This is a genomic window from Myxococcus sp. AB056 (genome assembly GCF_006547365.1).
In the GTDB taxonomy this organism is placed as follows: Bacteria; Myxococcota; Myxococcia; order Myxococcales; family Myxococcaceae; genus Myxococcus; species Myxococcus virescens.
Window position 1 is genome coordinate 1 of record NZ_VHLB01000061.1, and the last position, 54,178, is coordinate 54,178.

The 54,178-nt window shown below is 69.7% G+C and carries 52 protein-coding genes; 38 read left to right on the forward strand and 14 right to left on the reverse strand.

All coding sequences use genetic code 11. The annotated features are described in order from the left end of the window. Positions 1-174: 174 nt before the first annotated feature. The 4 genes from FMP39_RS24320 (at position 175) to FMP39_RS24335 (ending at position 3,056) form a co-directional block, all read left to right on the forward strand. On the forward strand, positions 175-585 hold the full coding sequence (locus FMP39_RS24320) for an SET domain-containing protein-lysine N-methyltransferase (RefSeq protein WP_141592612.1): 411 nt from the start codon (positions 175-177) through the stop codon (positions 583-585). Between the two features lie 299 nt (positions 586-884). Beyond that, positions 885-1,250 (forward strand): TIGR02266 family protein, encoded by a 366-nt coding sequence (locus FMP39_RS24325; protein ID WP_043611561.1) that lies wholly within the window; start codon positions 885-887, stop codon positions 1,248-1,250. 34 nt (positions 1,251-1,284) lie between these two features. Then, complete coding sequence (locus FMP39_RS24330) at positions 1,285-1,689, forward strand: cytidine deaminase (RefSeq protein ID WP_141592613.1); 405 nt, start codon at positions 1,285-1,287, stop codon at positions 1,687-1,689. Between the two features lie 20 nt (positions 1,690-1,709). Further along, on the forward strand, positions 1,710-3,056 hold the full coding sequence (locus FMP39_RS24335; RefSeq protein WP_141592614.1) for a 5'-deoxyadenosine deaminase: 1,347 nt from the start codon (positions 1,710-1,712) through the stop codon (positions 3,054-3,056). A 3-nt stretch (positions 3,057-3,059) separates the two neighbouring features. On the opposite strand, the gene FMP39_RS24340 is transcribed toward FMP39_RS24335, so the two are convergent. After that, positions 3,060-4,427, reverse strand: a complete 1,368-nt coding sequence (locus FMP39_RS24340) for a sensor histidine kinase KdpD (protein ID WP_141592615.1) — start codon at positions 4,425-4,427, stop codon at positions 3,060-3,062. A gap of 261 nt (positions 4,428-4,688) precedes the next feature. On the opposite strand from FMP39_RS24340, the gene FMP39_RS24345 reads away from it, so the two are divergent. From FMP39_RS24345 to FMP39_RS24395, 11 genes are all read left to right on the forward strand, one after another. Beyond that, positions 4,689-5,426, forward strand: coding sequence for a PspA/IM30 family protein (locus tag FMP39_RS24345; protein WP_011555655.1), 738 nt, complete (start codon positions 4,689-4,691; stop codon positions 5,424-5,426). Between the two features lie 10 nt (positions 5,427-5,436). After that, positions 5,437-6,624 carry an ABC transporter substrate-binding protein gene (locus FMP39_RS24350; RefSeq protein ID WP_141592616.1) on the forward strand — a complete coding sequence of 396 codons (1,188 nt, stop codon included), beginning with the start codon at positions 5,437-5,439 and terminating at the stop codon, positions 6,622-6,624. 15 nt (positions 6,625-6,639) lie between these two features. After that, positions 6,640-7,443: a hypothetical protein gene (locus tag FMP39_RS24355; RefSeq protein ID WP_011555653.1), complete on the forward strand. Its 804-nt coding sequence runs from the start codon at positions 6,640-6,642 to the stop codon at positions 7,441-7,443. Positions 7,444-7,563: 120 nt separating this feature from the next. Then, positions 7,564-9,219 (forward strand): hypothetical protein, encoded by a 1,656-nt coding sequence (locus FMP39_RS24360; RefSeq protein WP_141592617.1) that lies wholly within the window; start codon positions 7,564-7,566, stop codon positions 9,217-9,219. Then, a complete protein-coding gene (locus FMP39_RS24365; protein WP_141592618.1) occupies positions 9,216-9,917 on the forward strand; it encodes an ABC transporter ATP-binding protein in 702 nt (233 codons plus the stop codon). The genes FMP39_RS24360 and FMP39_RS24365 overlap by 4 nt, the downstream gene beginning before the upstream one ends. Further along, the gene (locus FMP39_RS24370; protein ID WP_141592619.1) at positions 9,914-11,197 is read left to right on the forward strand and encodes an ABC transporter permease; all 1,284 of its coding nucleotides are present in this window, start codon (positions 9,914-9,916) and stop codon (positions 11,195-11,197) included. Before FMP39_RS24365 ends, FMP39_RS24370 begins: the two co-directional genes overlap by 4 nt. Continuing rightward, positions 11,194-11,973 (forward strand): hypothetical protein, encoded by a 780-nt coding sequence (locus FMP39_RS24375; RefSeq protein WP_141592620.1) that lies wholly within the window; start codon positions 11,194-11,196, stop codon positions 11,971-11,973. The genes FMP39_RS24370 and FMP39_RS24375 overlap by 4 nt, the downstream gene beginning before the upstream one ends. Before the next feature lie 100 nt (positions 11,974-12,073). Continuing rightward, positions 12,074-14,596 (forward strand): serine/threonine-protein kinase, encoded by a 2,523-nt coding sequence (locus FMP39_RS24380; RefSeq protein ID WP_141592621.1) that lies wholly within the window; start codon positions 12,074-12,076, stop codon positions 14,594-14,596. A gap of 75 nt (positions 14,597-14,671) precedes the next feature. Continuing rightward, positions 14,672-16,429 (forward strand): ATP-binding protein, encoded by a 1,758-nt coding sequence (locus tag FMP39_RS24385; RefSeq protein ID WP_011555647.1) that lies wholly within the window; start codon positions 14,672-14,674, stop codon positions 16,427-16,429. A 60-nt stretch (positions 16,430-16,489) separates the two neighbouring features. Further along, a complete protein-coding gene (locus FMP39_RS24390) occupies positions 16,490-17,047 on the forward strand; it encodes a gamma-glutamylcyclotransferase (RefSeq protein ID WP_194858544.1) in 558 nt (185 codons plus the stop codon). Between the two features lie 69 nt (positions 17,048-17,116). Then, positions 17,117-18,568, forward strand: coding sequence for a DNA/RNA non-specific endonuclease (locus FMP39_RS24395; protein WP_141592623.1), 1,452 nt, complete (start codon positions 17,117-17,119; stop codon positions 18,566-18,568). A gap of 46 nt (positions 18,569-18,614) precedes the next feature. Here the strand turns inward: FMP39_RS24395 and FMP39_RS24400 are convergent, their stop codons facing one another. From FMP39_RS24400 to FMP39_RS24415, 4 genes are all read right to left on the reverse strand, one after another. Continuing rightward, positions 18,615-19,607, reverse strand: coding sequence for a L,D-transpeptidase family protein (locus FMP39_RS24400; protein WP_141592624.1), 993 nt, complete (start codon positions 19,605-19,607; stop codon positions 18,615-18,617). Positions 19,608-19,671: 64 nt separating this feature from the next. Continuing rightward, positions 19,672-21,720 carry a LysM peptidoglycan-binding domain-containing protein gene (locus FMP39_RS24405; protein ID WP_141592625.1) on the reverse strand — a complete coding sequence of 683 codons (2,049 nt, stop codon included), beginning with the start codon at positions 21,718-21,720 and terminating at the stop codon, positions 19,672-19,674. A 151-nt stretch (positions 21,721-21,871) separates the two neighbouring features. Further along, positions 21,872-23,425, reverse strand: a complete 1,554-nt coding sequence (locus tag FMP39_RS24410; RefSeq protein ID WP_194858545.1) for a multiheme c-type cytochrome — start codon at positions 23,423-23,425, stop codon at positions 21,872-21,874. Positions 23,426-23,430: 5 nt separating this feature from the next. After that, positions 23,431-23,814, reverse strand: a complete 384-nt coding sequence (locus FMP39_RS24415; RefSeq protein ID WP_002634498.1) for a PleD family two-component system response regulator — start codon at positions 23,812-23,814, stop codon at positions 23,431-23,433. A gap of 182 nt (positions 23,815-23,996) precedes the next feature. Between FMP39_RS24415 and FMP39_RS24420 the strand changes: the two genes are divergently transcribed. The 8 genes from FMP39_RS24420 to FMP39_RS24455 all read left to right on the forward strand — a co-directional run bounded on the left by FMP39_RS24420 (position 23,997) and on the right by FMP39_RS24455 (position 32,848). Beyond that, positions 23,997-25,646, forward strand: coding sequence for a mechanosensitive ion channel family protein (locus FMP39_RS24420; protein WP_141592627.1), 1,650 nt, complete (start codon positions 23,997-23,999; stop codon positions 25,644-25,646). Positions 25,647-25,767: 121 nt separating this feature from the next. Further along, entirely contained in the window at positions 25,768-26,334 is a 567-nt protein-coding gene (locus FMP39_RS24425; protein ID WP_090490253.1) for a hypothetical protein, read from the forward strand. A gap of 15 nt (positions 26,335-26,349) precedes the next feature. Next, on the forward strand, positions 26,350-27,177 hold the full coding sequence (locus FMP39_RS24430; RefSeq protein ID WP_141592628.1) for a hypothetical protein: 828 nt from the start codon (positions 26,350-26,352) through the stop codon (positions 27,175-27,177). 14 nt (positions 27,178-27,191) lie between these two features. Then, entirely contained in the window at positions 27,192-27,800 is a 609-nt protein-coding gene (lpoB, locus tag FMP39_RS24435) for a penicillin-binding protein activator LpoB (protein WP_141592629.1), read from the forward strand. A 15-nt stretch (positions 27,801-27,815) separates the two neighbouring features. Continuing rightward, positions 27,816-29,072: a COG3014 family protein gene (locus FMP39_RS24440; RefSeq protein WP_141592630.1), complete on the forward strand. Its 1,257-nt coding sequence runs from the start codon at positions 27,816-27,818 to the stop codon at positions 29,070-29,072. Positions 29,073-29,102: 30 nt separating this feature from the next. Continuing rightward, on the forward strand, positions 29,103-29,891 hold the full coding sequence (locus tag FMP39_RS24445) for a ZIP family metal transporter (protein WP_090490250.1): 789 nt from the start codon (positions 29,103-29,105) through the stop codon (positions 29,889-29,891). A 9-nt stretch (positions 29,892-29,900) separates the two neighbouring features. Then, the gene (locus tag FMP39_RS24450) at positions 29,901-30,785 is read left to right on the forward strand and encodes a bifunctional 2-polyprenyl-6-hydroxyphenol methylase/3-demethylubiquinol 3-O-methyltransferase UbiG (protein ID WP_141592631.1); all 885 of its coding nucleotides are present in this window, start codon (positions 29,901-29,903) and stop codon (positions 30,783-30,785) included. 338 nt (positions 30,786-31,123) lie between these two features. Beyond that, the gene (locus tag FMP39_RS24455; RefSeq protein ID WP_194858546.1) at positions 31,124-32,848 is read left to right on the forward strand and encodes a sigma-54 dependent transcriptional regulator; all 1,725 of its coding nucleotides are present in this window, start codon (positions 31,124-31,126) and stop codon (positions 32,846-32,848) included. An 18-nt stretch (positions 32,849-32,866) separates the two neighbouring features. Here the strand turns inward: FMP39_RS24455 and FMP39_RS24460 are convergent, their stop codons facing one another. From FMP39_RS24460 to FMP39_RS24480, 5 genes are all read right to left on the reverse strand, one after another. Continuing rightward, positions 32,867-33,670 (reverse strand): heme oxygenase (biliverdin-producing), encoded by an 804-nt coding sequence (locus FMP39_RS24460; protein WP_141592633.1) that lies wholly within the window; start codon positions 33,668-33,670, stop codon positions 32,867-32,869. Next, a complete protein-coding gene (locus FMP39_RS24465) occupies positions 33,667-33,921 on the reverse strand; it encodes a hypothetical protein (protein WP_194858547.1) in 255 nt (84 codons plus the stop codon). The genes FMP39_RS24460 and FMP39_RS24465 overlap by 4 nt, the downstream gene beginning before the upstream one ends. A 138-nt stretch (positions 33,922-34,059) precedes the next feature. Next, positions 34,060-34,548 (reverse strand): GDYXXLXY domain-containing protein, encoded by a 489-nt coding sequence (locus FMP39_RS24470; RefSeq protein ID WP_171452316.1) that lies wholly within the window; start codon positions 34,546-34,548, stop codon positions 34,060-34,062. Further along, positions 34,548-35,645, reverse strand: a complete 1,098-nt coding sequence (locus tag FMP39_RS24475; RefSeq protein ID WP_141592634.1) for a DUF4401 domain-containing protein — start codon at positions 35,643-35,645, stop codon at positions 34,548-34,550. Before FMP39_RS24475 ends, FMP39_RS24470 begins: the two co-directional genes overlap by 1 nt. A 1-nt stretch (position 35,646) precedes the next feature. Next, positions 35,647-36,660: a DUF2157 domain-containing protein gene (locus tag FMP39_RS24480; protein WP_141592635.1), complete on the reverse strand. Its 1,014-nt coding sequence runs from the start codon at positions 36,658-36,660 to the stop codon at positions 35,647-35,649. 136 nt (positions 36,661-36,796) lie between these two features. Here FMP39_RS24480 and FMP39_RS24485 point away from each other — a divergent pair, with 136 nt between their 5' ends. The 3 genes from FMP39_RS24485 to FMP39_RS24495 all read left to right on the forward strand — a co-directional run bounded on the left by FMP39_RS24485 (position 36,797) and on the right by FMP39_RS24495 (position 39,754). Beyond that, positions 36,797-37,489, forward strand: coding sequence for a fimbrial protein (locus FMP39_RS24485; protein ID WP_141592636.1), 693 nt, complete (start codon positions 36,797-36,799; stop codon positions 37,487-37,489). Between the two features lie 214 nt (positions 37,490-37,703). Beyond that, positions 37,704-38,813 (forward strand): hypothetical protein, encoded by a 1,110-nt coding sequence (locus FMP39_RS24490; RefSeq protein ID WP_141592648.1) that lies wholly within the window; start codon positions 37,704-37,706, stop codon positions 38,811-38,813. A 356-nt stretch (positions 38,814-39,169) separates the two neighbouring features. Beyond that, the gene (locus tag FMP39_RS24495) at positions 39,170-39,754 is read left to right on the forward strand and encodes a hypothetical protein (protein ID WP_228558296.1); all 585 of its coding nucleotides are present in this window, start codon (positions 39,170-39,172) and stop codon (positions 39,752-39,754) included. A gap of 57 nt (positions 39,755-39,811) precedes the next feature. Here the strand turns inward: FMP39_RS24495 and FMP39_RS24500 are convergent, their stop codons facing one another. Continuing rightward, on the reverse strand, positions 39,812-41,161 hold the full coding sequence (locus tag FMP39_RS24500) for a sigma 54-interacting transcriptional regulator (protein ID WP_141592650.1): 1,350 nt from the start codon (positions 41,159-41,161) through the stop codon (positions 39,812-39,814). A 66-nt stretch (positions 41,162-41,227) separates the two neighbouring features. On the opposite strand from FMP39_RS24500, the gene FMP39_RS24505 reads away from it, so the two are divergent. The 3 genes from FMP39_RS24505 (at position 41,228) to trxA (ending at position 43,118) form a co-directional block, all read left to right on the forward strand. Beyond that, positions 41,228-41,413, forward strand: coding sequence for a hypothetical protein (locus FMP39_RS24505; RefSeq protein WP_141592637.1), 186 nt, complete (start codon positions 41,228-41,230; stop codon positions 41,411-41,413). A 211-nt stretch (positions 41,414-41,624) separates the two neighbouring features. After that, positions 41,625-42,590 carry a hypothetical protein gene (locus tag FMP39_RS24510; protein ID WP_141592638.1) on the forward strand — a complete coding sequence of 322 codons (966 nt, stop codon included), beginning with the start codon at positions 41,625-41,627 and terminating at the stop codon, positions 42,588-42,590. A 141-nt stretch (positions 42,591-42,731) separates the two neighbouring features. Further along, positions 42,732-43,118: a thioredoxin gene (trxA, locus tag FMP39_RS24515; RefSeq protein WP_090490239.1), complete on the forward strand. Its 387-nt coding sequence runs from the start codon at positions 42,732-42,734 to the stop codon at positions 43,116-43,118. Between the two features lie 73 nt (positions 43,119-43,191). Here trxA and FMP39_RS24520 read toward each other — a convergent pair whose 3' ends face one another. Both FMP39_RS24520 and FMP39_RS24525 read right to left on the reverse strand, forming a co-directional pair. Then, on the reverse strand, positions 43,192-43,539 hold the full coding sequence (locus FMP39_RS24520; protein ID WP_194858548.1) for a hypothetical protein: 348 nt from the start codon (positions 43,537-43,539) through the stop codon (positions 43,192-43,194). Positions 43,540-43,690: 151 nt separating this feature from the next. After that, positions 43,691-44,581 carry an alpha/beta fold hydrolase gene (locus tag FMP39_RS24525; protein WP_141592640.1) on the reverse strand — a complete coding sequence of 297 codons (891 nt, stop codon included), beginning with the start codon at positions 44,579-44,581 and terminating at the stop codon, positions 43,691-43,693. Between the two features lie 195 nt (positions 44,582-44,776). On the opposite strand from FMP39_RS24525, the gene FMP39_RS24530 reads away from it, so the two are divergent. The 9 genes from FMP39_RS24530 (at position 44,777) to FMP39_RS24570 (ending at position 53,789) form a co-directional block, all read left to right on the forward strand. Further along, entirely contained in the window at positions 44,777-45,766 is a 990-nt protein-coding gene (locus FMP39_RS24530; RefSeq protein WP_090490237.1) for a MoxR family ATPase, read from the forward strand. A gap of 30 nt (positions 45,767-45,796) precedes the next feature. Further along, positions 45,797-46,678, forward strand: a complete 882-nt coding sequence (locus tag FMP39_RS24535; protein WP_090490236.1) for a DUF58 domain-containing protein — start codon at positions 45,797-45,799, stop codon at positions 46,676-46,678. Continuing rightward, complete coding sequence (locus tag FMP39_RS24540) at positions 46,675-47,685, forward strand: hypothetical protein (RefSeq protein ID WP_141592641.1); 1,011 nt, start codon at positions 46,675-46,677, stop codon at positions 47,683-47,685. Before FMP39_RS24535 ends, FMP39_RS24540 begins: the two co-directional genes overlap by 4 nt. Beyond that, positions 47,660-48,670 carry a VWA domain-containing protein gene (locus FMP39_RS24545; RefSeq protein ID WP_011555616.1) on the forward strand — a complete coding sequence of 337 codons (1,011 nt, stop codon included), beginning with the start codon at positions 47,660-47,662 and terminating at the stop codon, positions 48,668-48,670. The genes FMP39_RS24540 and FMP39_RS24545 overlap by 26 nt, the downstream gene beginning before the upstream one ends. After that, positions 48,667-49,728 carry a VWA domain-containing protein gene (locus FMP39_RS24550; protein ID WP_141592642.1) on the forward strand — a complete coding sequence of 354 codons (1,062 nt, stop codon included), beginning with the start codon at positions 48,667-48,669 and terminating at the stop codon, positions 49,726-49,728. Before FMP39_RS24545 ends, FMP39_RS24550 begins: the two co-directional genes overlap by 4 nt. Further along, complete coding sequence (locus FMP39_RS24555; protein WP_141592643.1) at positions 49,725-50,735, forward strand: tetratricopeptide repeat protein; 1,011 nt, start codon at positions 49,725-49,727, stop codon at positions 50,733-50,735. The genes FMP39_RS24550 and FMP39_RS24555 overlap by 4 nt, the downstream gene beginning before the upstream one ends. After that, positions 50,719-52,608: a BatD family protein gene (locus FMP39_RS24560; protein ID WP_141592644.1), complete on the forward strand. Its 1,890-nt coding sequence runs from the start codon at positions 50,719-50,721 to the stop codon at positions 52,606-52,608. The genes FMP39_RS24555 and FMP39_RS24560 overlap by 17 nt, the downstream gene beginning before the upstream one ends. Further along, the gene (locus FMP39_RS24565) at positions 52,605-53,315 is read left to right on the forward strand and encodes an SH3 domain-containing protein (RefSeq protein WP_141592645.1); all 711 of its coding nucleotides are present in this window, start codon (positions 52,605-52,607) and stop codon (positions 53,313-53,315) included. The genes FMP39_RS24560 and FMP39_RS24565 overlap by 4 nt, the downstream gene beginning before the upstream one ends. A 105-nt stretch (positions 53,316-53,420) precedes the next feature. Then, positions 53,421-53,789, forward strand: a complete 369-nt coding sequence (locus tag FMP39_RS24570) for a hypothetical protein (RefSeq protein ID WP_225909466.1) — start codon at positions 53,421-53,423, stop codon at positions 53,787-53,789. Between the two features lie 18 nt (positions 53,790-53,807). Here FMP39_RS24570 and FMP39_RS24575 read toward each other — a convergent pair. Continuing rightward, positions 53,808-54,178: tetratricopeptide repeat protein (locus tag FMP39_RS24575; protein ID WP_141592646.1), on the reverse strand; the 371-nt coding region annotated here is incomplete at its 5' end.

A 54,178-nucleotide genomic window follows, 5' to 3' on the forward strand; every position in this document is an offset into this window, starting at 1 on the left:
GGTGGGGGGCGGGCGGGGAGGAACTTCGGACGCGCACTCTAGTGGCCTGACGCACCGCCGCACAGAGGTGGTCCGGACCCGCCCTGGCATTGGGGGCATGGCGGCAACTTGTGGCTTCACCCCGCACCGGGAAGGCGCCATCCTTCAGCCCTGAGCCATGCGGGGCAGGGGGCCATGAACCAGGGCGCGGCGCTGTACATCCATCCGGGCGTGAAGGTCCGTCCGTGCGAGTGGGGCTACGGCGTCTTCACGGACGCCTTCATCAAGGCGGGCGACCTCATCGAGGAATGCCACTACCTCAAACTGCCGCGCGCCCTCTCGCAGAACCCCCAGCTCCAGGACTACGTCTTCCTGCTCCAGTGGGCCGCGCACGAGGTGCCCCGGGAGGGGGAATGGGTGGCGCTCGTGCTGGGGTATGGGATGATCTACAACCACGCCCGAGAGCCCAATACGTCCTATCACCGCGAGGCGACCCGGGACGTCTTCTGCTACCACGCGCTGCGGGACATCCACCCCGGCGAGCAGCTCTGTATCAGCTACGGCGAGGACTGGTGGGCGTCCCGGGACCAGGGCGTCCCAGCCTGAGCGCCACCCCCAGGGCTCACGGGGCCTGCACTGGGCGGGGGGCGCCGGCAATCCGCCAGATGGCCCCGCCTGGAACGGTGGGGGCCCCAATTTTTCCCAGCCTCGCGGGCCGGTGTTCCCCCGTATGATGGCCGGGTGACGGGGCGTCGTGACAAGGCAGGGTGGGTTGTCGGAGGGGGGAACGTCGCCTCGGACGAGACGGCGGCACGCGTCTACGGTATGGGCTCGCGGGCCAGGACCCACGTGGGTTTCCAATGACTGGCGGTGGCGCGAGCATGAGCGGCAGGGAGGTAACGGCGATGGCCGAGAGGAACGACTCGATGAGCGACAAGGCCGAGGACCGACGGGATTCGCCCCGGGTCCCCATGCGCCTGAAGGTGCGCCGGGAAGGCAGCTCGGAGGACTTCGAGCAGCATGAGGGAGACCTGTCCCTGGGCGGCTGCGCCTGGCAGGGCTCCGGTTGGGCTCAGGGGACGCGCGTGGAAGTGCGCTTCCGCCTGCCCATCCTTCCCGATGAGGTGGAAGCGAAGGGCGAGGTGCTCCAGGCCGCGCCGGGCGCCAACGGTCCGGCGGCGCGGGTCCGCTTCGTGGACCTGCCGGTGGAGTCCGAGCTGGCCATCGCGCGCCACCTGGATGATGTGCAGAGCGGCACGGCCCGCTCGTAACGGGCCTCAATCCGGCTTCGTGTAGGAGGGCGTCATGGCGGACGAGATTCCCTGGGAGCGCCTGTTCGAGGAAGCCGCGCGCGTGCGAGCGCGCGCCCACGTGCCCTATTCGCGGTTCCCCGTAGGGGCCGCCGTCCTCTTTGCGGACGGCGCCGTGGTGGCCGGCTGCAACGTGGAGAACGCCACCTACGGGCTCACCGTCTGCGCGGAGCGCAATGCCTTCGCGGCGGCCGTGGCCCAGGGGCACACCCAGCCGGTGGCCGTGGCCATCGTCGTGGACACCCCCGAGCCCTGTCCTCCGTGTGGCATGTGCCGCCAGGTCATGGCCGAGTTTGGCGGGCAGGAACTGCCCGTGCGCAGCCGGACGCCCCAGGGCTGCGAGGCGCGCTACACCCTGGGAGGCCTGCTGCCGCATGCCTTCACCAAAGACTTCTTCTAGCGAGAGAGCCTGAGCACGCCGTGGATTTGCTCCTGACTGGTGGCACGGTTGTAACGATGAACCGCGAGCGCGAGGTGCTCGTGGATGCGGATGTCCTCGTACAGGATGGCCGCATCGCCAAGGTGGGCCGGGGCCTCAAGCCTCGCGGCACCCGGCGGGTGGTGGACGTAACGGGAAAGGTGGTGCTGCCGGGCCTCATCCACGGCCACCTCCACGCTTGTCAGACGCTCTTCCGTGGCCGCGCGGACGGGCTGGAGTTGCTGGACTGGCTCCGCGAGCGCATCTGGCCCTTCGAGGCCTCGCATGACGCCGCGTCCATGCGGGCCTCGGCGGACCTGACCTTCGCGGAGCTCATCCGCTCGGGCGCCACGGCGGCGCTCGATATGGGCAGCGTGTACCACTACGACGCCGTCTTCGAGTCGGCGCGGGACGCCGGCTTCCGGCTGGTGGGTGGCAAGGCGATGATGGACGCGGGCGCGGGCGTCCCCGCGGGCCTGCGCGAAAGCACCGAGGAGTCGTTGCGGGAGAGCCTGGCGTTGAAGGAGCGCTGGCACGGCACGCACGGCGGCCGGCTGCGCTACGCCTTCGCCCCGCGCTTCGTGCTGTCCTGCACCCCGGAGCTGCTGCGCGAGGTGGCGCGGCTGGCCAAGGAGCACGGGCTGCGCATCCACACCCACGCCAGTGAGAACGCGAAGGAGACGGACGCGGTCCGCCAGTACACCGGCGGCGAGGACAACGTGGCCTTCTTCCACACGGTGGGGATGTCCGGCCCGCACGTGACGATGGCCCACTGCGTGTGGCTGTCCCAGGAGGAGCAGGACATCCTGCGCGACACCCGCACGGTGGTGTGCCACTGCCCTGGCTCCAACCTCAAGCTGGCGTCGGGCATCGCCAAGGTGCCGGAGCTGCTGGAGGCCGGCGTGGCGGTGGCGCTGGGCGCGGACGGCGCGCCCTGCAACAACACGCTCGACATCTTCTACGAGATGAAGCTCGCCGCGGTGATGCACAACCCGCGCGTGGGGCCGTGCGCGATGACGCCCATGCGCGTGCTGGAGATGGCCACGCTGCACGGCGCCCGGGCGCTGGGCCTGGAGGACGAGGTGGGCTCGCTGGAGCCCGGCAAGCGCGCCGACATCACCGTGGTGGACGTCAGCGGCCTGCACGCGGGCCCCACGCCCGAGGACGTGCTGGTGCCGCTGGTGCACTCCGCGCGGGGCAGCGACGTGGCGCACGTCTTCATCGACGGCCAGCCGGTGCTGCGTGATGGGGTGCTCACCACGTTGGACGCGCCCTCCGTCCTGGCGAACGCGAACGCGCAGGTGGCGCGCATCCTCAAGCGCCGCCAGAAGAAGGCGCGCAGCGGCTGAGGCTCAGGCCGGCAGCCGCAGCACGAAGGACGTGGACCAGCCGGGCACGTCCTCCACCGCCAACCGCCCGCCGTGGGCCTCCGCGGCGAGCCGGCAGAAGTAGAGCCCCAGGCCGTAGCCCCGGCGGCTGTTCCGCTCCGCGTCGGCCTGCTCGTACTTGTCGAAGATGCGCCCGCGCGCCTCTTCGGAGATGGGCGGGCCGTCGTTGCGCACCGCGAGCCAGCGGCCGTTCACATCCGCGCCGGCTTCCAGGCGCACCCTCCCGCCCGACGGGGCGTAGCGCAGGGCATTGGTGGTGAGGTTCTCCAGGACGCGGACCAGCAGGTCGGCGTCGCCCTCCAGCTCCAGTTGGACGGGGACCTCCGCGTCCAGGGTGAGCTTGCGCGCGCGGGCCACGCTCTCCAGGGAGCGGCGCACGTCTTCCACGATGCGCGTGGCGGGGAAGGTGGTCCGCTGCGGCTCCAGCCGGCCTTCCTCCAGGCGGGGCACGTCCAGGAGGTCGGAAATCATCCGGTCCAGCCGCGCGGTGACGGCCAGCCCCGTGCGGACGGACTCGCCGAGGATGCCCTGCTGGGGCACCTCCTGCTCCATCCACGACAAGGACAGCGTCAGCGCCGACAGGGGCGAGCGCAGGTCGTGGACCAGGAACTCGGTCAGCTGTTCCTTGTCCCGTTGCAGCCGCTGCAGTTCGGCGTTCTGTGCCTGGGCGTCCGCGAGCATGCGCTCAATCGTGCGGCGCGCCTCCTCCACTTCCTGGAAGCGGCGGGCCTCCAGCGCCCGGTCCACTTCCAGGCGGGAGAGCGTCACCGCCAGGTTGCGCAGCCGCCCGGTGCCGTAGTGGCTCACCACGGCCACCAGCACCAGCGCCACCACGGCGATGGCCACCGCGCCCCAGCCCACGTCCGCCTGCCGCATGAGCGCCGCCTGGGCCACGGCGGACAGCAGCGCGGTGCCGTAGACGACGGTGCCTCGCATGCCCAGCCCGCTCAGGGCGACGACGAGCGCGAACAGGCCCAGGCTGAAGCCCGCCACACCCGCGGGAAAGGGCGAGACGGGCAGGGCCGTGGACTGAAGCCAGTACACGAGCCCCACGTCCACCAGGGACTGCACCGCGCCCAGGCCCCGGGCCACGCGCCGCTGGCGGAGCATGAACAGTACGCCGGCGACCGAGGCGTAGAGGCCCAACGCCGGTGGGTACATCCCCCAGTCCCGGCCTCCGGCCAGCCACAGGGTGGTGCTGATGGCCAGGAACAGGGCCGCGCCGACGAGCCGCACCGCCGCGCCCGCGCCGACGACGCTCCTCCGCTGGGCGTCCATGGCCCGGGACATCGTCTCTTCGAGCGGGCCGGGCACGGGAGGTGGAGACGTCACGAGGCGTGGTTTTTCCCTGCTTCCTTCGTGGCTTGCAAGCCCTGCCGCCTATCGTGCGGAAGCGGACGGACGGGCGGGCGTAGGGCGGGCGGGCTCCATTTTCCGACGTGGAACCGTCACGTCACGCTTTTGGAAACGCCGCAATCGCCTTAGGTAGAAGCGCGTAAGCACTGAGAAGACATTGGGACTGTGTCTGCTTGCTCGCCCCGGGGATCGTGTAAGGTGGCTGCAAGTAGGTCTGGACGGAGGTAGACCGCCGATATGTGGCAACGATTCAAGAGAGCAATGCGTAGCTTCGCCGGGTTCTTCGTCTCCTCCATCGAGGACCCGGAGTTGATTCTCGAGCAGAACGTCCGTGACCTGAACGACCAGGTCCCGAAGATGAACGAGTCCATCGCCATGGTCCGGGCGAACGTGACGCTGCTGGAGAAGGAGAACGCCAAGTACCAGGACGACGTGCGCTCGCTGACGGCCAAGGTGAAGGCCGCCATCCAGGCGGGCCGTGACGACCTGGCCGCGCAGTACGCCTCCAAGCTCCAGATTGAGAAGGACGCGCTGGCCCGCAACGAGCAGCAGCTGGCCACGGCCCGCCAGGCGTACGAGAAGGCCCTGTCGGTGAAGAAGGCGTTCATGCGCGAGAAGGAGCGCAAGACGCAGGAGGCCATGAACGCCATCCGCGAGGCGCGCCGCGCCAAGTGGCAGGCCAAGGTGGCCGACACGATGGAGTCCTTCACCGTGGCGGGCATCGACTCGACCCACGATGAGATGCTGCGCAAGGTGCAGGAGAAGTCCGCCATCAACGAGGCCCGCATGCAGATGGCCCTCGAGTCGGTGGACCACACCGCGGCGTCCATCGAGGAAGAGGCCGAGAAGATCCAGGCCAACGAGCTGGTGAAGCAGTTCAAGATGGAGATGGGGCTCGTCAGCAGCCCGGCGCCGGTGTCCGAGGTGGGCAGCGGTCCGGAGAAGACCATCGGCAAGAAGGTCGGCGTCGAGTAGTCCGTCTTGAATGAGGCTCCACCGCGGTCCAGGTCTCTTCCTCTTCCTGTTCCTCTGTGTGCTCGGCGCGAGCTATGCGCTTGCGTCGCGCATGGGGTACCTGGACCGCTTGCAGGAGCGGTACTTCCCGTCCACGCGTGAGGCGGTCCGCCTGTCGCCGGGAGACTTCCCGGCCGGCGTGGCGGCCCCGGTGGCGGACGTGGCCTCCGTGCCCCTGCGGCCGGTGCTCATCGGCTTCAGCCCGCGCGGTGCCTCCGCGGGCCTGCTGGTGGCGACAGGTGGGGCCACCACCCTGGACAACCCGGTGCCTCCGCCCGGCGTGGCGCAGGGGCTGCTGAAGACGGCCTATGCGCTGGACGCGCGGGCGGTGCTCTTCGCCAAGGAAGAGGACCTGCGCCACGCGCTGTCGATTGGCGCGGAGAACGGCGGCGTGGACATGGCCACCCTGTCCGTCGACCGGCTGGCCGCGTGGGCGCCGTTGCTGCGGGACGCCGCGCCTCGCACGCTGCTGCTGGTGGGGCGCAGCCGGGGGCAGGAGGCCCTGGCCGCGGTGGGCGTGCCGGACCTCGCCTCCCTGCGTGGCAGGCGATTGGGCGTGTACCCGTATGGCTCGTCGCACTACTTCGCGCTGTGGTTGCTGTCGCGCGTGGGGCTGCGCATCACGGACGTGCGCTGGGTGGAGCTCCCCACCACCTTGGATGCGGGACGGGCGTTGCGCGAGGGCCGGGCGGACGCCGTGGTGGGGCTGTGGGGTGACGTGGAGCTGGCGGCTCGGGACCGGGGCGGCGCGGTGCTGGCGACGACGGCGGATGCGCCGCACCTGGTGGCCACGGTGCTGGTCGCCAGGGGGGACTTCGCCGCCCGCTACCCGGATGCCGTGCGGCGGGTGCTGCGGGGGCTCCTGGACGCGGGGCAGAACGTGTTGAAGGACCCGACGGCGGGGGCCCGGATGCTGGGGGAGGTGGCGCCGTACCTGGGCGACCCCATTGAAGCCATCCGCAGCGCGCCGCCGGCCACGCTGGCGGACAATCGGGCCTTCTTCGGGCTTTCCGGCGAGGCGCCTGTCACCTATGACGAGCTCTTCCAGAGCGCCGCGGCGCTCTTCCAGAAGTTGAAGCAAGGGCCTCCGGTGCCTCCCGCGGAGGACACGAAGGATTTGGGGGCTTTGAAGTACGTGTCGGAGGCTCGCGGCCCCTGACGCTGGAGGACGGACGTGGCGAAGTCGCCGAACTACATCAAGGCCGCCTTCATGATGCCCGCCAACCTGGTGGGGCTGGGCACGGCGGCTGCCTCGGCGGCCATGACGGGTGAGCCGCTGCCCATGCTGGTGGCCCTGGGCCTGGAAGGCCTCTATCTGGGCGTCATGTCGTCCATGAAGCGCTTCCAGCGGGCGGTGCGGGCGAACACGCTCGACGACCCGGAAGCGGCGCGCAAGGCGCTGGACGCGCTCCAGGCGGACCTGGCGCCCTCTCAGCGCGAGCACTACCAGCAGCTCGTCGGGCTGAAGGAGAAGATCCTCGCCAACTACCGGAAGCTGCCGGGCGGCAAGGTGCTGGAGGCGGACAGCGAGCCCCGGTTGGATGCGCTGCTGACGTCCTTCCTGCGGCTCATCTCCACGCTGAACCAGTACCGCACGTACCTGAACAGCTCCGACCGCGAGCACCTGCAGCGCGAGGTGGCGGAGCTGGAGGTGGACGTGGCGGGGGAGACGAACCCGCGGCTGAAGGACGTGAAGCAGAACCGCGTGGACATCCTCCGCAAGCGGCTGGCGCGCTTCGAACAGGCCGGTGAGAGCCGCGAGGTGGTGAGCCACCAGCTGGCGGGCATCGAGGACCTGATGCGGCTGACGCACGAGCAATCCGTGGCCATCCGCGACCCGGAGGTCGTCAACCGCCAGCTCACCATGCTGAGCGCGGAGGCGGAGGCCACTGAGGAATCCGTGCGGCAGATGGAGCAGTTCCTCGAGTTCTCCGAGGAGACGCGGGGCCCGCTGCCCCACGGCAGCCGGGTGCGTTGAAGCTCCACGGCCGGGGGCCGTCTCCTGGCCGTCGCCTGCCCATCATCCGGGCTCCTGGACTGGCTCTGGAGCCTCCACGAATCGGTTGACTCTCCGCCCCAGGCAGCCTGAGGTGCCCGCATGCTCCGCCGAGTCTGGCTTCCGTCCCTCCTCCTCGTGCTCGCCGTCGCGGGCTGCTCCCGTTGTGGCAAGGACGTGGACCCCGCCGCCCCGGCCGCGACTGTGGGGGTGGCTCGCTACCTGCCGCGCGACGCGCAGGCCGCCGTGGTCATCAATGACCTGGGAGCGCTGGGAGAGAAGCTCGCCCGCTTCCAGAAGCTGAAGGCCGCCTCGTTCGCCGCGCAGCTCCAGAACTTCTCCACCGCGGAAGGCTACGTCTCCGCGGTGATGCGCCAGATTGGCGTGGACCTGCGCAGCCGGCAGGCGCTCGAAACGGCCGGCATCGCGCCAGAGCTCGGCGCGGGCGCGGCGTTCCTCGGGGGCAACCGAGCCATCTCCGTGGTGGGCGTCAAGGACGCGGGCAAGCTCGAGGAGACGTTCGGCAACTTCGCGCGCAGCCGCCTGGGCGCGTCCGACAAGAAGCAGTCCTCCGTGGACGGTGGGGACCTGGTCACCTTCAGCCGGCCCGGCAGCGCCACGCCCGCGCTGGGCATCTTCTTCGTGAAGGGGACGCGCTTCGCGCTGCTGGGCGCGGGGGCCACCGCCGCCACGTTGGGGACGCTGGCCACGCAGCCGGAAGAGCGCTCGCTTGCGAAGGAGCCGGTGATGGCGGCGTCGCTGCAACGGCTCCCGGCCCAGCGTGACTTCCACGTCTGGCTCCCGGGCGGCGCCGGGCTCGTGCCGCCGGGCACCGTCCAAGGCGTCACGCTCACGGGCCGCATCGAGGACCGCGCGGTGACGCTGAACGCGGACGCGCCCTGGCCGGATACCCAGGCGTCCCTGGCGGCGCTGGACGCGGTGGCGCCCGCCGCGAGCACGCTCCTCACCGCGCTGCCCGCCGACAGCTTCCTGGTGGCCCAGTTCCGCGGGGACGCGTCGCACCTCGACGGCGTGTGGCCCTATCTGGCCGGCGGCTACCTGACCCGGGCGGTGCAGAACAGCGGCCTCAACGTGAAAACGGAGCTGCTCGACAACCTCAAGCCGGGCACGGTGCTGGGCCTGTCACTGTCGCCCACCGTGAATCTGGGCGCGGGCATGCCGGTGCTGGATTTGCGCCGCACCAACCCCTTCCGCTTCGCCCACCTGGTGGCGCTCGCGGACGCCGAGGACGCTCCGAAGATGCAGGCCACGCTGGAGCAGCTGCCGCGCATCGCGGAGAATTTCGGCGCGAAGGTGGAGGCGTCGGAGCTGAGCGGCCAGCGCGTGTACCTCACGTCCTACCGCGCGGGCGAAGGCGCGCACTTCGCGCTCGCGCCCAACGGCCGGCTGGTGGTGGCCTCGCCGAAGGCGCGGCTGGAGTCCACGCTGGCCTCGCTCGCGAAGCCCTCGGGCGACGGGCCGGTGGCCGCGGACCTGAAGGACGCTGGCAAGGACGCGGCCTTCAGCGCCGTGCTGGATTTGCGGCGCCTGTCGGACGCGGTGAAGAACCTGCCGTCGGAGGCCTGGGGCATTGGCGGCTTCGCCATCAAGGCCACCACCGTGCGCTGGCTGGAGGCCGTGGATGACCTGCGCGCCGTGACGCTGGCCGTGTCCCGCAAGGACAAGGCGCTCCAGGCGGAGCTGTCCCTGCGCCTGGCGCCCTCCGCCGCCACCTCCAGCCCGTCGGCTGCGCCGTGATTCAAGCCCGGGACGTCGTGAAGACGTACGTGGACGGCGACGGCACCCAGGTGCGCGTGCTCGACGGCATGTCACTGGACGTGACGCAAGGGGAGTTCGTCGCGGTGGTGGGCTCGTCCGGCAGCGGGAAGTCCACGTTGCTCCACCTGCTGGGCGGCCTGGACGTCGACTACCGCGGCGACATCCGCGTGGGCGGTGTGACGCTGCGGGGCCTGGGCGACAAGGCCCTGGCGCACTTCCGCAACACGCACGTGGGCTTCGTCTTCCAGTCCTTCCACCTCATCCCCAACCTCTCCGCGGTGGAGAACGTGCTGTTGCCGTCCCACTTCGGCGTGGCGCCCCCGGATGCCCGCAAGCGCGCGGAGGCGCTGCTGGAGCGCGTGGGGCTGGGCGCGAAGAAGGACCGCGCGCCGGTGCGCCTGTCCGGCGGCGAGCGGCAGCGCGTGGCCATTGCCCGCGCCCTGTTCGGCAAGCCCCGCCTGCTGCTGTGCGACGAGCCCACGGGCAACCTGGACGCGGCCACGGGCACGGGCGTCATCGCCTTGTTCCAGGAGCTGCACCGCGAAGGGCTCACCGTGTTGTGCGTCACCCATGAAGAACGGATGAGCGCGGCGGCCGGGCGCGTGCTGCGGCTCAAGGACGGGCAGCTCGTGGAGGAGCGCGCGGGGCTTCAGGTGGCCACGGGAGGTGCGCCATGAGGCTGGACGCACTGTCCCGGCTGGTCAGGCTGAGCCTCGCTCGCGAGCGCAAGGGGGCGTTCTTCTCCGCCTTCGGCGTGGCCATAGGCGTGGGCGCGCTGGTGTTCTTCGTGGGCCTGGGCCTGGGCGTTGGCCGCGTCATCAAGGAGAAGGTCTTCCCCACGGACGCGCGGCTGGTGGACGTGGTGCCTCCGGCGGTGTCGCTGGGCTCGCTGCTGGGCGGTGGCAAGCTGGACGCGCCCACGGTGGAGCGCCTGCGCGAGCTGCCCGGCGTGGAGGCCGCCTACCGGAAGATGAATGTGCGCGTGCCCGCGGTGACGCGCTACGACGGCGTCTTCTTCGGCACCCGGCTCCGCATGGGCATGGAGGTGCTGGCCCTGGGCGTGGAGCCGGCGCTCGTGCAGGGCGACGTGCAACTGGGCGAGTTCAAGGACGCGGGGGAGGGGCAGCCGATTCCGGCGCTCGTGTCCACGCGGCTCCTGGAGCTGTACAACAAGACGTTCGCTCCGGCGCGCAAGCTGCCACAGCTCTCCGCCAACATGCTGGTGGGCTTCGGCTTCCCGGTGGAGTTCAACCGCTCCTACGTGGCCGCGGCGTCCGCGTCGGGGCCCACGCAGTCCGGGCAGGCGCAGGTGGTGGGGGCGTCGGACCGGGCGCTGCTGGCCGGCATCACCATTCCGCTGGACGCGGCCATCCGCCTCAACCGCGCGTTCGGCGTGGACGCGGAGAACTACTCCGGTGTCACGTTGGTGGCCACGGACCCGTCGCAGGTGCCCGTCATCGTGGACGCGGTGAAGGGCATGGGGCTGGAAATCGACGACCAGGAGCGCCGGATGGCGGAGAACTCGGGCGCGGCGGTGGCGCTCACCACGTCCGCGCTGGCGCTGCTGTCCCTGCTCATCTGCATCCTCGCGGCGGTGAACATCGCCCACGCGCTGTCCGCCTCCGTCCGGGCGCGCGCCAAGGAGATTGGCGTCATGCAGGCGGTGGGCGCCTCTCGCGCGGACATCCGCGCCATCGTCCTGGCCGAGGCCGCCGTGGTGGGGCTCGCGGGCGGCGCCGCGGGGACCATCGCCGCGCTGCTGCTGGCCCTGGGCGTCAACCGCCTGGCGGCGGGTTACCTGCCCAACTTCCCCTTCAAGCCCGACAGTTTCTTCTCCTTCCCCTGGCCGGTGGTGGCCGGAGGTGTCGCCCTGGGGCTCGTCGCCGCGCTCGCGGGCGCGTACTTCCCCAGTCGCCGCGCCGCCGCCACCGACCCCGCCCGGACGCTCGCCGGATGACACTTCCTTCTCGCAAGACGCTGCTTGGCAATGCGCTGAGCTTGATGGCCATCGCCTGGATTTACGGAGGCGACCTCTCCGACGCCGTGCGCGCCCGCACCGCGGACGTGTCCGCCTTCATGACGGTGCCCTCCCTGGAGCGGCCCGCCGTGGTGCTGGCCGTGGCCGCGGTGGCCGCGCTCGCGTTCGTCGTAGGCCTGCTCCAGCGCAAGGAGGAGGGCTTCAAGGGCTACCGGCTGCTGCCCATCGTCCTGGTGGGTGCGCTTTTCGTGGACCTGGTGCTGTCGGAGAGCCGCACGCCGCTGACGTCCACGGACATCGCGTCCATGGCGCTCCAGCGCTTCCACCAATCGGCGCAGGAACGTACCTCCGCGCTGGAGGTACCGGATGACCCGCGCCTCCTCCAATCCCTGCTGGAGGAGCTGGGCCGGCCGCCGTACCTCGTGCGAGGGGAGTCACTCCCGGCGTACACCCTCCAGGTCAGAAAGGACTGCGAGGGCCCCGTGCGAGATGCGCCCGGCGTGCGTGCCGGGACGATTCTCTACTGCGTGGCGCCAGAGCGGCAGGGCGCCTGGGTGACGATGGTGGGCCTCCCCGCGGAGGAGCGCTTCGGCCCGCCGGCCGTCGTGTCCGTCGCGGGCGAGGCGCGCTTCCTGCTGGTTCGCCCCATTCCAACCGATGAAGCGGAGCCAGGAACCGCATTCCGCGACAGCCTTGCTGCCCCACCGTCACCCGCTGGTGACACGGACGCGGGTTCTCCTCGGGCCGGGCCCTGATCCGCCGCTTGCCTGCCTGGTCAGTTTGGGCGGGGCTTTCACGAGGTTGACCCCTTGGAGCCCCGATCGATAGGCTCGCCGAGAACGGACCCTCCCCCACGTGACGACCACTCAACCGAAGCGGCAGCCCATCCCGTTTGGGAAGTACCTCCTTCTGGACCGCATCAACATTGGCGGCATGGCGGAGGTGTGGCGCGGGAAGCAGTTCGGCGCGAGCGGCTTTGAGCGGCTCGTCGCCATCAAGCGCATCCTCCCCAACATCGCGGAGGACGACGAGTTCATCTCGATGTTCATCGACGAGGCGAAGATCAGCGTCCAGCTGACCCACGCCAACGTCGCGTCCATCTACGAGCTGGGCAACATCCTCGGCAGCTACTTCATCTCGATGGAGTACATCCCCGGCAAGGACATGCGGGCCATCTTCGACCGGTGCCGGAAGAAGGGGGAGCCCGCTCCGGTGCCGCTGGTGGCCTTCTGCGTGTCCAAGATGTGCGAGGGCCTGGACTACGCCCACCGGAAGAAGGACGGGATGGGGCGGGAGATGAACATCGTCCACCGCGACATCTCGCCGCAGAACGTCCTCATCTCCTATGAGGGCGAGGTCAAGGTCATCGACTTCGGCATCGCGAAGGCGGCCGGCAAGGCGACCAAGACGCAGGCTGGCATCCTCAAGGGCAAGTTCGGCTACATGAGCCCGGAGCAGATCCGCGGCCTGCCGTTGGACCGGCGCTCGGACGTGTTCGCCATTGGCGTGTGCCTCTACGAGATGCTGACCGGTGAGCGCCTCTTCGTGGGCGACAGCGACTTCAGCGTGCTGGAGAAGGTGCGCAAGGCGGAGGTGCCGTCGCCCAGCACGTACAACCGGCGCATCCCGGAGACGCTGGAGCGAATCGTCCTCAAGGCGTTGGCCAAGGACGTGGACGAGCGCTACCAGTACGCCAGCGAGCTGGGCGACGACCTGCAGCGTTTCCTCATCACCAGCGACACCATCTTCAGCCGCAAGGACCTGGCGCAGTACATGAAGTCCACGTTCGCGGAGGACGTGGAGCGAGAGAAGCAGCGCCTGCTGGACTACGCGGACATCAAGCCGCCCGAAGGCATGCAGGCCGCGCTGGAAGCCGCGTCCTTCAACAGCCCCATCATGCCCTCCGCGCCGCCGCCGGCGCCCGTGCCAGTGGTGCAGCCGGTGGCGCCGCAGCCCCGGATGACGGGCTCCATGCCGACGGTGCCTCCAGGTGGCGTGCGCCGCTCGCCCACGCTGGCCGCGTTGCCGAAGCTGACGGCCGCCACCGCCGCGCCCCCTCCCGACGAGGACGAGGGCGGGGCGACGCAGCTCGTCTCCAGCGACCACGAGTTCGCGGACACGCCAGAGCCCACCACCCAGCCGGGGGCCGCCGTCGGGCGTGCCATCACCCCGCTGGAGGTGCCGTCGACGCCGGGTCACGACGCGGACGACGAGCCCGTCAGCGGCAGGACGGCGGTCATTTCGCCGCCCGCGCCCCTGTCGCCTCCCGTCGGCCCGCCGCGGCTGTCGCACGCGAACATCCCCGTGGTGCGGCCGTCCATGTCCGTGCCCACGCTGTCGCCCTCGGACGCGCCGTCGCCCGCCTCGGGTGCCACGTCCCGGACGAGTCGGGGTGGGGGCTTGCCGCGGATGACGCGGGATGTGCAGGTGCTCGACGCCTCGCAGGCCGCGGCCCGCCCGTTGCCGCCAGTGGCCCCCGTGGCTCCGCCCGCGCCGGTGGCCCCCGCGTATGACGATGAAGACGACGGGGATGCCCCGGAGCGGACCACCGGCGCGACGCCGTCCGTGGGCGGCCGAGCGCCCATTCCCAGGAAGGTGCTCTTCGGCGGCATCGGCGCGGTCGCCGTGCTCCTGCTGGCGCTGATCGGCTGGGCGGTGTCGGGGCCCGGTGTGGGCTACGTGCTGGTGGACCTGCAGGGCGTGCCCGCGGAGGTCCGCAACCGCGTGCAGGTGCGCCTGGACACGCAGCTGGTGCCCCTGGAGGGTGGCAGCGCGACGCTCCTGCGCGAGGTGCCCGCCGGCAAGGTCATGGTGGTGGTGAGCGCGGAGGGCTACAACACCTTCACGAAGACGGTGGAGGTCGCCGAGGGGAAGGACGTCACGCCCGTGCAGGCGGTGCTGGAGAGCCTGGTGCGCACCGCGGCGTTGGTGCTCACGACGGAACCCGCCACGGCCGAGGTGAAGGTGGATGGCCGGGTGGTGCGCGAGCAGGGCAAGTCGGCGGCCTACATCAAGGACGTGCCCCTCAGCGGGCCGGAGTGGGTGGTGGAGGTGAGTGCCCCGGGCCACAAGCCCGTGTCCAAGCGGGTGCCGGTGTCCGGCGGTGGGCCGGTGGAGGTGTCGCTCAAGCTGGAGCCAGTGGTGACGCGGGTGTCGGTGAAGGTGGAGTCCAAGCCGGCCGGTGCCACCATCTTCGTGGACGGCAAGGACATGGGCGCCACCACGCCCGCCGTCGTGCAGGTGCCACCCAGCGCGCGGCAGCTCACCCTGAAGCTGAAGTGCCACAACGAGGCCGAGGTGGACGTCCCGGACGCGGCGCCAGGCAATGAGCCGGTCACCGCGAGCGTTTCCCTCAAGCGGCAGCCGCGCTGCCGTTAGCCGAAGGCCCGCTTCCCGCGAAGGGGGCGGGCGCGCCAGCTCCCCTGTGGGTGGAGCGAGAGGAGGCGGGAGTTCGTGAGCAAGGTGCGCAAGGTGAACAAGGCGGATCCCCTGGCGGATCTTCCTCGCTGGGCCCAGCAGCTGGCCCGGAAGTACTACACGAAGACGGTCAGCGCCTTCCTGCTGTACGGGGCCGTGCGGGACTTGCAGCCCCTGCAGCTCGAGGAGGGCGGCCGCGGCTTCGGCACGCTGAAGACGTTCCTCTCCGAGGAGCTCTTCGGCGGCCGGGACCACGTCATCTTCTATGACCGGTCGTCCGGCATCCGCTCCGCGACGCCGGAGACGCAGAAGGACCTGCAGCGGGCCATGGCGGGCTACGACGCCATGTACGGCACCGACTACGCCAAGGTCATGCCGAGAGACCCGGGTCGCGCGCTCCAGATTCTGGAGAACTTCATGCGCATGCGCCTGAGCGAGGGCCGCTCGCTGGCGCTCATCGTCGACTTCGCGGAGACGCTCGTTCCCGGCGGAGAGATGAGCCACCTCTCCAGCGAGGACCGCTTCGTGGTGGCCACGTTGGACAAGTGGGCGCACGACCCGCAGTTCCTCGCGTCTGATGTGTCCGTGGTGCTGCTGGCGGAGAACCTGGCGGACGTGTCGCCGCGCATCAGCCGCAACCCGTACGTGGCGCCCATCGAGCTGCCCCTTCCCACCGAGGAGGAGCGGCTGGAGTACGTGCGCTACAAGCTGGAGGGCAAGCGGCTCCAGTCCGTGTCGGACGTGCCGCTGGCGGGCCTGGCGAAGATGACGGCGGGTTTGTCCCGCATCAACCTGGACCGCGTGCTCACCGAGGCGCTCGAGCGCGAGGTGCGCATCACCTCCGAGCTGCTCAAGGAGAAGAAGCGCGAAATCATCCAGGCGGAGTGCCACGGCCTGCTGGAGTTCATCGAGCCGGTGCACACGCTGGACGCCGTGGCGGGACACGCCAAGGCCAAGCAGATGCTGCGGCAGGCCGCCGGGGCCCTGAAGAAGGGGCGCCTGGAGGTCATGCCCATGGGCTACCTGCTGTCGGGCCCCGTGGGCACGGGCAAGACGTTCATGGTGAGCTGCTTCGCCGGGGAGATTGGAATCCCCGTGGTGAAGTTCCTCAACTTCCGCAGCCAGTGGCAGGGCGTCACCGAGGCGAACCTCGAGAAGATTTTCAACCTGCTCAAGGCGCTGTGGCCGGTGGCGGTGATGATTGACGAGGCGGATACGTTCCTCGGCAACCGTGACTCCGGCGGAGACTCCGGGACGAGCAGCCGCGTGTTCGGGTCCATCGCCTCGTTCATGGGCAACACGTTCTACCGCGGGAAGATTGTCTGGTTCCTGATGACGGCGCGGCCGGACCTGCTGCCCATCGACCTCAAGCGGCAGGGGCGCGCGGAGGAGCACCTGGCGCTCTTCTATCCGCAGACGGACGCGGAGCGGGACGAGCTGTTCCAGGTCATGTCCAAGAAGACGGGCGTGTCCGTGGAAGGCATCGAATCCTTCTCCACGCTGATTCCGGAGGGCGTGCGCGCCTTCAGCGGCGCGGACATCGAAGCCGTCATGGTGCGCTCGAAGTTCCGCGCGCTGGCGGAGGGCCGCGAGGCGGTGACGAAGGACGACCTGGCCGCGGTGCTCGCGGACTTCGTGCCCCCCAGCTACCCGCTGGAAATCGAGCTGCAGAACCTGGTGGCGGTGCAGGAATGCACCAGCCGCGAGCTGCTGCCCGAGGGCTTCCGCCAACTGGACCGGGACTACATCACCCGGCGCGTGCGCGAGCTGAAGGCGCTGCTGGAGTCGCAGTAGCCAGTGCCGCCTCACGCCCAGGGGCTTGTCCTGGGCGCACGGCCCGCTGAGACTTGGGACATGGCTGCTGGCCCCACTGCTCCGCGTTCCTGGTTCGCGTACTCCCTCGACCTGGCCCCGGTGATTGCGCACGAGCGCCTCCCGGGGCTCCCGCCCATTCCCGACGTGCTGGAGGGCGAGCTGGCCGAGGCGCTCGACGTGGACGTCGTCTACGACGTGGCGTCGGCGGCCTGGGGCGGGAAGGTGGCCCGGCTGGTGGATGCGCCGGGCCACAAGCTCCCCGGCATGCTCCGCCGCGTTCCCGCGGACGCCTGGGACGCGCTGGCCCGCCTGGAGTCCGCGATGGCGGGGGCCACCGAGGTCCGGCAGGTGAAGGTGCGCACCTTCACCGGGGCCGTGCTCAGCGCCCAGGTCTTCACGCCCGCGGCTCCCGCGACGCCCGCTCAGGGGCTCGTGAGTGAGGCTTTCCTCGTCACCCTGGCGCTGTCGGCCGAGGAGGCCGGGCTGTCCCCGGACCACGTGGAGCGGCTCCAGGCCGAGGCCCGTATCGTCCAGGCCCTCCAGAAGGCGGGGCCCGAGGCCCTGAACCCTTCGAAAGGCCCTGGAAAGAAGGGTTAGGCGGGTATCCAGGTGCGAAACGACCCCCGGATTCTTTTTCTTCGTAAGAAAACGGAGCCGTGACGCAACTTGGTACGCCGAACGGCCGACGATTGGGGACGGGGCTCCACCTCGTGCTTCACCTCGTCGGCCCCGAGGACATTCAGGATGACGCTGCGACCCACCACGACGCGAGCCGTTCCCCCGCGCCCGGCATCGGCCGCTTCGCCCCTCAATTCCGTCACCACGCCGGGAGGAAGCTGGAGACGCTCGACGGCCCGCGAGGTGCCCATCAACGAGCTCCAGGAGAAGTTCGGCTGGAAGGATGACAGCTGGCAGGTGGGGTTGATGCAGGCCGCTGACGCGGCGGGCAGCAAGACGCGCGGTGGCAACGGGCAGGTGTCCGCGGCGGAGCTGGAGAGCTACCTGGCCGCGCCCGAGGACGGGCAGTACCTGACGTCCACCGCGCTTCAGCAGAAGCGCTCCTCGCTGGACGCGAAGCTCGCGCAGGGAAATGGCTCCGCGGTGGGCGTGGACGCCTTCGAGCGTGGCTGGCAGGCCACGGTGGCCCGGCGCGCGGACCTGCTGGGGGGCAACGGAGACGGCCAGCTCAGCGCGGAGGAGCTGGACGCGTTCATCCAGGCGTCGAAGGCGGGCAAGCACGCGGACACCCGCTGGGTGCCGGACCAGCAGATGGCCGCGTTCCAGAGCCGCGTGGCCGAAGCGGCTGGAGAGCTGGACCCGCTGCGCCCAGCCGGAGCGCAGGGCTCGGAGGGGCTCAGCCTGGTGAAGGAGTACTCGCGCCTGGCGCTGGACCAGGGGGCGAACGTCCCCACCTTCGTGAGCTACATGCTGTCCGCGTCGGACATCCAGGAGACGCCCGCGACGGTGTCCCGGCTGGAGAGCACCTTCGTTCGCGACCCCGAGCTGGGCCGCAACGGCGTCACCGACTCCGACTACACGCGGACGGGCTTCGACCGGGGCCACATGAAGCCGGCAGAGGACTCGCCCACGCAGGAGGCGATGAACGAGAGCCACCTGATGACCAACATCGCCCCCCAGCACGGCAACCACAACCAGCAGGTGTGGCGCACGCTGGAGCAGGGCGTCTCCGGTCTCGTGAACTCGCTGGGTGGCAAGGCGTACATCCTCACCGGCAACCTGTACCTGGATGACAAGGGGCAGCCGCTGCCTCCAGAGAAGCGGGAGACGACGGGGGCAGGGGAGCGCCGCCTCGCCGTGCCCACGCACAACTTCAAGACGGTCCTCCACGAGCTGCCGAACGGCAGCCTCACGATGTACGCGTACCTCGTGCCCAACATGAAGGACGGGCCGTCGAAGAAGGAGGACATCCTCCCGCTGCTCGATTCGCACCGCGTGCCCGTGGACCGCATCGAGGAGCTGCTGGGACAGGACCTCTACGCAAACCTGCCCAAGCGGGTGCAGGACAAGCTGGAGAAGGGCACGTCGGCTGAAGGCGTCTTCCAGCGCAACAGCCTGTACTTCGCCGCCAGCCTGTTCCGTTTCGCGCCCGGCAACTGACGCGGGGCTTCGCGGCCTGGGGCTCGCTTCCGGGGGAAGCGAGGGCTCACGCCACGGGACGCGGTACGCCCAGGTGTGGGTCGTCCACGTGCTCGACGACGGCCACGCGGTCTCCCACGGAGAGCGCGTCGTGCAGCACGCGCACGGCCTCGTTCGAGTGGCGGATGCAGCCGTGCGAGACATCCGTGCCCAGGAGGGCGGGGGCGTTCGTTCCGTGCAGCTCTTCACCGGAGTGCCGGCCATCCGCCCAGGAGAGGTCGAGCATGCGCACGCCGAAGACATGGCGGTCGTTCCACAGCCGTGCGCCGGCCGCTTCGGTGGCCAGTTGATCCAGCTTCGTGCGGACCACCTTGAGCCCGGTGCGGGTAGGAGAGGCCGCGGCGCCGGTGGCGTTGGGGAAGATGTCCACGAGTTGCCCACGGGTGTCGAAGAGGAAGGTCCGGTGCTCGCGGAGGGCCACCACCACGCGGACCTGTTGTCCGTCGAAGAAGGCGGAAGGCAGTCCCCGTGTCTGCCCACGCGTCCCTGGCGCTGGCGCCAGTGTATCCAGCGCGCGCAGCGTGGCGGCATCCAGCGCGCCCGTGGGGAGGACGGCGGGGAAGGTGCGCGAGGCATGGACCTGGAAGTTCCGCAGCGCTCGGCCGGTGTGCGGGCCGTGGCGTCCGTCCGCGCCGCCGTGCAGGGCGAAGCCCATGTCGAGCAGGGTGGCCTGTACGGCGCGGAGGCCCTCTCCCTGGCTGCCGGGGCCGAGGACCTGGGCCCCAGACGCGACATCCGCCAGTTGGGGCAGTCCGATGAAGCGCGCGTTGTCAGGGGGCGCTGGAGTGCGTGCGGGCCGGTCCACGCCTTCCGGAGGCAAGGGCGTCCCGGACCGTGGACGTGCATCCAGCGAGGGCTGAGGACCTTGGTCGACGGTGACTCGGGAGGCGGGCTTGGGACTGCGTGCCATCTTCCCGAGGGCGGGTGTTGATGCCGCGTCCGGGACGTCAGGCGGAAGGAACGAGATACGTGGCTCGGGTGGCGAGATGGATGAGGTCATCCCCGGCTTCAGTGCAAATCGCTCGCCCGACGCAACCACGCGAAGCTTGCCTTCGCGCCGGAGACTACGGAGCGCTGAGGAGCAGCACCTTCCCCGTGGGAATGGTGCGGTTGTCCTTGATCTTGTTCCACCGCATGATGTCGTCCACGCTGACGCCGTAGCGCTGCGCGACGGACCAGAGCGTCTCGCCCTCCGCCAGCGTGTGGACCTTGCCGGCCTTGCCCGCGGGCTTGGCGACGCTCACCGAGTGCTTCGCCAGCACCGTGCCGCCGCGCTCCTGCACGCTGGCGGTGGCCGTGTTGCCATCGGGCCAGATGAACAGCGTGGAGCCCACCTGGAGCGTCGGGTTGCGCCGCTTGAGGTTGTTCCACTGCTTCAGCGAGTCCACCGACACGTTGAACTTGTTCGCAATCACCCAGAGGCTGTCGCCGGACATCACGCCATAGGTCACGCGTGTGCGCCCGTTGATGGTCTCCTTCTTCACGGGGCCCGCGGCCACCGGGCCTTTGGGCGTGCCCGCCGGTACCTCGTCCTCGGGCCGCACCACCACGCCGCTGCGGCGGGCCTGCGCCACCTTCGTCGCCAGCGCGCCGCCCGAGCTCTTGCCGGCGGGCATCGGAATCACCAGCTCTCCGCCCACGCGCAACGTCCGGGCCGACTTCAGCTGGTTCATCTGGAGGATGGCCTCGGACGCCGTGCCGTACGTCTCCGCAATCTGGGACAGGGTGTCGCCGCGCTTCACCTTGTGGATGCGGAAGGTGAGCCGCTCCGCGGGGCTGATGCGCTTGTAGTTGTCCGCGAACTGCGTCCCAGCCCCCTTGGGAAGCCGGAGCGTATAGGGCTTCTTGGCCGTCGCCGGCGGGGTGCACCAGCGCTTCAGCTCGGGGTTGAGGTCCTGCACCACCTTGACGGGCACGCCGGCCGCGCGGGCGACGACGTCCAGGTCCGCCGCGTCGGTGAGCTGCACCTCGTCGAAGTCGAGCACGGGCTCGGGGTCGAACTCGTTCTCGTTGAAGCCGAACGCCGCCGGGTGCTTGGCCACCAGCGCCGCGGCAATCAGCTTGGGCACGTAGTGCTTCGTCTCCTTCGCCAGGCCGCGCTCTTCGGACAGGAGCCAGAAGTTCGTCGTCCCGTGCCGCTCCACCATCCGCCGGACGCGTCCGGAGCCGGTGTTGTAGCCGGCCCACGCCAGGTACCAGTGCCCCAGCTCGCGCTTGAGGTCCTTCAGGTATGACGCTGCGGCATGGGTGGCCTTGATGGGGTCCCGCCGCTCGTCCACCCAGAAGTCCTGCTTCAGCCCGTACTGCTTGCCAGTGCTGGAGATGAACTGCCACGGCCCCGCCGCGTGCGCCCACGAATAGGCATGCGCCGAGAAGCCGCTCTCAATCATCGCCAGGTACACCGTGTCCTTCGGCAGGCCGTACTGCTCCAGGATGGGGTGCATCACCGGCACGTACCGGGCCGCGCGCGACATCCACTTGCGGAACCAGCGTCGCCCGGGCCCCTGGAAGAACTGGACGTACTGGGCCACCAGCGGCTGCATCTCCACCGGGATGTCGTAACGGTCCTGAATCTGCGCCACGTCGAAGGTCGCCAGGTCCGTGATGAGCGGAATCTCCGGCAGCTCTTCGTCCTCGCGGAAGGTGTGCTCGTCGAGCGCGTCCAGCATGCGCATCCGCAGCGGGTTGGCGAGCCCGAGCCGCCGCAGCGACTGCATCACCTCCGCGGTGGAGCGCGACGCCGGGTCCAGCGCGGCGCCTTCCAGTGCGCGCAGTTCCTCCAACTCGGCGGACTCGGACTCAACCGCGTCGCGCGTGGCCTCGCCTTGCTCGGAGGCGTCCTCGGCCACCATCGGCGTGCCGGGCTCCAGCGGCTCCAAAGCGGGCTCATCGACATCATCGGTCGCGGTATCCGCGGCGCCAGGTTCCGTTGCGGCCGTGGGTGCCTTCTCGGCCGTGGGTGCCTTCTCGGCCGGTGCCTGCGCTGCGGGTGCCTGCGCACCCTCGGATGCCACCACCTGAGCCTTGGCAGGAACGGGCCCCACGGGCGGTGGGGTGAGCCCCGAGGCAGGGGCTGAGGCCAGGGCGAGCAGGAGCAGAGGTAGAGGCGGCATACAGTCGCGGGAACGGGCGCCCGGAGGCGGGCGAAAGCGGGAAGTAATCGCCCTTTTCCTTGACAGTCAAACAAGGAGTCGCGGCATGCGCGTCTTGTTTGGACGCCGGGTAGGAGCAACCGTCCAGGCGAGGCCCTGGATTCCTGGATGACTAGGGCTTCCCGTGTCCCGGCCCCACGATGCGCGGCAGGTACGTCGCGAAATCGAAGTGAGGCGAGTTCTCCGAGTTGTGACAGGTGACGCACACGCTCTCGCCCGGCGAGGCGATGATGTTGTGGGTGCCAGGCGCATCCGCGTGCTCCGAGCCCGGACCGTGGCAGCTCTCACAGCCCACGTCCTCGCGGCCCGCCACCTTGTCCAGTCGGCAAACGCCGCCGGGCTGTTCCCAGCCGGTGACGTGGCACCCCACGCAGTTGAGGTGGAACTGCTTGCCCACCTGTTCCAGCGTCTCCCAGGCGAGGTGGTGCTTGGACTTCTCCCAGACGGGGAAGGCGTCCTCGTGGCAGGTGCGGCAGGGCTCGTTGCCCACGAAGCCCGCGCGGCCCGGCGCCGGAGGGGGACAGTCCTGTCCATGCGCCTTCGCCCAGGCGAGGTTCATCTTCCCCACGTCCGCGTCGTAGGCGGACACCAGCGCGACCGCCTCCGCGTCGGAGGGAAGGCTGGACTCCAGGGGCACGAAGCGCAGCGTGAAGGCGTTGACGCCGTCGGGGGTGACGGGCGGAGCGTCCAGCAGGGCCTGCCGGCGCGCCACCAGTTCGTCGCGCTTGCCCTGCTTGAGCGCCTTGAGCTTGGGGTCCGTGCCGGGGAGGTTGATGTCCTTGTCCAGCAGCGCCGTGCGCTGCTCCAGGGCCGCGGCCTCACGCTCCAGGTCATCCTGGCCCTTCTGCAACGCAAAGGGGCCCGCCTGGGGCGCATAGGCCAGGTCCACGCGCAGCAGCGAGCGTCCCTTGCTCTGCAGCGCCACCACCGGCACCGCGGAACGCACGAGCCGGTTCTCCTCGCCGCTGAACTCGGTGGCGGTGCGGGTGGCCACCACCACGTCGGCCTTCAAGTTCGGCTGCTCCACCGCCTGCTGGGCGACGTCCAGCGTGACGTCCAGCAGGCCCACCACGAAGTCCGCTCCCTGCGCGCGGGCCTGGGCGCTGGCCTCCGCGAGCTGCGCGGCCGTGGTCGCCGCCACCACGCCCACCTTCCGTTCGCCCGCGGGCAGCAGCTTCACCGCGCCCGGCGCCAGCTCCGGCAGCCCCAGTCCCTTGCGGAAGTCCACGCCCTGCGTGTCGTCCAGCGGGCCGGTGGCGCGCACCGCCAGGCCCATGTGCCGCATGGCGTCCGCGAGTGCCTTGGCCTTGCGCTCCTCCTGGGGCACTTGTCCCGGCTTGAGCCGCTGCTCGCCGAAGAGGCTGTTGCCGCCATCCACATAGAGGACGGGCAGCGAGCCCTTGCGCGCCGACTGCACCTGCGCGGCGGCGCGGGCAATGCCGCCCCGCATGTTCTCGCTACAGCCGCACGGGCCCAGGTAGCCACGCGTGTCGGCGGAGAAGAAGAGGATGGCGCCCGACCCCTGGCTTGCTGCCACGGCGGGCTTCGCGGCGGCGGTGGCCGACGAAGCCGAAGCGTCTGCTTCCGCGGGCTTGGGGGGCGGGTCCTTGCGTGCACAGCCAGCGAGCGACGCGGCCAGCAGGGCCGCGGCGAGGAAGGCACGCATGGGATTCACCAGAGGATGCTCTGCACCAGTTCGTCGATCTTCTCACCCATGGCTTCCAGTCCGTTCACCTTGGACAGGGAGCCGTCTGCCCCCACCTGTTCGGCCAGCTTGGACAGCTCGTCGTCCGGGAGGCTGGAGAAGAGGACGATGGGGATGTCCTGCGTGCCGTACTCATTCTTGAGCGTGCGACAGATATCCGTGCCCTTGGCTTCGGGCATGTGGATGTCGGTGAGGATGAGGTCCGGGCGCCAGGTCTGCAGCGTCTTCTCGAACTCCATGAGCGTGGAGGTGGCGATGACCTCGTAGCCGCGCGCTTCGAGCACGGCCTTCTCCATCGCGAGCGTAATCTCGCTGTCATCAATCAGGAGGATTCTTCGCTTCTCGGACACGGCGACCTTCCTTCACTCCTTTATCTATCCTACCCCCACGCGCCGCACCAACGCTTTCCCGTGCGCTCCCGGGGCCGGTGTTTCCCTGATTTCGGATGTCCACCGCCGCACGCTCGCCCGCCGGGTCTCCGGGGACGACTTCTTTCCAGTGAGACATCCGAAAAGGGATATGGAAGTCAGCCATGATGCACCGTGACAGATGGACCCTGAGAGCACTCGTCCTGGGACTGGGGCTGCTGTGGAGCCTTCCTGCCGCCGCGCTCAACGCGGGCCTCAACCCGCCGCCTCCCTCGGTGGACCGGAAGACGCCGCAGGCCACCGTGCAGGGCTTTCTGGCCGCCGCGCACCGGGGGGACTACGCCCTGGCGGCGCACTACCTGGACCTGGATTACATCCCCCGCGCCCAGCAGGCGGAGCGGGGCTTCCAGTTGGCCCGCGCGCTCAAGTTCGTGCTGGACCGCAAGCTGCCCGTGGACGTGAGCTCGCTGAGCAAGGAGCAGGAGGGCGACCCGGCCGACGCGCGCTACGACCAGTTGGGCACCATTCCGTTGCAGGGGAACAACGTCCCCGTCCGCGTCCAGCGGGTCTCCTCGACTGAGGGGGAGCTGGTCTGGGTCTTCAGCGAGTCCACGGTGCGGCAGGTGGACCCGCTCTTCGCGGAGTATGGCCCCCGGCTGGTGGGCCTCCTGCCGGCCTTCTTCTTCAGTGACACGGTGCTGGGACTGGAGCCCTGGCAGTGGCTGGGGCTGCTGGTGACGGTGTTGGGCAGCCTGGGGCTGGCGGTGCTGCTGGAGCGCCTGGTCCTGGCCTTCGCCCGCCGTGTGGCGCGGTGGACCCGGTTCACCTGGGAAGAGAATGTGGTCTCCTCGGGGAAGGGGCCGCTGAAGCTGCTCACCTTCTCCGCGCTGCTGGTGGTGGGCACGCTGCTCTTGCGGCTGCCGCGTCCGGCGCAGGGCGTGTTCATCCGGATCGGCTATTCGTTGAGCGTCGTGGCGCTGGCCTGGGCCGTGCTGCGCATCCTCCACGTCTCCGTCGCCTTCGTGCAGAGTCGCGTGTCGTCGGAGATGAAGGATGCGGCCCGGGCGCGCAGCGTGAGCACGCAGTTGGTGGTGCTCCGTGCCATCTTCGAGGTGGCCACCTACGTCATCGCCGCGGCGCTGCTGCTCATCCAGTTCGAGGTGGTGCGCAACGTCGGAGTGTCACTGCTGGCCTCCGCCGGTATCGCCGGCCTGGTGCTCGGTCTCGCGGCGCAGAAGTCCATTGGTACGCTGCTGGCCGGCATCCAGCTCTCCATCACCCAGCCCATCAGCATTGGCGACACCCTCATCACCGAGGGCGAGTGGGGCACGGTGGAGAAAATCACGCTCACCTACGTGGTGCTGCGGACGTGGGACCAGCGCCGGCTGGTCATCCCCATCGTCCAGTTCCTGGACAAGCCCTTCCAGAACTGGAGCAAGGGGAACCCGGAGATGCTGGGGCCCGTCATCCTCCAGGTGGACTTCCAGACAGACATCGACGCGCTGCGCGCGGAGCTGCGCCGCATCCTGGAGAACGAGGGCAAGGCCCTGTGGGACGGCCGCGTGGCGACGGTGGTCGTCCTGGACGTGCTGGACCGGACCCTCACGGTGCGCGCGCTGGTCAGCGTGTCGGACTTCAGCAAGCTCTTCGACCTGCGGGCCCTGGTGCGCGAGAAGTTGGTCGCCTTCCTTCGCGCCCACCCGCTGTGGCTGCCCGTCACCCGTACGGAGGCGCGTCCCTTCCCGCCGCCCGAGCTGGATCCGACGCGGCTGTCCGCTTCCCCTGAGTTGCCGCCCGCGCCGCCTCGGGCGTGAAGGCGGGCTGCCCCCCAGGCGCAGTGAGCTCTTGCTTGGGGGCATGGGGTTTTGAATAGTCGGCGCGCCGCGCCGTCATAGCGCTGGAAATTCGCACCTACCGCCCGGGGGAGTCTTCGAGATGATGCGTCATGTCAGGTTGTGTGGGGCCCTTGCGATGGTGGCCGCCACCGTGCCGCTGACCGCCAGTGCCCAATCCGGAGGCCGCACGGACGGTCCAGAGGAGTCCGAGTACGGCAAGGGTGGCTACAGCGGCCCCGGAGGCCGGAGCGTGTCGCTCCAGCTCGACTGGGGCGCGGCCATCAACTCCCGCAAGCCGCCTCGGGGCGCGCCGGAAGGCCCGCCGCTGTTCGTGGGCGCCACGCTGTCGCTGTGGGGCGCGGACTGGTACCAGCTGGACGTGAGTGGTGCCTACGTGTTCGACGGGGGCCGCTTCGTTGGCATGGTGGGCCCGCGCTTCCGGACCTGGGGCTGGCCGCTGGTGTTCACCGCGGGCCTGAAGGCCGGCGCCATCGTCATCCCGGAGGGAGAGGGCCTGCGCTTCGGCATCTCCCCGCAGCTGGGGGCCGAAATCCTCCTGGGCGACCGCGAGAACATCCTCATGGCCCTCAACTACACCCCGGACATCCCCATTGGCGGTGGCGGCGTCACGCACCGGCTGGGCATGTCCGTGGGCTACAAGTTCTAGCAAGGAGGTTTCGACATGATTGCCCAGCTGCTTGCCGCCACGCTGGCGTTGACCTCCAGCCAGGCGCCCGTCTCTGTTTCCGGCCGGGGAAGCCCGCAGGTGAACCTGCCGTTTCCGTCCGGAGACGTGCAGACCTACAACATCATCCAGTGGGACCCCAACCAGCTCCCACGCATCTACGAGCGCTCCGACCAGCTCCCCCTCACCGACGAGGAGCTGACGAAGCTGTCCCAGGCTGGCTTCGAGCCCGCCCAGCTCGTGAAGATGATTGAAGAGCGCCGCTGCGCCTGCGACGCCAGCGCGGACGGCCTCATCCGGCTCAAGAAGGCCGGCGTGGACAAGGATGTGCTGGCCGCGGTGTCCCGGCACGGCCTGGCGCCCAACCGCGGGTTGAACCTGCTGGTGACGTTGGACTTCACTGGTGAGAGCCGCACCGCGCGCGAGGCGTTCCTCTACTTCTTCGTGGACGATGGCGACATCACCCGCGTCTTCACCGCCAACATCCCGGAGCTGCTGCGCCGCCGCAACAGCCACGAGACGACGGTGGACCGCAGTGACATCCTCGTCGCGCGCACCGTGCGCCGCGTCCAGTTGGCGGGCCAGGTGCCGCTGCGCACCTACGGCAAGCACAACGTGCTGGTGGTTGCCAGCGCCAGCCCCACGCTCACGCATCCGTCCCAGCTCACCGCGCAGGAGCTGTCGCGGTCGCAGCGCTACACCTTCGACTACCCTCGTGCGTCGCTGCAGAACGTCTGCCGCCTGACGGCCGGGTACCGCCGCGACGCGGTGCTCGCCTACAAGTGGAACTTCGAAGGCAGCCGCTTCGAATGCGAATGGAACTAGGAGTGACCCGCACCATGAACACCCGCCGCCTGCTTCTGTCCGCCTGTCTCGCCGCTTCGCTGTCCGCCTGCACGGGCCCGCGCGCCTTTACGCGTGGCACGTACGAGGACCCGAACACCATCGAGATGCTGTCGGACCGCTTCAACGAGAACGACCTGCAGCTCATCGCGAAGAAGATGGCGGAGTCGCTCGCCACCTCGCCGCGCTTCGCCCAGCCCCGGCCGGATGGCTCGCTGCCCATCGTCCTGGTGGGCAAGCTGAAGAACAGCACCTCCGAGCACATCGACATGCGCTCGCTGGGTGACAAGATTCAGACGGCGCTGGCGCAGACGGGCCGCTTCGCCCTGGTGGACCAGCAGGCGCGCCAGGACATCGCGGAGGAGTACGAGTACCAGCAGTCCGGCTACGTCGACCCGAACACCGCCAAGGGCCCGGGTCAGCAGACGTCGGTGGACTTCCTGATGACGGGCGACCTCGCCTCCATCATCCAGGAGGTCGGCCGGGACAAGCTCGTCTATTACAAGATGACCGCGAAGCTCAGCAACGTGCGGACCGGCCTCATCGAGTGGACGGACGAGAAGCAGATCCGCAAGAAGTTCGAGAAGCGCGGCGTGAGCTGGTAACGGGCGCATCCTTCCATGTCCATCCACTCCCGCAGCCCGGTCCGCCTGAGCGGGTGGAGCGCGCTCGCGCTCGCGAGCGTGCTCCTCCTGTCGTCGGGCTGCGCGGGTGATTATGTGGCACGCACCCGGGGCGTGCGGTCCGCATACCAGTCCGGGGACTATTCGCGCGCGCTGTCCACGCTGGAGGCCGCGGCGAAGGAAGGGCCCGAGCAGGACCGCCTGCTGGTGTTGATGGACAAGGGCATGGTGTTGCACGCCGCCGGGCAGTGGGCGGAGAGCAACGCCGTGCTCGAGGAGGCGGAGCGGCTCAGCGAGCAGATCGACAGTGTCTCCGTCAGCGAGGAGGCGAAGACGCTCGTCACCAACGAGCGTCAGCGCACCTACCGAGGGGAGGACTTCGAGAAGCTGATGATTTCCGTCCTCCAGGCGCTCAACTACGCGGAGCTGGGCGACGACGAAGCCGCCATGGTGGAGGTCCGCCAGGTCAACGAGCGCCTGGAGAAGATGATCGCCGAGGAGAAGAAGCCCTACGAGCAGCTCGCGATTGCCCGCTACCTGGGCGGCGTCATCCGGGAGGACCAGCGGGACTGGGACTCGGCCTACATCGACTACGCGAAGGCCTATGAAATCGCGCCCCGCAAGGACGCGCTGGCCGAGCCCCTGCTGCGGCTGGCGCAGAAGGTGGGCCGCGACGACATGTACGCGGAGCTGCTGGCGAAGTACCCGGACGTCCCGCACGCGCCGCTGGCGCCGGACGAAGGGCAGCTCGTCGTCGTGGTGGAGGCGGGACTGTCTCCCGAGAAGCAGCGCGGCTCCAGGGACCCGGGCGGCGGTGGCGACCTGATTGAAGTTCCCACCTACCGGAACCGGGGGCTCGCGCCGCCCGTGAGTGTCGCCCTGGAGAACCAGTCCCAGCAGGCGGTGACGGTGACGTCCCTGGCGGACGTGGCCGTGGTCCACCTGAATGACCGGATTGGCCGCATGTTGGCGAAGCAGCTCGCGGGCGTGGCCGTGAAGGCGGGCGTGGCGGCGGGCGTGGGGGCGCTGACGAAGAGCGATGAGCTGGGCGTGCTGACCTTCCTCGTCCTCAACGCGATGAATGCGCCAGACCTGCGTTCCTGGCTCTCCCTGCCCGCGGAGTTCCAGGTGGCGCGCTTCCGCGTGCCCGCGGGGAATCACACCGTGCGTGTGACGAGCTGGGGGCAGGTGACGGAGCATCCGGTGGAGGTGGAACCGGGCCGAGTGGAGTTGTTGGTGCTCCGGCGCTACTGATTTGGTTTTTTGATGTAGGGTGCGCGCCCCATGTCGCCGGTCCTGGCCACGGTGGCCCTGTATTCCCTCATCATCGTCCTCGGCGCGCTGGCTGGCGCTGTGGTCGTCGTCTTGAACGACCGACCCACCCATCTGGTGCGCTTCCTGGCTTTCGCCGCGGGCGTGATGCTGGGCGCCGCCTTCTTCCACATGCTGCCGGAGGCGTATCTGGGGGGCGGATGGTGGGCCTTCGCCCTGGTGCCCGCGGGCTTCGCCTTCCTGTTGGTGCTGGAGCGCTACCTCGTCGCGCACGCGGGCGAGGACATCTCCCACGGAGACACCATGGCGGGCACCGGGCACTCAGTGCATCCGGGCCACGTGCTGGGGCTCACCGCCTTCCTGGGGCTGTCCACGCACACGTTGTTTGACGGGATTGCCCTGGGGTCGGCGGTGGAGGAGGGCGTGGGGGGCATGGCGCTGCTGGCCATCGTCGCGCACAAGGTGCCCTCCGCGCTGTCGCTGGCCTCCATCCTCAAGACGGAGGGGCGCTCGAAGGCCTCCATCCTGTCGCTGTCCACGCTGTACGGGATGATGGTGCCGGCCGGCGCGCTGCTCTACTTCCTCTTCGATGCGATGCTGCAGTTCGAAAGCCTCGCGGCCAAGGCCCTGGCTTTCTCCGCGGGCACGTTCCTCTACATCGCCGTGTCGGACCTGCTGCCGCACGTGCACCGGCACGGCAAGGACCAGCCGGGCCGCAACGTGCTGGCGCTCTTCGCGGGCCTGCTGCTGATGTTCCTGCTCGCGCGGCTGATGGGGCACCCCGAGCACCCCGGCCACTGAGCGCCCTTCATGGAAAAACGCACCGACTGGTACGAACACCCGCAGTACTACGAAGCCATCTTCGGCACGGACACCGTGCGCGAGGTGGACTTCCTCCAGACGCTCAGCGAGCGCTTCGGCACGGGCGGCAAGCTGTGGCTCGAGCCGGCCTGCGGCGCGGGGCGGCTCGTGGAGGAGGCATCGAGCCGGGGCCTGCGGGTGGTGGGCTATGACATCTCCGAGGCGATGCTGGCCCATGCGCGAAAGCGCCTGACGCCGGCGCAGCGGCGGCGCGTGAAGCTGGGGCCGTCACGCATGGAGTCCTTCGCCGACCCGTCGCTGGAGGGGCAGGTGGACTTGGCGCACTGCCTGGTGTCGACCTTCCGCTACCTGGACAGTGAGGCCGCGGCGCGCCAGCACCTTCTGGGGACGCGGCGGCTCTTGAAGCCGGGCGGCATCTACGTGCTCGGCTTCCACCTGACGGACTACGCGCGCGCCCGGCCCGAACACGAGCGCTGGGTGGGGCAGGTGGGGGAGGACCGCGTCGTCTGCAACACGAACGAGGGCCTTCCGGAGCAGCGGGCGCGGCGCTCGCCCATGCGCAACCGCCTGCGCGTCACCGGGCCGGACAAGGACTGGCTCATCGAGACCCAGTGGTACTTCCGCACGTACAGCAATGCCCAGGCGGCGAAGCTGTTCCGCGACGCGGGCATGCGGGTGCTGGCCGGGTACACCTTCGACTACGACATCAACGCACCTGTGGAGCGCGGCAGCCTCCGGTTGGACCGCGTCTTCGTCCTCCAGCCGGACCCCGAGTCTCCGTCCGTGGACCCTGCCGAGCCTGGGCGTGCGTCCGCGCGGAAAGCGCCCAAGAGGGCCTCGACGCCCCAGAAATCGCGCAAGATTTCACGATGAGGGCGTTTTAGGAGGGTTGAAGAGGTACTCCTGGTGAATTCTGGGCGGCCTGCGTTCTGATGGGACGCGGGCGCGTCCTGCTGGAACGCAAAACAGGCCCCTCGTGGTGGCCGCGTTCACCCATCCCCCTGGAATCACACGAATGTCGCGTCTGGCACGGGACGCGCATGTCGTTTTGCCGTGGCGCTTCGGGAAACCGGGCTGCCCCGCAGTATCGGAGTTTCGGGAACGCGGAAGGAGGGGCCGCTCCTTCCGCGTTCTTCATCTCCGCTACACTCCGTCCCCCTGATGTGGTTCCTGACAGAGCCTGTCGGAGGGCATTGGACGGAGGCGAGTGGATGCAAGACGAGATGGCGCAACTCCTCACGGATTTGCGGGGAGCCAAGGACTTCGAGGCCGCGGCTGCCGCAACGCTCCGGCGGCTGCAGGCCGTCGCCCAGGAGGCCGTTGCGTCCAGTCGGTACGCAGCCCGGGGCCGGGTGTTGCGAGGCATCGTCCACCTCCGCCCCGGCGAGGCCTACCGCAGTCTGGCCGCACTGGAGGTAGGGGCTGCGGAGATTACGGATGCCAGTGTAGGCACGCCCTTCTTCACCTCCGCCACGGCCTGGCGCGCGGTGGTGGAGCACCGGTGCGCGGTCTCCATCGACGTGAATGTCGGGACGGTGCAGCCCCATGCGCCCAACGCTCCCGTGACGGGAGACCCGAGCCTGGCGGGCTTCAACAGCCATGAGAGCCGGCAGCGCTTCCTGGGCCGTCATGCGACACACGTCTGCGTGCTTCCGCTGCGCACGCCGGGTGGGGACATCGAGGGCATGATTTCGCTGGAGGCGGACTGCCTGGCCGCGATGGGGCAGGACTTCGTCTGGCTGGAGGCGGGGGACCGGCTCCAACTGCTGGCGGACGTGGCGGCGCCGTACCTGGCCCGGCTGCCGCAGCGGCCCGTGGCCCGGCCGGAGGTGGATGAGTTCCTCCCGGTGGTGGGGCGCTCCATGGCGGAGCTGCTGCCCATCCTCCGCGTCTTCGCGCTGCAGGATGAGACCATCCTCATCAGCGGCGCCACGGGCGCGGGCAAGTCACGGCTGGCGCGCTGGTGCCACGAGCGCTCCAACCGCCGCGGCAAGCCCTTCGAGACGCTGGACCTGGTGACGGTGCCGGAAGACCTCCAGATGGCGGAGCTCTTCGGCTGGAAGAAGGGCGCCTTCACCGGCGCGGTGCGAGATGCCCCCGGCAGCGTGGCCCGCGCGGAGGGCGGCACGCTGTTCATCGACGAAATCGACAAGCTGTCGCTCAAGGCCCAGGCGGGGCTGCTGCACCTGCTGGAGTCGCGCAGCTACCGGCCGCTGGGCGAGGGCACCGGTGAGCGGCAGGCGGACGTGCGCTTCATCATCGGCACCAACGCGGACCTGCACGCGGAGGTCCGCGCCGGCCGCTTCCGCGAGGACCTCTACTACCGCGTCAACGTGCTGCCGGTGCGCATGCCGGCCCTGCAGGAGCGCCAGGACGAAATCCCCCTGTGGGCGCAGTACATGGTGAACCGCCGGCACCGCGAGCGCTCGCCGGACGGCCACGCCCGGCTGATGAAGGAGGCGGAGCGGCTGCTGGTGGGGAGCCCCTGGCCGGGCAACCTGCGGCAGCTCGACAACATCGTTCGCCGCGCCTACACGCTGGCCATGGTGGAGCACGCGGACGCCTCGGGCGAGCTGGTGCTGCACGAGAAGCATGTCGCTCGGGCGCTCGACTATGAGCAGGCCCCGGGAGCCCGGCCGCTGCCGGAGGCGCTGCGCGCGGCCGCGCAGGCCTTCGTCGCCGAGGCGCGCCGCCGCAATGCCCCGTTGGATTTGGACCTGGCCGATGCCTTCCGCGGCATGGTGTTGGGGTTCGCCATCCGCCAGGTGGGGCGGGACGAGGGCTTCAAGCTGCTGGGCCGCGAGAGCCTGGTGAAGAACCGCAACCACCACAAGGCGCTCAAGCGCGAGCTGGAGAAGGTGGACTCGCTCTACAAGGCGCTGGGCGAGGAGGGCTCGCCCTTCTCCGACTTGCTGTCGGAGGTCGAAGCCGTCTGAGTCGCGGCGCCCGGGACGCTACCGGGCGTCGGCGTGGGGGCCCGCGGCGATGCCCGTGGCGCCCCGGGCCAGCTCGTCACACACGAGCGCGTGGAGCCGGAAGGCCATGCGCGCTTCCTGCACCACCTCTCGCGCCTCGTCCTCGTCCAGCTCCAGCCCGTCGAGGCGCGAGTGGATGCGGACGCGGAAGGCCGCCAACCCGGCCTCGGGCACCGTGCCGTAGAAGGTGGTGCCCTGGCCTTCCGCCAACTCGAAGGCGTTCGTGATTCGCCGCGCCCGGCGGTGCCCGCTGAAGACGTCCAGCACGCAGCGCGCGTAGGCGTGCGCCACCAGGAGGTGAGGGGCGTCTTCGGCCACCTCCCGGATGCGCTCGGCATGCAGCCGCGTCTCCACGCAGGCGAAGGTGTCCGCCCGGGACTCGCCGCAGAAGTACGTCAGGTCCGCTTCCAGCGCGGAGGCCAGCCGCAGCTCGGGCAGCAGCAGCGCGGTGGTGAGCGTGGTGCCCATGACGTGGGGCAGCGCCGCTTCGAACGCCGCGTAGAGCGTGTGGAGCTGCCGCAGGTGGCTTACGTAGTGCTGCGCCCGGACGTACTGGCCGTAGATGCCGCCCTCCCACGCGTCGAGGAAGAGGGACTGGATGAACAGCGAGCGCTCCGCCTGCTCGGCCAGCTTCGCCGTGCCTTCCGCCAGCAGTACGGACAGGGGCGCCGGGGTGGTGGCCTGGGGCTGCTGCGGGGACGCAGGGAGCTGGGGCTCCACCAGTCGCTTCACACGCGCGGACACATCCGTCCGCGGCAGCCGCAACGTGCCGGTGGCGCTCACTGCTTCCACCCGCTACCGGCCAGCGTGCTCATCGCCAGGGGCCCGGTGTCCTCGTTCGCCAGGGACTCCAGCGGTGTGCCCAGTTGCTGGAGCGCCTCCGCCAGCGTCATCCCGATGGCGCGGAGGACCTCCTCCTCCACGCGAATCGTCACCGGCCCCATGGCCAGGTGGATGTGCCCGCACGAGCACTGCGTCACTTCCGCGCATGGACCTCGCGCCAGTACCGTCTTGCCGCATCCCTGACCGGGCATCGTTGTTGTCCTTGATTTTGATTTTGAGTATCGAAATCAAAATAGATGATGCACCAAAGGCCGGCGGAGAGCAAGCCCCGGCCTTTTCTCGACTTGCTCCGAGTGTGGGGAATGAGAACGGCGTGGGACAGCGGGGCGTCAGCGGCCCAGAGGCTGGCGCTGCGCGTCCCTCAGGCCCACCAGCACGCTGGAGCCGCTGTCCGCCACGCGCAGCTCGCCGTAGCGGGCGCCCTCGTAGCGGTCGGCGTGACCTTCCTGGAAGAAGAAGGCCTCCGCGCCCAGGCGGAAGCGCTCCTTGCGCAGGCGGTACCGGAGCTTGAGCTCGCCGGGCGCCAGCGGGGTGTCGGGTGTGTCGAAGCGCACGAAGGAGCCCACGCCATTCGCGTCCAGCCGCAGCACCATGTTTCCGTCCTTGGCGGTGGTGACGGGATTCGCGTCCCGCTCGCGGCTGATGGCGTAGTCCAGCACCATGTAGTCGCCCTGAATCAGCGAGCGCGGGTCGACGGGGGCCAGCTCCAGCAGCACCGGCGTGCCCGAGCGCAGCACGTGCTCCTTCTGGACGACGAGCCCCGCGGGGACGAGCAGCGCGAAGGCCAGCCCGCCGAAGATGACCGCCGTGCGCACCATCACCGCACCTCCGACGCCGGGGCGGGGAAGCGCCGCAGCAGGAACGAACGCAGGCCCAGGAACACCAGGCCGCTGCCCATCAACGCCAGCGACTTGGCCAGCAGCGTGAGGCCCAGGTCGTAGTAGTACCAACTGCCGGACGCGAGCAGGTACGCCACCGCCAGCCCCAGCAGCACGCTGCTGCGCCGGTGGAAGCCGAGCACCAGCATGCCCACGGCGGTGATGACCGCCGGTGTATGGGGCGTGAGCACGGCCACCAGCGTCAGCGCAGCGAACACCGCCGCGCCCGCCACGCCGGTGGGCTCCATCGCCAGCTCACGCAGCACCCGCCACGCCGTGTACAGCGTCAGGGCTGTCAGCCCCAGCGTCAGCACGGCATCTGGGAGTGCGGAGACAGTGTCGAAGAGGTGCCGGGCCACGTCCCGCATGCCGCGCGCCAGCAGTACGCCGGGGATGGCGCACGCGAGCGCGAAGGCCACCGGCCCCACCAGCTCGCCCGTGGTTCCCCGTCGCAGCCGGGCCTGCTCCAGGAAGAGGAAGTACATCAGCGCAGCGCAGCCCAGAATCAGCAGGTCCAGCGCGAAGCCACCCACCACGTGCCAGGCGAGGAATCCGGCCGCGCCCACCACCCCCAACGTGCTCAGGAAGCGGAGGATGGCGTCTGGGTAGACAAAGAGCAGCACGCCACTGATGACCAGCACCAGCGTCGCGGCGACGTTTTCGTTCTCCGTTTCGATGCCGAAGCTGGCGGAGGCCATGGCGGCGCCGGCCAGACACAGCGCCAGCGCGAGCTGCTCGATGAAGACGCCGCGCAGCGTGCGACGCAGCATCGTCGCGCCCGCGCACAGGCCCAGGCCCACCACGCCCATCACGACCTGCTCCTCCCAGAGGCCCGCGCAGGCGAAGAAGCTCAGCACGAAGATGGCGGACAGCCAGGCGCCGACGCCAGCGAAGGCCTTCACGAACCAGGGCACGGCCACGGACTGGCGCTGGTGGGCCTCCAGGGCCACGCGGGCCCGGTCCGCGGCGTCGGGCTCGAGCTGGCCTTCGGCCTGGAGCGCGTTCAACACGTCCTGCAACGAGGGACGCAGGGCCATGTCAGGACTCCTCCGTGGCGCCGGTGACGCGGGCTTCGTGCCGCAGCCACCACACCGCGAGCGCCACCTGGGCGATGACGAAGAGCGGCAGCACGAAGAGGCCCAGGACTTCCACGTCCCGGTAGGAGTCGAAGACGATGCTGACGGCGCCGGAGGTCAGGAGCGTCATCACGCTCACCGCGCCGAGCGTGAGCATGAACAGCTCGCCCTTCAGGTGCCGGTGCAGGGCGTACTCTGCCGCGAGCGAGGCCAGCACCAGGAGGAGCGCCACCACGGCGCCGGTGGGGGCTCGCGCCGGGTGCATGATGAATGGCACCGAGGCGATGAGCACCGGCGCCACCGCCATCACCGCCAGCACCCGGGGCACCCAGCGCGCCTGGAGCCAGGACACGCGCAGGTTGGCGAAGTGCTCGTAGGTGGCCCAAGTGAAGCCGTTGAGCCCGCCCAGCACCACCGCCAGCCAGTAGGTCTGGTCCAGCTCCGTATCCAGCACCTGCTCCCAGAAGAGGAGGATGCCGGTGTTGACCAGCACCAGCGCCAGCAACCCCAGAGGCGCGAAGCGGGACACCGCCACCCAGGGAAGGATGAGCACGGCCCAGCCGATGAACAGCTCATACGGGTCCGCGCCTGTCTGATACGCCTGCCCGTAGACGGCCAGCAGCGCGCCCACGAGCACCGAGGCCGCGAACAGGGACAGTTGCCCGCCCAGCGTCGCGCCTTGCTTCCAGGCGCCCACGGCCGTGCCGGTGATGGCCGCCGCGATGAGGCCCAGCTTCGCGAAGCGGTGCATGTCCGCCCAGTTGTACGCGAAGAAGTAGATGACTCCTGCGAGCACCAGCAGCGCGCCCAGGCCCATCAGCGTGGTGGAGAGGAAGCGCCGCCAGTCCTGCCGCGGCGGGGTGGCCACGGACAGGTGCAGCGCGCGCTCCAGGGTGGTCGGCGTCAGGATGCCAGCGTCCGCGAGTGCCCGGAGTCGCTCCGGCGTCGCGTCAAGGTCGAGCAAGGGTTTCAACACGGGCGCAGTCTAGCTGTCCGGCCGGGGAGCGCGTCCATCGGCATGCCTGCCGCGCCTGTCCGAAGGTCGGCCCGTGGGCCATGCTAGGCTGCCCGCCCTCGTGTGAGGCTCGCACGTGTGCCAAGGGGCCCTGTCCATGGCGGCGAACCTGGAGTGCCCGAAGTGCGGCAGCGAACTCGACGTGACGGGGCGGGCCCCGGGCGCCATCATTCGCTGTGCCTGCGGGAACCTGTCAGCCGTCCCGAAGCGCTCCTATTGGGCGAGCCCGCGCGGCGTGGCGCTGGCCCTGGGGATGTTCTTGCTCTGCCCCTGTGTGGGCATCCTGGCCGCCATCGCCATCCCCAACTACAACAAGCTTCCGGTGCGCTCCAAGCAGCAGGAGTGCAAGGCGAACCTCCGTGGCCTCTACGCCGCCCAACGCAACCACAACGCCGAGCACGGCACCTTCGAGCCGCGCATCGTGAAGGCGGGCTTCATCCCGGAGCGAGGCAACCGCTACGCGTACTTCACGGGCACGGGGCCGCTGGTGACGCGCGACGCGGAAGAGGACGCGGTTCCGGCGGACGCGGAGGGTGTTGGCGTGGACCGCTCGCGGGACACGAGCCGCCGGGCCATCACCCTGGCGGACCTTCCCGCGTGGGTGTCCCGGCAGGTGGGTGTCTTTGGGACGTGCCCGGATTGCTACGTCACCATGGCCTGCGCGGGGAACATCGACATCGATGACACGGTGGATGTCTGGCTCATCTCCACGAAGCCGCTCAAGGATGAGTTCGGCGAGGCCGTTCCTCCCGGCACCCCGACGAATGTCGTGAACGACGTCGACGGTTGACGGGCCCGGTCCGCTGGGAGTCGTCGCTTCGCCCGGCGAAATCGTCGTGGGCGGACGACCCGGAAATCCCGCGCTTTACGTATCTGACTTTGAGAGCGACGGACGGATGGACGGGCCTGAGTCCCATTCCGCCTCGCTCGCCAATCACAGAAAGGTTTCAACCGTGCGCTCGATGATGAAGCGTCTCTCCCTGGGTGTATGCATTTCTACGTCGATGGCGTTGCTGGGGTGCGGCGGCGAGATGATGGACGCCGACGCCATGGCGGACATGGCGCTGCCCGAGGAGGCCGTGGGCACCACCTCGTCCGCGGTGGAGACGGTCAGTGACTTCCGCTTTCGCACCGCCAACCGCTACGCGGGCATTCATGGCTACGCGGCGGGCTACGGCAACTTTCATGAGGCCAACTACGGCGCGGGCGTGGTGCGTGGCACCATCCTGCTCAAGCCGGGCACCGTGGCGCACTACCTCGCGGTGCCCCGCTCCTCCCTGGGCAACACGGCGCTGAGCAACATCCCTGAGCTGTTCCGCCGCGCGCAGGACTACGGCAACGCGCACGGGTTGGGTATCGCGCTGCCCGCGTTCGAGCAGGGCCTCAACGGCTCTATCGTGGAGTACGGCATCCACTTCCTCCACCCCAGCGTCGTCGAGTTCCGCGACGTCCCGGGCTGGGCCATTGGCTACCCGGATGTGACGGACGCCGGGGCCATGATGCGCGCCGCCAGCGACTACGCCTCCTCGAACGGCTTCGCCGCGGGCCTGCCCACCTTCCACTCCGCCATCTACAGCGGCACGAGGGTGTACGGCATGCACCTCATCCGTCCGGGCTACGCCGATGCGCGGGACGTACTCGCGGACGTGCTCGCGATGCAGGACCGCTTCAGTTCAGACCCTGCCACCGTCACGGGCGACAACTGGGCCCGGACGCTGCGGCGCCACGAGGCAGCGCAGGACTCCATCCAGACCTGCACCCACCTGACCACCCTGGAGAAGGCCGCGCTGCGCAGTGCCTACCGCAAGGCCATCCGCCACTCGGGCACGAACGAGGCCGGCATCAACGCGCGGGCGGAATTGGGGGGAGACGATGTCTGGATCAACTTCGGCGTGCTCTTCCCTCAGGGGGACACGGAGATTGCCCAGACGCTCATCCACGAGATGATGCACATCGCCGGTTACTCGCACCCGGACCGCCGCAACGGCATCGACACTCCGTATGACGGTGGCCCGTACTACAACTCCGCGCCGCTGCGCGCCGAGCTGTGCATCGCGGGCTTCCAGAGCATCCACTCGACGCGTGAGTCCAGCCGCGAGTCGCAGACGCGCTGAGCGGAGAACGGCTCGGCCGTGGGGGAGCCGAATTAGGGGGAGAACAGGGGGCTCCGCGCGGTCCAGGCGGAGCCATCCTCCCAGTCAAGCGGCCGCAGGTCCGCGGAGGAATCGCGCGACGTGAGGGGGCTGAAGGGATACCGCGCTGCCAATGATGAGGCAGTTGCGAGGGATGGCTCATTGGCGAGATCGGGGTGATAGGGTGCCGCGCTGTCCGTTCATTGGGGCGCGGACATTCACCGGGGGATTCTTCGTCAATGGCAGATATCAAGTGTCCGGCGTGCGGCACGAAGCTCGACGTAACCGGACTCAAGCCGGGTTCAAGCATCCAGTGCTCATGTGGAAACAAGGCTTCCGTGCCGCGCTCCAGCCGGAAGAAGGTCTTCCTCATCGTGGCGGGTGTCTTTGCCGTGCTGCTCATTCCGTGCTTCTTCTTCATCGTCGGCGGCATCAGCGGCTTCCAGGGCTCCAAGAACCGCGCGATGCAGGCCATGTGCAATTTGCAGTTGAGGCAGTGGTACATCGCCCAGATGGCTCACTACGCCGAGCACGACGCCTATGAGCCTGTCTTCGCGAAGTTGAACTATGAAATTCCGCGGGGCAATCACTTCGCCTTCCTGGCGGGGAGCGCGCCAGCAGATGCTCGTGACACGGCTGGGGCCACCTCAGTGGAGGACGCCGTCGCCGTGGGGGTGGACGTGGCGACGAACCCGGCCTTGAAGGCCATCCAGTTCGGCGAATTGCCGGTGCTCGTGGCCAAGCAGGTCGGCCTTTCGGGGGAGTGCCCTGACTGTGCCATCACGGCCGCGTGTGTCGCCAATCTCGACCGGGATGGCGACCTGGACGTGTGGCTCATCTCCTCGAAGGAGCTCACCGGGCTGGATGGGCAGTCTGTGAATCCTGGTGAGCCCCTCCACTTCATGAACGACCTGAAGGACTGACGCGCGCGCTTTCGTGAGCGGTTGTGCGCGGACGGGCGCTCGCGTGCGCCGTCTCCCTCAATCCCGTGAGTCGTCGTCGTCCACGAGCATCATCCCGTGCTTCGTGAGCAGCTTGCGCAGGTACACCCGGGCGATACCTGCCTCGCGAGCCGCGCGGGAGATGTTCCGGTCGCAGCGCGCGATGAGGCCCTGGAGGTAGTCCCGCTCGAAGACCTCGATGAGTCGCTCCTTGGCCTCCTTGAAGGGCAGCTCCGCGTCGAGCGCGCCTTGTGGCGGCCGGAGCGAGCCGGAGGGGACGCCCATGGGCGGCAGGGTGTCCTCGCCCAGATGGATGGCCTGCTCCAACACGTTGCGCAGCTCGCGCACGTTGCCGGGCCAGGGGTACTGGGCCAACAGGGCGCGTGTCTGTTCGGACAGGGCGCTGGGCGGACGGCCCAGTCGCTCCAGCATGGCGTCGATGAGCAGCGGCAGGTCCTCCACCCGCTCCCGCAGTGGGGGCGGGACGACCTTGAGCACCGCGAGCCGGTGATAGAGGTCCTTGCGGAACTGGCCCTGTTGCACGGCCTGCTCCAGGTCGACGTGCGTGGCCGCGACGACGCGCATGTCCACCGTGCGGTAGTCGTTGGCGCCCACGCGCTTCACCTGCCGGCGCTCCAGTACGCGCAGGAGCCGGGGTTGCAGCTCCAGCGGCAGCTCCCCGACCTCATCCAGGAAGACGGTGCCTCCCTGGGCACGCTCGAAGGCCCCGGCGCGCTCCGCCTGGGCGCCCGTGAAGGCACCCTTCACGTGCCCGAAGAGCTCCGACTCCATCAAGGAGGGCGGAATCCCGGCGATGTCCACGATGATGAAGGGCCCACCGGCCCGGGCGCTCTCCTGGTGAATCGCCTCCGCGCACAGCTCCTTGCCCGTCCCCGTCTCGCCCTGGACGAGCACGTCCCCGCCGCCCGCGGCCACCCGCTCCAGGACGGTGAACAGCTCGCGCATCCTCACGCTGGCGCCCACGAGCGCGCCGAAGCTCCGCCGCGAGGACAGCGGTAGAGGCCGCTCCCGCGAATCCTCCGGCACCACCTTGAGGACGACGGTGCCCAGCGTCAGCGACGCCCCGGGCCGCACCTCCAACTCGGTGAAGCGCACGCCTTCATGGAAGGAGCCGTTGCGCGAGCCCAGGTCGGTGGCCACCACCCGTTCGTCCGTCACCTCCAACTGGAGGTGCTGCCGGGACACGACGCGGTCCGTCAAGACGATGTCGCACGTCGAGGACGTGCCGAGCCGAACCACCCCCGGGCGCAGGACGTGGCTGTGTCCCGCCTGTTCCCCGGAGAGCATCAGCAGCTTCAACCGCAAGGGGCCGCGCCGCGCCACCGGGATGGGCGCCGTCTGGACCAGCGCGTCCACCTCCGTGTCCATGTCACCTGGGTCCGCCACGGCGGGCAGGCTACCACCCCACCCAGGCGGGGGAGGGGGTGACAACTGTTGTTGCCACCTGACAACCGCGGTTACCAGGCCCGCCGGAGCGCCTTGCCGGGCGTCCTCCTCTGGAGCGCGCGCCTCGACTCGGCTCCGGAGGCGCTGGAGGGCCCTGGCACACCCACTGCAGTGGCCTGGGTCCGCATCGAGAACGACACCACCGAGCCGCCCACCCGCGATGTCTTGCCTTGAATGGCAAGGCAATCTGCGGGTGGGATTGTTTGTCTTTAATTTGTGCTCGCTCCCCTCGAAGGCGCGCGAAAAATAAATGAAAACACCGCACGAAACACCGCGCGTATCCGACAGAGAATGTTCATGTAGTCAGCGCGCGGGGCTTTCGGCTGAAACAGCCACCTGCCCCCAATCCAAACCATCGTAGCAATCGCTATCAGGAGTCACGACCATGAGCCTGTCCATCGCGAAGTCCATTCTGTGCAACGGCTTCTCCGGCAACACCCGTGGCTGCGGCCCCTCGGACCGCTACCAGGCGGCTTATCAGTCGATGGACCCGTCCAAGGCGGCGCAGACGGTGCTCAAGCACTTCGACGCCATCGAGGGTGTGGGCATGAACGCCAGCGGCAAGGGCGCCGGGGACAACAACATCGGGACGTCGGAGCTCAAGCGCGTGGCGGACCCGAACAGCGGCTTCCCGCCCGACGTCCGCGCCGCCGCGAAGTGGATGCTCGACCACCCCATCGCCCTGCGCTCGCTGGACCAGGGCGCCAGCAAGGCCCATGGCGGCAACAATGAGGTGCACCTGAGCAAGGCGGACCTCCAGGCGCGCGCGGGCAATGCGTCGGACTCCGGGGCTCCGCAGCGGCCTGGCTTCCCGCATCGTCCGCCGCTGTTCGGCTCCGGGTTCGGCGGCGGCTGCGGCGGAGGACTCGGTGGCACGGGCGGCCTGCCCAACCCCCACCGTCCCAACCTGCCGCCGCGGCTGGACCTGTGCGGCCCTTCGTTCGGCCCGCAGTCCCGCCCGCCCTTCGGCGCTGGCCGCCACGAGCCCATGGACGTCTACAAGGCGGCCCAGACGCTCAAGGACCACTTCAACTTCGCCGAGGGCGTGGGCATGAACGCCAGCGGCAAGGGTGCCGGGGACAACAACATCGGCATGTCGGAGCTCAAGCGCGTGGCGGACCCGAGCAGCGGCGCGCCGAAGGAGCTCCGTGAGGCGGCGCAGTTCCTGATCAACCACCCCACGGCGTTGCGCTCGGTGGACCAGGGCGCCAGCAAGTCCAAGTCCAGCAAGGAGGTCCACATCAGCCTCCAGGATTTGGAGTCCTTCACGGCGAAGGCGCCCCGTCGCGAGACGCAGTCCAACCGCCTGGACCTGGCGCAGTTCATGGGCCGGGCGAGCGTCTGGGGCTGAGCCCGCCCGCTGTCCCGGCGGCCCACCCGTCATGGGCCGCCGCGCTGTGCTGGAGGTGACTGGGAGCCGGGCCCTGGGGGGAGCCTGGCTGGCCATGTCCTGACACTGGCGCCTCCGGGGGGGAGGGCCCAGTGTCAGGGCATGGCAACCATCGACATCACCAAAGCCAACTTCAAGGAAATCGTCTCGAAGGAGGGAATCGTCCTCCTCGACTGGTGGGCCGAGTGGTGCGCACCGTGCCGCACCTTCTCACCTGTGTTCGAACAGGCGAGCGCGAAGAATCCGGACCTCGTCTTCGGCAAGCTCGACACCGACGCAGAGGTGGAACTCGCGGGGGCTTTCGCCATCCGCTCCATCCCCACGCTGATGGTCTTCCGTGACGGCATCATGTTGTTCGAGCAGGCGGGAGCGCTGCCGGCCAACGCGCTGGATGACCTCATCCGCCAGGTGCGCGCGCTCGACATGAACGAGGTGCGCAAACAACTGGTGGATCGCCAGGCACAGCAGGGCGCGCCGTCCCAGGCCTGAGACGGCACGCCTCTGTGCAGCGTGAAGACGGGCGGGCCTCTCGGGGGGAGAGGTCTTCCGCCACGTCTTCGTTTCAGCTCAGGACCTGCACCTTGCCGTGGTCATCGCAGTGGCCGTCGTGCGGGTGATGCAGGTGGCCGTCCACGAGATAGTCCATGTGGTCCCCGTGCGGCGCGGCCGCGTGGCCACACGAGGGGCCGTGGCGGTGCGTGGCTTCATGGGCACCACAGGCATGCTGCGGCGTGCATTGCGCGGGGTTGCGCGCGTCTTCGGCGAGCATGCACTCGTCCGTGTGGTCCGAGTGCGGGCGGTGCAGGTGCCCGTCGTGCAGATAGTCCACGTGGTCCTGGTGCTGGATGGCGGGGTGGCCACAGCCCTTGGCATGGACGTGGTCATGGCGCTCGTGCGTCTTGTGATTCATGGCAGCCTCCCTGGCGGCGGTGTCCCTGGATGACACAGCGGGACGGTCGCCATCCAGGAAGGCCAGGACAAGCGCCGCCAGGACGAGCTCCGACCGCCGGACGAGGCCGTGTCACCCGAACGCCGTCGGGCGTCTGCCTGCCGTGCGGCCGCTAGTGCTCCCGGGGCGCGGCGAGGAACGCCTTCAGCTCGGGGAGCACGCGCTCCGGGCGTTCCTGGTGGGGGCTGTGGCCCGCGTCCAGGCGCAGGAGCCGGGCCCGGGGAAGGCGCCGTGCCGCCTGCTCGGCGATGGAGACGGGCAGGGTGTCCTCGTGCTCGCCCCAGACGAGCAGCACCGGCGCCGTGATGGCGTCGAGCTTTTCCGCGCGATGAAAGACAGGCCCGGCCACGGGCACGAGCCGGTTGAAGGCCCGCGTGGCGTCAGGGCTGGCGTCCGGGCGGGTGAGCAGCTCGTACTCCAGGGCGCCCAGCCGCTCGCCCAGCGGCGTCGGGGGCGGCGGCGTCATCTGGGCCCAGGCCCATGGCCCCAGCGAGCGCGCCAGCCGTTCGGGACCGGCGCGGAAGAAGAGGCGGGCTTTTCGTGTCATCTCCGGGCCCAGGCCCATGGCATCCACCAGGGCCAGCCGCTCCACCGGTACCCGGCCGCGCAGCGCGAGCTCCAGCGCCACGAGCCCGCCCAGCGAGTGGCCCACCACGGCCACCGGGCCCGGGGCGAGCTGGGACAGGAGCGCCTCGATGGGGGCGGTGAAGAAGGCCGCCGCGTCCTCGCCGGTGGCCAGCGGGCCTTCGGGGGTGGACGACATGCCGAAGCCCGGCAGGTCCACCGCCAGCACGCGGTGGCTCCGGGCGAGGACCGTCAGGTAGGTGAACCACTGGGAGGCCGCGCCGCCTCGCCCGTGGAGCAGCACCACCGTGGGGCCGGCGCCCGCCTCCAGGACCCGGAGGGCCCCGCCGCCCGGCAACCAGTGAACCGTTACGACCACCGCGGGGGCCAACTGGGCCAGCAGCGCGGCTTCCACCGGCCCCACCGAGGGGGCCTTCATGCCGCCTTCCGCGACACCGGCGTCCGCCGGGAGTGGAACAGGGGTTGGCGTGGCGGCTGTGAGTGGTACATGGGGAGGACACTCCAGGAGGGGCGGACGGGCGGGCAACATACTGGAATGCGCGGCCCTCAGCGGTGTTGAGCCGGATACCCTGTAAACCCTAGGCTGCCCGCCGCCAGTCCGACACGAGGCGACATGAACACCGACATTCGCGCGCTCACCGAACGCGTGCAGCAGGAAAGCAGCTTCGTCGAGGTCCTCAACCAGGAAACCAGCAAGGTCATCGTCGGGCAGCGCTACATGTTGGAGCGCATCCTCATCGGCCTGCTGTGCAACGGGCACGTGCTGCTGGAGGGCGTGCCCGGCCTCGCCAAGACGCTGACGGTGCGCACCGTGGCGGATTCGCTCAGCGCCACCTTCATGCGCATCCAGTTCACCCCGGACCTGCTGCCCGCGGACGTGGTGGGCACCATGATCTACAACCAGCAGGCGGCGAACTTCACCGTCCGCAAGGGGCCCATCTTCGCCAACATCGTGCTCGCGGACGAAATCAACCGCGCCCCGGCGAAGGTACAGTCCGCGCTCCTGGAGGCCATGGCCGAGCGTCAGGTCACCATCGGCGACCAGTCCTTCCCGTTGCCCTCGCCCTTCCTGGTGCTGGCGACGCAGAACCCCATCGAGCAGGAAGGCACCTACCCGCTGCCCGAGGCGCAGGTGGACCGCTTCATGCTCAAGGTGAAGGTGGGCTACCCGACGCGCGATGAAGAGAAGGTCATCATGGACCGGATGTCCGGTGGCTCGTCGCCGCGCGCCCAGCGGGTCATCGACCTTCAGCACCTGGTCCGTGCGCGCGAGCTCGTCCACCACATCTACATGGACGAGAAGGTGAAGGAGTACATCCTCAACGTGGTGTTCGCCACGCGCGAGCCCAGCAAGTACGGCCTCAAGGACCTGGCGGACTACATCCAGTTTGGCGCCTCGCCGCGCGCCACCATCGCGCTGGCCCAGGCGGCGCGCGCGCATGCCTTCCTGCGCCACCGTGGCTTCGTCACCCCCGAAGACGTGAAGGCCATTGCCTTCGACGTGCTCCGCCATCGCGTCGCCATGACGTACGAGGCGGAGGCGGAAGACCTCACGCCGGAGAAAATCATCCAGCGCGTGTTCGACCGCGTCGAAGTCCCCTGACCCTTCCTCCTCGAGCCCGCCAGGCGCCCCGTGCTTCCCAAGGACCTCATCCGCCGCATTCGCAAGCTGGAGATTCGCACCCGCAAGGTGGTCTCCGACATGCTCGCCGGCCAGTACCATTCGGTCTTCAAGGGCCGGGGCATGGCCTTCTCCGAGGTGCGCCAGTACCAGCCCGGTGACGAGATTCGCATCATCGACTGGAACGTCACCGCGCGCATGGATGAGGCCTACGTCAAGGTCTTCACCGAGGAGCGCGAGCTGACGGTGATGCTGGTGGTGGACGTCTCCGCGTCGAAGGAGTTCGGCTCGCGCGAGCGCACCAAGTCGGAGATCGCCGCGGAGGTGGCGGCGCAGATCGCGTTCAGCGCCATCGCCAACAATGACCGGGTGGGGCTCGTCCTCTTCTCGGACCGCGTGGAGAAGGTGGTGCCGCCGCGCAAGGGCCGCACGCACGTGCTGCGGCTGGTGAGCGACATCCTCACGTTCCAGCCGCAGGGGCGTGGGACGGACCTGGCCGCGGGGCTCAACTACCTGACGCGGGTGGCGAAGCGGAAGGCGGTGACGTTCCTCATCTCCGACTTCCAGGCGCACGACTACGAGAAGCCGCTGCGGCTGGTGGGGCGCAAGCACGACCTGGTGCCGGTGGTGGTGGCGGACCCGTTGGAGGAGGCCTTCCCCCGGCTGGGCCTGGTGGACATGGAGGACCCGGAGACGGGCGAGCGCTTCGTCGTCGACACCAGCGACCCGCGCGTGCGGGGCCGCTTCGCCCGGGCCATGCAGGCCGCGCGCGACGAGCGGCGCAAGCTGTTCAAGAAGCTGGAGCTGGACCACGTGGAGCTGCGCGCGGGTGATGACCACGGCAAGGCGCTGGCGAACTTCTTCCGCGCGCGGGCCCGGAGGATGGCGGCATGAACCGGCTCATCCCCCTGCTGGCGGTGTGGCTCGTGGTGGCGGCGCTGGTGGTGGCGGCCCCGGCGTGGGCCCAGGCTCCGGCCCCTGCACCGGCGGCCGCGACGACGGAGCAGGTCGAACCTCGGAACCTGTCCGTGCGGCTGGAGCCGGAGCAGGTCCGCATCGGTGACCCCTTCGTCTACGAGGTGGTCATCACCCACCCGAAGGACCACCGCTACGAACTGAAGGTGCCCCAGGAGACGGGGGACTTCGAGTTCCTGGACCAGACGCGCCAGCGCCAGGACGGGCCGGACTCTGCGACCACCACGTTCCGGGTGCGGATGTCCGCCTTCGCCCTGGGCTCGGTGGCGGTGCCGGCGCTGCCCTTCGACGTGGCCACGCCGGAGGGGCCCAAGGCGTTCACGGTGCCGGGCCGCACGGTGGAGGTGACGTCCACGCTGCCACCGGACGCGGAAGGGCAGGGCGCGGACCTCTTCGACTACAAGCCGCCGGAGGAGGTGCCCATCCGTTCGTGGCGCCTGGTGCTCACGGTGCTGGGCGTGCTGGCCGCGGCGCTGCTGGCGTGGGTGCTCTTCCGCTGGTGGAGGAACCGGCCCAAGCACGTGGAGGTGGTGCCGGCGCTGCCCCTGGACGTGCGCACCCGCAAGGCGCTGGACGCGCTGAAGGCGGAGGACCTGCCCTCGCGCGGCCGGGTGAAGGACTTCTACTTCCGGCTGTCCGAAATCGTCCGGGGCTACCTGGGCGAGCGCTACGGCTTCGAGGCGCTGGAGTGCACCAGCTCCGAGCTGATGGCGTCGCTGCGGCGCATGTCCACGCCGGGGCTGCCGGAGGACAAGCTGATGCGCTTCGTGTCCGAGTCGGACATGGTGAAGTACGCACGCGCGGATGCCTCCGCTGACGCCTGCCGCGACGCGCTGGCCTTCGGCTACTCGCTCATCGACACGACGTACGTTCCGCCACCGCCGCCCCAGGCTCCCGACAATGCCGCCGCTCCCCGCGTTCAATAACCCCGAGGCGCTCTGGGGGCTGCTGCTCGTGCCGCTGCTGCTCTGGCAGGCTTGGCGGGAGCGGCGTGCCCGCGCCACGCTGCGCTTCTCCGCGGCGCATGTCTTCGCCCGGGGGGGCCGCGGCTTCCGCGCGTACCTGCTGCCGCTGCTGCCGCTGCTTCGCGTGGCGGCGGTGACGGCGGCGGTGCTGGCCATCGCCCGTCCGCAGGTGCGTGACTCGCGCGTGCGGGACCTGTCGGTGGAGGGCATCGACATCGTGGTGGCGTTGGACCTGTCCACGTCGATGGAGGCCGGTGACTTCCGTCCGCAGAACCGCATGCACGTCGCCAAGGAAGTGCTGAGCGAGTTCATCGCCAACCGGGTGAATGACCGCATCGGCCTGGTGGTGTTCGCGGGCGCGGCGTACACGCAGGCGCCGCTGACGCTGGACTACGGCGTGCTGAAGGAAGTGGTGAAGCAGCTGCGCACGCGCGTGCTGGAGGATGGCACGGCCATTGGCGACGCGCTGGCCACGTCCCTCAACCGCCTGCGGGACTCGGAGGCGAAGAGCCGGGTGGTGGTGCTCATCACCGACGGCGACAACAACTCCGGGAAGATTTCGCCCATGGACTCGGCGAACATGGCCCAGGCGCTGAAGGTGCCCATCTACACGATTCTGGTGGGCAAGGGCGGCAAGGTGCCCTTCCCGCAGGGCACGGACCTGTTCGGCAACACCGTGTGGCGCGACACGGAGATTCCCATCAACCCGGAGCTGATGCAGGACATCGCGGACCGCACCGGCGGCGAGTACTACCGCGCCACGGACCCCGAGCAGCTGCGAGAGGGACTCCAGAAGGTGCTCGATTCGTTGGAGCGCTCGAAGCTGATGGAGGGCGGCGCCAGCGCCACCTACCGCGAGGAGTTCCATCCCTTCCTCCTGGCCGCCTTCGGCCTCGCCGCGCTGGAGCTGCTCCTGCGCGCCTCCTTCCTGAGGGTCTTCCCGTGACGCCCGTGGAACCCTGGCGCTTCACCGTGCTCGGTTACCAGGCGGGGCTCGCGCAGCCCCTCTTCCTGCTGTTCGTGCTCGCGGGCATGATGCTGGGCCTGCTCGCGCTGGTGGGGGCGCTGCGGCGCCGCTCGCGCGTGCGGGCGCTGCTGCATGAACGCCATGCGGAGCGCTTCACGCCGGGCGTGTCGGTGTGGCGTCCGGCCACGCAGGGCGGGTTGTACGGCCTGGGGTTGGCGCTCTTCGGCTTCGCGCTGGCGCAGCCGCAGTGTGGCACCAAGAGCGAGCTGACGAAGCGGCGCGGCATCGACGTGGTGGTGGCGCTGGATGCCTCCAAGTCCATGCTGGCGCGGGACATCCAGCCCAGCCGCCTGGAGCGCGCGAAGCTGGAGCTGACCACGCTGCTGGACGAGCTGAAGGGCGACCGCGTGGGCCTGGTGGTGTTCGCGGGCGATGCGTTCATCCAGTCCCCGCTCACGTCGGACTACTCGGCGGTGAAGCTGTTCTTGCGCGCGGTGGACCCGGAGGTGATGCCCCAGGGCGGCACCAACGTGGGCGCGGCGCTGCGGCTGTCGCGGCAGGTGCTGGAGAACGCGGACCGCGGCTCGAAGGAGCGCGTGGTCGTCCTGCTGACGGACGGCGAGGACCTGGTGGGCGACGTGGCGGAGGCCACCGAGGCGCTGAAGGACGCGGGCGTGCAGGTGCTGGCGGTGGGCGTGGGCTCGGAATCCGGTGAGCCCATCCCCGTCTTCGACCGGCGCGGCGCGTTCGTGGACTACAAGAAGGACGCCGCGGGGGAGACGGTGATTACGCGGTTGGACCGGGCGGGGCTGACGGCCATCGCCGAGGCCACCGGGGGCACCTTCTACTTCCAGCCCCGTGGCGTGGCCATGTCGCAGGTGGTGGAGCGCATCGACCAGATGCAGAAGAGTGAGCTGGAGAGCCGGGTGACGGTCCGCTACGACGAGCGCTTCCAGTCGTTCGCCATCCCGGGGCTGGCCTTGCTGGCGCTGGGCATGTTGCTCTTGCCGTCGTCGCGCCGGAGGTCGTCACCATGAGCGCCGCGAGGACGCGCGCGGCGCGGTGGCTGGCGTGGGGCCTGGTGACGTCGCTGGCGCTGCCGTCGCCCGTGTGGGCCGCGGGGCCGCTGGAGCGCGGCCACCCGCTGGTGGAGCAGGGCCGCGAGGCGTACACGGCGGGACGTTTCGAGGAAGCGCTGGAGGCGTTCGAGGCCGCGAAGAAGGAGCGCCCCAACGACGTCACGGTGGACTTCAATCGCGCGGACGCGATGGCAAAGCTGGGGCGCATCGCGGATGCGAAGGCGCTGTTCCAGTCGGTGACGGAGTCCAACCGCGCCGACCTCCGGCAGAAGGCCTGGTACAACCTGGGCAACCTGCATGCGACCACCGGAGACCGGCAGGAAGCGCTGAAGGCCTACCGGCGCGCGCTCACGCTGGACCCGCAGGACGTGCAGGCCCGCCACAACTACGAGGTGGTGTTGCGCAACCTGCCGCCGCCGCAGGACAAGGGCCAGGATGGCGGCACGGACGGTGGCAACGACGGCGGCAGTGACGGTGGGCGCCCGGATGCCGGCGAGGACGGAGGCACGAAGGGCGACGGCGGCACGCCCCAGGACGGTGGCACCGATGGTGGCTCGGACGGCGGTGCCGACGGCGGCGCGGATGGTGGCGCCAGCGATGGTGGCTTGGACGGCGGTGCCGACGGTGGCGACGGGGATGGTGGCAGCGACGGCGGCTCTGACGGAGGCGCGGACGGCGGCGAGCAGGGCCCACCGGACAAGGGCGACGGGGGCGCGGACGGCGGCGCGGATGGTGGACAGGACGACGGAGAGGGCGAGCCCCAGGACGGTGGCAGCGACGGCGGCAGCGCGGGAGAAGAAGACTCGGAGGAATCCGAGGCGGACGGTGGCTCCAGCCAGTCGGACCTGGACCGGCAGGAGGCGGAGCGCCTGCTGGATGCGATGAAGCAGAACGAGAAGAACCTCCAGCTCTGGCGGTTCCAGCAGAAGAAGAAGCAGAGGAAGCCGAATGAGAAGGACTGGTAGCGCCCTCGGCGTGGTGTTCGCCGTGTTCACCCTGCTGGCCACCGCGCCAGCGTGGGCGGCCTCGGATGACCTCGATTTCTACCAGACGGCGGACCGTACGGAGGTGGGCACCGAGGACACCTTCCGCCTCACGGTGGTGGTGGTGGACGCGCCCGCCAACGCGCAGGTGAAGCTGCCGGAGTCGGACGACTTCTCCATCCTCTCCAGCTCGCGCAGCAGCCAGCGCTCCATCTCCCTGTCGGGCGGTGGCCCTGCCGTCATCCAGGACGTCACGCGGCACGTGTTGGTGATGCAGGCCACGCGCGCGGGGCGGCTCAAGATTCCACCGTCGCAAATCACGGTGCGCGGCAAGACGTACCGCACGCAGCCCGTGGAGTTGACGGTGATGGCCGGCCGGGTGGGCGGTGCGCCGTCCCCGGGGCAGGCGGGACGTGGCGGTGGCCGGCAGCCGGACCCCTTCTCCAGCATCCAGTCGCAGATGCAGCAGATGGAAGAGGCCTTCGGCGACATGATGGAGCCGGACCGGCCCACGATTCCCCGTGGGGACTCCGACCTCTTCCTGCGCGCCAGCCTGGATCGGGACAACGTGTACGTGGGCGAGCAGGTGACGCTGTCGCTCTACATCTATTCGCGCGTGGACCTGTCCAGCGTGGACGCCGTCACCATGCCCAAGCTGGAGGGTTTCTGGACGGAAGAGGTGGAGAGCCCCACGCAGTTGTCGGGCGAGCAGCGCGTGGTGGACGGCATCCCGTACCGCGCCTACCTGCTGCGCCGCCGCGCCATCTTCCCGGTGAAGTCCGGCACGCTGTCCATCACCCCCGCGGAGGCGGACATCACCACCGGCTTCCTCTTCGCCGGCCACCGCGTGCACCGGGTGTCCAACGCGCTCAAGGTGAAGGTGAAGCCGCTGCCGCCCGGTGGGCCGGAGGACATGCCCAACGCGCATGTGGGCAACTGGCGGCTGTCCATGGACGTGTCCCAGACGCGCGTGGAGCTGGGCCAGCCCGTCACGGTGAAGGTCAGCCTGGAAGGGGTGGGCAACGTGAAGAACGTCACGCCCCCCGCGCTGAAGGGCCCCGCCGCGCTCAAGATTTATGACCCCACCACGACGGACAAGGTGTCGCCGCAGCGCCACCGTGTGCAGGGCCGGCGGGTGATGGAGTACCTGGTGATGCCGCAGCGCACGGGCAGCTTCACGTTGCCCGCGCTGGAGTTCACCTACTTCGACCCGCGCGCCCGCAAGTACGAGGTGGCGCGCACCGACCCGGTGACGATTACGGTGGAGGCGGGCGCGGGCGGGGCATCGTCCATCGCCTCGGGGGCGCCTCAGGCTTCATCGGACCAGGCCAACGAGCAGAAGAACGTGCTGACGGCGGGCGGCCTTCGGCCGGTGCGCTACCAGGCCCGCTTCGAGGCGCCGGGCGTGCCCGTGTGGAAGCGGGGCTTCTTTGTCCCGACGGTGCTGGCCCCGCTGGGGCTGCTGTTGGGCGTGGCGCTGATGGGCGGCGTGCGCGGGCGGCTGGCGCTGCGCTCCGAGGCGGGGCGTGGGCGTCAGCAGGCGAAGGCCGCGCGCAAGCGTCTGGCGGATGCGGAGAAGCTCCAGGCCAGCGGGGACGTGGGGGCCTTCTACGGCGAGGTGGAGAAGGCGCTGCACGGCTTCCTGGAGGCACGGCTGGGCATGCCGGTGGTGGGCCTCACCCGCGAGGTGCTCGCCGAGAAGCTGACGGCGGGGGGCGCGGATGCGGAGCGGCGCGCCAAGGTGCTCTTCGTGCTGGAGGCGTGCGACTTCGGGCGCTACGGCGGCGGGGGTGACCCGGCCGAGCGACAGAAGGTGATGGATGCCGCCGCGGCGGCCATGGAGGGCTGGGCGTGAGCGGCTACTACACGCCGGAAGAGGCGCAGGACATCTTCCTCAAGGCCAACGAAGCCTACGCGAATGAGGACTACGCGGCGGCCAAGGAGGGCTACGAGAAGCTGCTGGCGAACGGCCAGGGCGGCCCCGACGTGCTCTACAACCTGGGCACCACGCACCTGGCCCAGGGGGATTTGGGCCGCGCGGTGCTGGCGCTCGAGCAGGCGCGGAAGGAAGGGGGCCAGGCGCCGGACCTGGAAGCCAACCTCTCCGTGGCCCGGGCGCGGCAGGTGGACAAGGTGGTGGGCGCCACCGCGGAAGACGCCTTCCTGCCTCGCGTCGCGGCGGCCACGGACGGCCCGGTGGTGGCGTGGACCTTCCTGGGCACCTGGGTGGCGGCCTTCGTCCTCGTGCTGCTCTGGCGCTTGCTGGGGCGGGGCCGGCGGACGGCGGTGGGTGTGCTGGCGGTCCTGCTCTTCGCGGTGGCGGTGCCGTCAGGGCTGCTGGTGGCCACGCACGCCTACGTGGGGGCCACGGTGCACGAGGCCGTGGTGCTGGCACCCACGCTGGTGGCGCGCGAACTGCCTCAGCCCGGCGCCCGTTCCATCTTCGAGGTGCACGCCGGCCTCAAGGTGCGCCTGCTCGAAGAGACGGGCCGCTTCGTCCGTATCCGTCTGCCCAACGGCCTGGAAGGCTGGGCAGAGCGGGAAGGCGTGGCCGAAATCTGAGGCCGTACGCAGAGTGTCGGGACGCGAAAACCTGGAAATGCCTGCCATTCAGAGGGTAGACTGCCTCCGGAGGGATAGCAGGTAATGCCAGGAGGTCGTGGCCCTGTGTTTTCGGTCGAGGCACTCGTTGGCAAGAACCGGTTGGTCATCCGCCTCTGGGGTGTCGTCACGGAGGAGGAAGCGCTCCAGATTGGCGACGCGTCGCTGCGCGAGCTCGAGCGGCTCCGGCCGGGCTTCGACATCCTGTCTGACCTGACGGGCGTGACGGAGCTCCCGGAGTCGGGCTCGGGGCAGATTGAGCGCGTCGTCGAAGCGGCCCGGGTCCGCGGCTTTCGCCGGGTGGTGCGCGTGGTGGGGCGCTCCGCGATGGCGGCGGTGCGGTTCCAGCGCAGCAGCAGGAACGTGGGGCACGAGGCCTACCTGGCCTTCTCCCTCGAGGAGGCGGAGCAGTTGCTGGAGGGCGGCTGGACATGAGCCCCGGCCCGGCGCCGGTCAACTCCGGCGGCCCGTGAGGCGCGCGAAGAGGCCGCGCTTCTCTTCCTTGCGAGGGCCGGGGGAGGCCGCCGCGAGGCCTGCCACCTTGAGCAGGTTCTGCTGGAAGACGGGATGGTTCGGCTCCAGCGCCACCGCGCGCTCCAGCAGCTCCACGGCCCGCCGGTAGTCCTTGCGCTGGTGAACCAGGATGAGGGCCAGCTTGCTATAGAGCACCGCGGCTTCGGGCGCCTGGGCAATGGCGCGTGTGAGCACGTCGATGGCCCGGTCCACCTGGCCCTCGCGCTCCAACCGCACGGCGCGCTGGAGGAAGTCCTCCGCTGACCCTGGCTCGATTCCGAGCCGCCGGACGGTGCGCGGTGGGACGGGCG

What these genes read in the sequence shown, in the direction of transcription:
- FMP39_RS24320 (WP_141592612.1), top strand. Translation starts at nt 175, where the DNA reads ATGAACCAGGGCGCGGCGCTGTACATCCATCCGGGCGTGAAGGTCCGT.
- FMP39_RS24325 (WP_043611561.1), top strand. Translation starts at nt 885, where the DNA reads ATGGCCGAGAGGAACGACTCGATGAGCGACAAGGCCGAGGACCGACGG.
- FMP39_RS24330 (WP_141592613.1), top strand. Translation starts at nt 1,285, where the DNA reads ATGGCGGACGAGATTCCCTGGGAGCGCCTGTTCGAGGAAGCCGCGCGC.
- FMP39_RS24345 (WP_011555655.1), top strand. Translation starts at nt 4,689, where the DNA reads ATGTGGCAACGATTCAAGAGAGCAATGCGTAGCTTCGCCGGGTTCTTC.
- FMP39_RS24350 (WP_141592616.1), top strand. Translation starts at nt 5,437, where the DNA reads ATGAGGCTCCACCGCGGTCCAGGTCTCTTCCTCTTCCTGTTCCTCTGT.
- FMP39_RS24360 (WP_141592617.1), top strand. Translation starts at nt 7,564, where the DNA reads ATGCTCCGCCGAGTCTGGCTTCCGTCCCTCCTCCTCGTGCTCGCCGTC.
- FMP39_RS24370 (WP_141592619.1), top strand. Translation starts at nt 9,914, where the DNA reads ATGAGGCTGGACGCACTGTCCCGGCTGGTCAGGCTGAGCCTCGCTCGC.
- FMP39_RS24375 (WP_141592620.1), top strand. Translation starts at nt 11,194, where the DNA reads ATGACACTTCCTTCTCGCAAGACGCTGCTTGGCAATGCGCTGAGCTTG.
- FMP39_RS24390 (WP_194858544.1), top strand. Translation starts at nt 16,490, where the DNA reads ATGGCTGCTGGCCCCACTGCTCCGCGTTCCTGGTTCGCGTACTCCCTC.
- FMP39_RS24400 (WP_141592624.1), bottom strand. Translation starts at nt 19,607, where the DNA reads ATGACCTCATCCATCTCGCCACCCGAGCCACGTATCTCGTTCCTTCCG.
- FMP39_RS24405 (WP_141592625.1), bottom strand. Translation starts at nt 21,720, where the DNA reads ATGCCGCCTCTACCTCTGCTCCTGCTCGCCCTGGCCTCAGCCCCTGCC.
- FMP39_RS24410 (WP_194858545.1), bottom strand. Translation starts at nt 23,425, where the DNA reads ATGCGTGCCTTCCTCGCCGCGGCCCTGCTGGCCGCGTCGCTCGCTGGC.
- FMP39_RS24420 (WP_141592627.1), top strand. Translation starts at nt 23,997, where the DNA reads ATGATGCACCGTGACAGATGGACCCTGAGAGCACTCGTCCTGGGACTG.
- FMP39_RS24425 (WP_090490253.1), top strand. Translation starts at nt 25,768, where the DNA reads ATGATGCGTCATGTCAGGTTGTGTGGGGCCCTTGCGATGGTGGCCGCC.
- FMP39_RS24430 (WP_141592628.1), top strand. Translation starts at nt 26,350, where the DNA reads ATGATTGCCCAGCTGCTTGCCGCCACGCTGGCGTTGACCTCCAGCCAG.
- lpoB (WP_141592629.1), top strand. Translation starts at nt 27,192, where the DNA reads ATGAACACCCGCCGCCTGCTTCTGTCCGCCTGTCTCGCCGCTTCGCTG.
- FMP39_RS24440 (WP_141592630.1), top strand. Translation starts at nt 27,816, where the DNA reads ATGTCCATCCACTCCCGCAGCCCGGTCCGCCTGAGCGGGTGGAGCGCG.
- FMP39_RS24445 (WP_090490250.1), top strand. Translation starts at nt 29,103, where the DNA reads ATGTCGCCGGTCCTGGCCACGGTGGCCCTGTATTCCCTCATCATCGTC.
- FMP39_RS24450 (WP_141592631.1), top strand. Translation starts at nt 29,901, where the DNA reads ATGGAAAAACGCACCGACTGGTACGAACACCCGCAGTACTACGAAGCC.
- FMP39_RS24455 (WP_194858546.1), top strand. Translation starts at nt 31,124, where the DNA reads ATGCAAGACGAGATGGCGCAACTCCTCACGGATTTGCGGGGAGCCAAG.
- FMP39_RS24465 (WP_194858547.1), bottom strand. Translation starts at nt 33,921, where the DNA reads ATGCCCGGTCAGGGATGCGGCAAGACGGTACTGGCGCGAGGTCCATGC.
- FMP39_RS24470 (WP_171452316.1), bottom strand. Translation starts at nt 34,548, where the DNA reads ATGGTGCGCACGGCGGTCATCTTCGGCGGGCTGGCCTTCGCGCTGCTC.
- FMP39_RS24475 (WP_141592634.1), bottom strand. Translation starts at nt 35,645, where the DNA reads ATGGCCCTGCGTCCCTCGTTGCAGGACGTGTTGAACGCGCTCCAGGCC.
- FMP39_RS24485 (WP_141592636.1), top strand. Translation starts at nt 36,797, where the DNA reads ATGGCGGCGAACCTGGAGTGCCCGAAGTGCGGCAGCGAACTCGACGTG.
- FMP39_RS24490 (WP_141592648.1), top strand. Translation starts at nt 37,704, where the DNA reads ATGGCGTTGCTGGGGTGCGGCGGCGAGATGATGGACGCCGACGCCATG.
- FMP39_RS24500 (WP_141592650.1), bottom strand. Translation starts at nt 41,161, where the DNA reads ATGGACACGGAGGTGGACGCGCTGGTCCAGACGGCGCCCATCCCGGTG.
- FMP39_RS24510 (WP_141592638.1), top strand. Translation starts at nt 41,625, where the DNA reads ATGAGCCTGTCCATCGCGAAGTCCATTCTGTGCAACGGCTTCTCCGGC.
- trxA (WP_090490239.1), top strand. Translation starts at nt 42,732, where the DNA reads ATGGCAACCATCGACATCACCAAAGCCAACTTCAAGGAAATCGTCTCG.
- FMP39_RS24520 (WP_194858548.1), bottom strand. Translation starts at nt 43,539, where the DNA reads ATGAATCACAAGACGCACGAGCGCCATGACCACGTCCATGCCAAGGGC.
- FMP39_RS24525 (WP_141592640.1), bottom strand. Translation starts at nt 44,581, where the DNA reads ATGAAGGCCCCCTCGGTGGGGCCGGTGGAAGCCGCGCTGCTGGCCCAG.
- FMP39_RS24530 (WP_090490237.1), top strand. Translation starts at nt 44,777, where the DNA reads ATGAACACCGACATTCGCGCGCTCACCGAACGCGTGCAGCAGGAAAGC.
- FMP39_RS24540 (WP_141592641.1), top strand. Translation starts at nt 46,675, where the DNA reads ATGAACCGGCTCATCCCCCTGCTGGCGGTGTGGCTCGTGGTGGCGGCG.
- FMP39_RS24545 (WP_011555616.1), top strand. Translation starts at nt 47,660, where the DNA reads ATGCCGCCGCTCCCCGCGTTCAATAACCCCGAGGCGCTCTGGGGGCTG.
- FMP39_RS24555 (WP_141592643.1), top strand. Translation starts at nt 49,725, where the DNA reads ATGAGCGCCGCGAGGACGCGCGCGGCGCGGTGGCTGGCGTGGGGCCTG.
- FMP39_RS24560 (WP_141592644.1), top strand. Translation starts at nt 50,719, where the DNA reads ATGAGAAGGACTGGTAGCGCCCTCGGCGTGGTGTTCGCCGTGTTCACC.